Source organism: Mesorhizobium tianshanense (genome assembly GCF_007830515.1).
Lineage (GTDB): Bacteria > Pseudomonadota > Alphaproteobacteria > Rhizobiales > Rhizobiaceae > Mesorhizobium > Mesorhizobium tianshanense.
Genome location: NZ_VLKT01000041.1, coordinates 1 through 55,251, shown reverse-complemented (window position 1 = coordinate 55,251; position 55,251 = coordinate 1). Strand labels below are relative to the sequence as shown.

The following is a 55,251-nucleotide window of genomic DNA, read 5'->3' as shown; positions in this document are numbered from 1 at the left end:
TCGCAAAGACCAAACAGATCGCATCATGAGCGTCGATGGGCCGCGTGTCGGACAAGCGGTCCGCGACTTCGGCGACAAATTCGTCCCGATCCGAGTCGCCTGGCTGCTTTGCCGGCTGGAATTGATCGTAGTAGGCGCCCCGCACCAGAAGCGGCAATTCGGCACCGAGATGCATGGCAAGTCCCAGAGGCAGCCGATCACGCAGCATCTGCAGCACGACCGAGAGCACCTTCCAGGAGAGCTGCCGATCAGGGCCGAGCTCATCCATCAGCTCATCGAGCCAGGTATGGGTTGTCTGAAGCGTCTTGTCGAAGACATCGAGGCCTGCCGCGTTCGTCGCTCTCCGCTCCGGTTCAGGTTTTCCGGAAACGGACGACACGCACATGGTTTCCGCTCGCGGTTTCAAATTCCGCGATTATCGCCTCGCAATCGTCATTGGCCCTGCATTGGCAAAGCGGCTGCTGTTTCACGTCATCCAAGGCCGAGGTCACCATTAACGCACGCGTTGTCCCGCTGCAGCCCGCCGCTTGCCAAAGTGACGGGCCTTTCAGCGGCAACGGTCACTGAATGATTTTGACGATCTTGCGCGTGCCTGGATCAACGACAACGGTCCGGTTGTCGACCACCACGTAGCGGTATTCGGTGTCTGGGACTTCATGAAGCTCGACCGTGTCGGGCAGCGTTGAGCCGATATTGAGCTCCACCCCGGGGATCTTCACCGATGCGAGCGGCTGCTTTTCCACATATTCCCTGATGACGGTCTCCTGTTCAGGCGCGATGATCACGTCCTGAGCGGCAGCGGCGCCGACACCTGCCAGCAGCATAAATCCGGCGGCTGCAGTTGAAAAATGCATTCTCATGATTGCCTCCTTTCACGATAGATTCACCTCTTACGCTACGCTGCCTCACGCCATGCGCAGCGGGGTCGCATATTCGGTAAACGCCATCGGCTGTGGCTTGTTCCAAGCGAAAACTGCTCACGTGCCGGTTCGTTCATTGGGCTGGAACAAAGTTTTCGATCGAAACCACGAGCCGGCCGCGGGTCACGGCCAACCCATGCGCCACACGGGGCGCCACACGGTCATTCCATGGGACGGGAAGGCAGCATGTCTGCCTCGAAGGTGTCGGGCAGGCACGGCGCGGGGTCGCAAATCTTGCGTGTCGATGCGGTCGTGACGACATCAAGTTCCGACACCAGGACCATGTTTGCGTGCCGCCGTGGCCATAGCGGTTCGCCGAACAGAAGGAAGATACCGCCAACCGTCAGTGCCAGCAGCAGGAGCGCCGCAAGATTGGCGAACATCTCTCCATACCGCATGAAAACCTCCCCCCGGCAACGCCTTACGCGCGAAAGAGATAGGCGACCCATGGCCGCCGATGAAGCGACTGAAACTCGAATGGCCAACGCGGTCCCGGTCTCTTGGTTCCCCAGGGCCTGTTGGCTTCGGCTAGTGGAACAGGAACGCCCTGTTGCGAGTTCATATTCATCGCCGGGCGCATGGACGTGCCCTTGTAAATGGCGTGTGTGTGCAAACAGGGAGAACCACCATGAGCCTCGGCACCATTCTCATCATCATTCTGATCATAGCGTTGCTTGGCGGGTTTAGCGGCCTGGGTGGCGGGCCGTTCTATGGCACCGGCTACTATGGCGGCGGCGGCCTAGGTCTTGTGTTGCTCATCGTCATTGTCCTGGTCCTTCTCGGGCGCATCTAGCGCCGCCCGCACAGTTGCCGCTCCGTTACCGCGTCGAGCAATATCGCGGCATCGGCGGGGCAGAAGGCGGCGCACGCAATGAGCCGACGGGAACCGAAATCGCTCAGACGCATTCTATGTCCGCACAATTCCACCAGAATGGCGCAGGCAATACGTGGACTTCGTTCAACAAGCCGATATAGGCCTCGGAGATCCGGGTGTTCCCTCGGCCGATCTGCTGCAGTCGCTGCCTGTTGCCATCTACACCGTCGACAAGCAGGGCCGCATCACCTACTTCAACGAAGCCGCGGCTGAGATGTGGGGCCGTCGTCCCGTCATCGGCCAGGATCAGTGGTGCGGCTCGTGGAAGCTTCGCCAGCTCGACGGCCGGCCAATGGCGCATGGCGAATGCCCGATGGCCGTGGCGCTGCGCGAAGGACGTGATGTCTCGTGGGACCAGGCTATCGCGGAGCGGCCGGATGGCGAACTCGTTCCGTTCAGGGCTCACCCACGCCTGCTCCGCGACGGTGCGGGCAATGTTATCGGCGCCATCAACACACTGCTCGACCTGCGCACGCAGACGCTGGGCGACGAAGCCCGCATGCGTCTTGCCGCCATTGTCGAGTCGTCGATGGACGCCATCGTCTCGAAGGACATGAACGGCATCATCACCAGTTGGAACGATGCGGCAGAACGCTTGTTCGGCTACACGCCCGCCGAGGCGATCGGCCGCCCGGTGACGATCCTCATTCCGCCCGACCGTCTGGACGAGGAAGCCTCGATCATCAGTCGCATCCGCATAGGCGAACGCGTCCCCTCCTATGAGACGATGCGCCTGCGCAAGGACGGCACCCTCGTTCCGGTTTCGCTCACCATCTCCCCGATCCGCGACGCCATCGGGCGGGCCGTCGGCGCCTCCAAGATCGCGCGCGACATCAGTTCCCACAAGGAGAGCGAACGGCGCATTCGGCTACTCATGCGCGAGGTCAACCATCGCGTGAAGAACCAATATTCGGTGATCATTTCGATGATCCGCGAGACCAGCAAGCTGACGAGCACGCCCGAGGCATTCCTCGACCAGGTTCGGGAGCGCATCACGGCGCTTTCGGAATCCCATGATCTCCTGGTCAATGCCGACTGGCGCGGCGCGACGGTCGGCGATCTGGCCCAGGCACAGCTCAAGGCGTTCGCGGCACAACCCCTCGTGTCGATGGCCGGGCCGATGGTGCTGCTGCAGCCAAACGCCGTGCAATATCTCGGCATCGCGTTCCACGAGCTCGCCACCAATTCGGCAAAGTATGGAGCGCTGTGCTGCGGTGGCGGACGCGTCGAAATCGATTGGGACGTGGTTCCTGCCGGTGACGGCGCTGATATCTTTCGACTGGTCTGGCGTGAGTTGGGGGGGCCGATCCTGGACGCTGTCAGGAGGCGCGGATTCGGATCCGTCGTCCTCGAGAGAGTGGCGCCGCAGGCACTCAGCGGCAGCGGGCGGCTGGAGTTCCACGAGCAAGGCGTCACCTGGACGCTCGAGGCGCCGCTGTACTTCGTCCAGGCATCAATGACGGATATCGCGGTCGACTGAAGGAATTTCGTCGCAGCAGTGAAGCTGAGCCCTTTCCCGAGCGAGGCTGCCGCTGGGCCAGATCTACTGCGTTTGGCCCAGTTGGTGAAGAAAGGGCGAAACGGCTCTTTCCTCCAGAACATCGAGATTGCCGCCCCCAGGCAGAGCATAGCAATTGCCTGAGAGCCGAGCGATGTTGCCTGATTCAAAAATGATGAGGCTGTCGAATTCCATGGGCGCCCCGCAGAACTGGGCTGCATGCAGCACAAGGCACTCGATGTCTTCAAGCGCGACGTTGTCCGCGAGGTTTCGCAGCCGAACGGCCTCCGCCACCGCAGTGACATTGATTATGCCCTGGGAGCGGGCGGCGGCCCGAACCTGCAGGTCAACGTCGTGACATAAAGGAGCCGAATAACCGTGTCTCATGGAAAACCTCTCATATGCAGGAGCGGTTTGTCCCTCATAACCAGCATGCGCCAAATCGGCCCGAATGGCAAGCGGAATCTGAAAAATTATTGTATAAAATCAAAAAGTTAGCATATGCCGTAGACTGCACAGTCGACGCCTTGCGATAATTGTGAGTGTTCCACGTCGACGGCGTATGAACCGCCCTTGACGTCCGGTGAGCGTTTTCCTAATTCTAACTAGAATTAGCAAAATACTAACTTTGAGCGGCTGGAGGCAGATATGGCCGAACTGGAAAGACCCGAACGTCTGCAGATCATGCTGACTGCTGAGGAATTGGCTGCATTGGAAAACTGGCGCTTCGAAAAGCGCATGCCAAGCCGATCGGCGGCCGTGAGAGAGTTGCTGCGACGCGGCCTCGATGCGGATGGATTTTTGACGGCAGCACAAGGCGCCAAGTCACAGGAGTTTGGAATTCTGCCCACTTCAGAGATGGTCAATGGAAGCGACTAAAGCGTGTCGCGTCTGAAGGGATTGATGCGACGCGGCGTCAAGTTCTTGTTTTATGCATGTCGTCCAAAACCGCTGCGCACTCTGGGCGACATGCACTACACTAAGTCTCGCCAGATGTGGGAGTTTTAAGCAGCCTGGAAAAGTCGGGCGATCAACAAACCATCAAAAGCCGGCAATTCACTTCGGCTCAGGTCGGCAGTTTGCCGGGCAAGCGGACCTGTCTCAAGTCCAGGACGACAGGATGGTCTCCATTTCGACTGTTTCGACCTGCTGGGCGAACCGTTGATGGTAGACCGTCAGGAGCGCGTCATGCGTCGTGTCCGAGGAACTGCACAGCGCGTCGGTGACCAGAACGACGCGATAGCCGAGATCGATAGCCCCCAAAACGGTGGCCAACACGCAGACATCGGTTTCCCCACCGGTAACAACCAGCGTGTCGACGTGGTGCTTGGACAGGAATGCCTGGAGCCTGCCCTCCAGCCACGGTGAATAGATGTGTTTGTCGATGACGGCTGCCGGCGGACAATGTCGTGCCAGGGAGGGCAAGAGGTCAACCATTTCGGGGTCGAGATTTTCCATCGTCATCGACGCCCAGCGCTCGTAGTATCGCTTCCACGCACCAACCCCTTGCCCAGGTTCTCGTGCGGGCAGGAACCGGGTAAAGACGGTTTGCCGGGCCCGCCTTTCGACAAGGCTTTCGATCAGAGGCAGGACGCGCTCAATCCACGGCGTCGCCCAAGGCGATGGCGATGCGAACAAGCGTTGCATATCGACGCACAGGTGCACGCATGTGTCGCCCAAGGGCCCATACGCCAGTCCCGGCGTCGACATCAGGATATCGACAATTGCGGGGTCATTTCATCGCCCACGCGGAATTGGCGCCATAGAATAAAGGAGGGTCCCTTGTGCATGAATTCAACCTGCTCGAACGCCCTGCCCCAACAAACGCGAAGCGCCATATCTCGTTCCCCCAGTTGGCTGGAACTCATGATAGTCATCGCGCGTTGCCGACAGCCAACTGGCCGCAACTCACCATTGCTCCTTCTCGAGCGCGTCGCCGGGCTGAAGGAATGGCGCCGTCGTGTAAACTTTTTCGCCGGACATGCGTTGTTCATTCTCCAGGCCAAGGAGACAACTATGCAGGTGACCATCAGCGGCTACTGAGGGGGAAATCCTGCGCCATAGCCCGCAACGCTTGTCACCTTTGCGAAACGGCATATTTGGTCGTGTGACCTCTCGCATGGGACGGTATGGCCGCGACGCCAGATAGGACATGGTCGACAGATGTATTTTATTGCCTTGGCGACGGACTATGACGGCACGCTGGCGCAAGATGGGATCGTAGCTGAAAAGACGCTTGCAGCCCTCGAACGGCTGAAGAAAACCGGCCGCAAGCTCATCCTCGTCACCGGGCGAGAACTGCCCGACCTCAAGCGCGCTTTTCCCGAGCTAGGCGTGTTCGACAAGGTCGTCGCCGAAAACGGGGCATTGATCTACACGCCTGCCAGCGAGGAAGAACGTGCGATTTCATCGGCACCGGCAGCCAAGTTCGTCGCCAAGCTGAAGAAACACGGCGTCAAGCCGCTTTCCGTTGGACGATCGATCGTGGCGACCTGGGAACCACACGAGACAACAGTTCTAGAGGTCATCAAGAAATTGGGGCTGGAACTGGAAATCATCTTCAACAAGGGCGCGGTGATGGTCCTGCCGAGCGGTATCAACAAGGCAACCGGGCTGGCTGCTGCACTTGAGGATCTGCGGCTGTCGCCACACAATGTGGTCGGCGTTGGCGATGCCGAAAACGATCATGCCTTCCTGCAGGCCTGCGGCTACAGCGTCGCCGTCGACAACGCCCTTGCGGCGGTCAAAAATACCGCAGACCTTGTAACGCGCGGCGCGCGTGGAAAAGGCGTCGAGCAATTGATCGAAAAACTGGTAAAGCACGACAGGAAACTTGTGCGAAAACGCCGTGACGGCATCCTTCTCGGCTCGGTCAGCGGCGACGAAGTCTACCTGGCGCCGACCGACACGGTTCTGATCGCCGGGAGCTCCGGCATCGGCAAATCCACCTTGGCCACCGCGTTGACGGAACGCTTCGTCGAGGCCGGATTTCAGTTCTGCATTTTCGACCCCGAAGGCGACTATGATGGCCTCGAAGGTGCGGTCCGGATAGGTGATGGCTCGAGCCCGCCGACAAAGGCACAAGTGCTCGACCTGATCGGCAAGCCGGACACGAACGTGGTCGTGAATGGGCTGGCGTTGCAGGTCAATGAGCGACCAGACTTCTTTGCTGACCTGCTCCCCGGCCTTGGCAATCTCCGCTTCCATACAGCGAGGCCACATTGGCTGGTCATCGACGAGGCACATCATCTTCTGCCCAAGAGGCGCGACGACACGCGCGCCGTCCTGTCGTTGGAATTGCCGGGCACTGTCCTGATCACCGTTCATCCGGAAGCGATCTCGACCGATGCCTTACGTCTGGTCACTGCCGTCATTGCGCTCGGTCCCAAGGCCAAGAATGTCATCAAGGCCTTTTGTCGTGAGACGGACACCAAGCCGCCAAAGGATGTTCCGTCGCCCAAAGGAGAGCGCGTGTTGTTTTGGCGGCCGCAAGCTCGCAAGAAAATTGCCATGGTCAAAGCAATTGAGCCGCGCCAGTCACTCAAGCGTCACAGCCGCAAATATGCAGAAGGTCATCTCGACGAGGCCGGCAGTTTCTATTTCAGGGGCCCCGACAAGGCGATGAACCTCCGGGCCCACAACCTGATGATTTTCGCCCAGATCGCTGAAGGCATCGACGACAGGACCTGGGAGCATCACCTGCGCGCCGGCGACTATTCCGAATGGTTTCGCCATCAGATCAGGGACAAGGTGCTGGCGCGCGAAACCGCCGCGGCGGAAAAGGACGAAATGCTCTCGGCGCGGGAAAGCCGCAAGCACGTTCTGGATGCAGTACGCCGCCGGTATACGGCTCCCGCGACGGCCCCGCAGGAGTAACGCAAAGATAGACCTGGGTGTGTGGAGTGAAATCATGAAATCGCAGATCGTCGCCGAGAGCGCCGGACAAAGGACGTTCGTGGTGGTGCTTGATCCAGGCGAGGAAGCGTTCGCGGCGCTTACGTCTTTCGCGGTCGACCAAGACATTGGCAGCGCCTCGCTGACCGCGCTCGGCGCCTTCGAAACGGCGACTGTCGGCTGGTTCGACTTTGGTGAAAAGATCTTTCGCAAAATCCCGGTCCTGGAACAGTGCGAGGTGCTCAGCGCGATCGGCGATGTTGCGATGGGAGACGACGGCAAGCCCAGCCTTCACCTCCATGCGGTGCTCGGATTGAGCGACGGTAGCACGAAGGGCGGACATCTGCTGGAAGGCGTTGTTCGGCCGACACTCGAAGTCATATTAGTGGAAGCGCCAGGCCACCTGCGGCGCAGGAAACATCCCGAACTCGGCATCGCCTTGATCGATCTTGGCGCCTGAAGCCGAATGCGGATCAGGCGCGGTTTGCTGAATTGCGATCCGGGTCCCGATTATGCTTTTTGTTGACTTGTTTGACTTGCCCCGGAGCCTTGGGTGCGGGCTCCCAGCCGAACACGCTGCGACCACCAAGCAGATGCGATTGATCGAACTCTCCAGCGACGATTTCCTTCAAACTGGGGCCTGTTACATAGCGTTCGACCTGCCGTGACTGGTCGTCCAGCCGCTTCAAGGCACCGATTTGTTCATCGTGGCCGAGCCTGGCCTTTTGGACGGCCGACTTCAGTACACCGATCGTCTCGTCATAGACCTTGAGCGGCACGGGGAATGGATGCCTGTCCTTGCCGCCATGCGCCAGCGAGAAGCGGCCGGGATCGGAAAAACGGCATGGCGCGCCGTGCAGCACCTCGGCAACCAGCGCCAATGCCCGCACCGTGCGCGCGCCAACGCCGGGCACGAGAAGAAGCTCGGAGAAATCGGCGGGGCCGCGCTCTGCGGCCGCCGCCATGTTCCCGTGAAGACGGCGCATGACGACATCGCTTTCGCGAACGTCATGGTGCGCCGGCATGACCAAATGCGGCAGCATCGGCTGCTGGTCGAGCGCCTGCTCTGAAGCCTCGGCCGTGCCGCGTTCCAGCGCGGCGAATTCCCTCAGAATGCGATCCGGCCCAAGCTGCTGCAGGAGTTCAAGTTGCCCCTTGCGCGACGCGTCGGCGCGGCGGTCGGTCAGGTTGACGATCTCGCCCTGGTTGGCGCCCTCGATGGCGGCATGCGGCTGGTCGACGAAGCTCTTCAGGCCTTCGGACAGCCAATGGTAGCGGCGCGCCACTTTGCTGTCGCCGTTCATGCCCTGCTGCACCACGACCCAGTCGCCGTCGTCGGTCACGATGAAGCCATGCAGATAGAGATCGAAGCCGTCCTGAACGGCGGCGCTATCAACCTTGGCGACGAGCCGGCTGGCCGTTGCCAGGCTGGTTCCGTCGAAGCCGACACGCTCGCCGATGACGGCAAGCTCGTGCGGGGTCTTTCTTGAATGCGCGCCGCGGCCGCCGCATACGTGAATACCGAGTTCGCCGGAGAGCGGAGCCAACCCGCGTTTCAAGGCGCCGATGACGCTGGTCGTGATGCCGGATGAATGCCAGTCCATTCCCATGACCGCGCCAAGCGACTGGAACCAGAAGGGATGCGCCAGCCGGCGCAGCAGCTCTTCGCGACCGTAATGGTGAATGATCGCCTCGCACATGACCGCGCCAAGGCGCGTCATGCGGTCGCCGAGCCATTTCGGCACCCGTCCGCCATGAAGTGGAAGATCAGCACTTCCCGATCGCTGCGCCAAAGTCTCGCTGCCCTGTTTCCGATGCATGCCTTGCGTTCGACAGATAGGTATCGAATGCGGCGTCAAGAAGCGATGATACCCGTTTCGAGTTGCGCCCATTTCAACACGAGCAGAATGATCAGCGTCAGCGCTGTCCCGGCCGCGCCCAGGGCATATTGGCCACCGCCGAACGCCAATCCGATCATCGTCATCATCCACAAGGTCGCTGCCGTGGTAACGCCGCTGACAAGACTGCCCCGGCGAAGCATGGCGCCACCGCCGATGAAGCCGACGCCTGTCAACACGCCCAGGGGAAAGCGCAAAACGTCCATACGGGCAAAGGAATCCGGATCAGTGCCGACAAACTCCAGCAGAATAGTGGCCTTCGTCATCGCATCGCGGCGGCCAGCCCGACCAGGATTGTCGTCCTGAGGCCTGCCGCGTGTCCGCGCCTCCCGGTCGAGGCCGATCAATGAACCGGCGAGCACGGTCAGAAGCAGGCGTGCCGCAATGTCCTGCCAAACCGGGATGAGAGACACCAGCAAACCCTGACCGCTGGCGTTTGGATTACGAGCTGATTGATCGCAACTCAATTCAGCCAGGGCCATCCGGGTTCCATCGGCGGCGGGTTGCCGGTTACCGATCGGCTGGATTTCCGACCGCCGGATCGCGGCGTCTTGAGTATTTTTCGACACGCGGTAGATCGTCGTGAAATTCCACCCACGGCAGCTTCATGTCCCAATAGGCATGAGCCTGCGGCGCAAAGCGTTCGGGGTGGTCGAAGAAACCGATCGTCACATAGAGTTCTTCGCGAAGCCCCTGGTCGAGATAGGCTATGGATGTCCCGCAATCGGCGCAGAAGGTGCGGAGCACGCCTGGGGTCCTTGAGAACGTTTTCGGCGTGCCGGTCAGCAATCTGAATTGGGCCGGTCGATAGCCGACCCAGACGGTCAGCGGGCTCCCTATGGCCTTGCGGCAATCGTCATCGTGATCGGAGCAAATCCAGAACGGGTCACCATGCATCTCAGCCCTTATGCAACCGCAAAAGCAGGAGCCGGTCTCGATCCTGGTCATCGGGCCACCAGTTTTGATGACCGCAAGGTCCGCAGGGTGATCGAATAGCGATGCGCAGCAACCGGGGGGATGCTGTGCTCCCATTCGTTGCGCGCCGGGCCTGTCATCAGGTAAGCCGACCTTGGCTCGATGACGATGGTCTGGCGATCCCACCTCGTGCCGTTCTTCCGGCGGAGCCGAAAGCTGCATGGCGCAAGAAGAGAGACGCCGGCCACGGCATCGAAATGCGGCTTGTCGCGATGCCAGCCGATACCCGCGCCGGGTCGGTACTCGTTGATCAAAACCTGCACGAAAGCGTCGACGGGCAATTGCGCAAATGCCGCCACCTTCTGCCTGAGCGGCATCAGAAAAGCAGGGATCGCCAGCGCCTCGACGACTTTGCGTTGGTCGAAATCATAGCGCAGGCCAAAACCAGCGACGCGCCGGTTTGCCAGGTGGCCATGGAAGTCGAAGGGCTGGAAGGGTAGACTTTCGAGCTGCCGCACCAATTCAGCCTCTTCCTGCGCCGTAATCAGCTCCGGCCGGTAGCGAAATCCTTCCGGCAGATCGTCAAGCACGCGAAAGTCGGGCGCACGAAACAGGTCGCCTTGGCCGGCAAATTCCGGCTGCCTGGTTTTGATCGATGGCATCAACCCTAATTGGTGAAGGTGGCCGGCGGCGGCAAGGCCTTGGAGGCGCGAAGCCGGCCGGATCAGCACTTCCATTTCCCGCACGAGACGGAACCGAGTGTTGGGAAATGCCGTCAACCGCCATCCAAAGCATGAATTACGGTCAAGCGACCAGAACCCTCTCCGTGTGGTTCGTCCCAAGCGGACATCGCTATGATTACGACGCCGTGCCGCCGCAGACCTAGGCTGCATTCGGCAAAGCCTCGTCAAGAGGCCGGTTCTCCAATGCGTTCATTCGAAATCGGTACAGCTACCATCAGCTGAGAGCCGGCGCCCCTGTCCAATCGAATCCGGGAGACTCGGGCCGGCCGGCCGATCCTTCATTGCGCCGGCGTCGTACCGGGCTGATCGCCGCCCGTGGTCGTCTTGGGCTGAGGATCCTTGTCGACCGCGGGATCTTGCTCGACGGTGTTGGTGTTGCTCTGTGTCGGTTCAGTGCTGTGAGGACCGTTCAGCGTGGCAGTCACCGCAACGTCCGGCGGGCGCCAGTCCTGCCGACAGGGCTACGGACCAGTCGCCATAAGTCCAATCCAAGAAGCTTCAGGCAAGAAACGGCACCAAGGTCCTTCGTGAAGAATACATCCAAGTCTCGACGGCCCCTGAAGGATTTCTAAAGACCTTGCTGCAACGATTGCCGCCGGGAGGCTCAGACATGCCACCTTCAAAATCTATGGCTGAAACGCCGGCCGCGACATTTCCGGCAGAAGATCTTGATGCTCTGCGGCGTGTGCTCGACGCTGTGCCACATCCGATATTCATCAAGGACGACCAGCACCGTTTTGTCGTGCTGAATCAAAGCATGTGCAAGCTCATGGGGCATCGACACGAGCACCTGGTCGGCAAGACCGATCACGACTTCCTGCCAAAGGAGATTGCAGACGTCTTTCGGCGGATCGACCGGCTGGTGCTGGAGACAGACGACATCAACGAAAACGAGGAGTTCATCCCCGGCAATCACGGAGAGATTCGCACCATCCTGACCCGAAAGAAACGGGCCTGCCTTGCCAACGGCACCCGCCTCGTCATCGGTTCTTTGTCCGACATCACCGAACTGAAACAGCGTGAGGCCTCGTCGCGACTTCTATTCGACAGCAATCCTATCCCGATGTGGGTGTACGAGAGGGGCAGCTTGCGGTTTCTGGCTGTCAACGATGCTGCGGTCGAGAGTTACGGCTACACTCGAGAGCAGTTCCTGGCGATGACATTGCTCGACATCAGGCCGGCTGAGGACGCCGACGCAGTCCGCAAGATGGCGGGAACGAAAAGGGACAGTTATGACACTGGCCAGACATGGCGTCACCTGAAGGTGGACGGAAGCCTTGTCGACGTCATCGTCTACTCTCAGAGGTTCCAGTACGAAGGCCGCGCGGCGGCAATGGTGGCGGTCGTCGATGTGACTGAACGTAAGCGGGCAAATGACGAACTGCGCCGCACCCGCGAATTTCTCGACACGATCATTGAAAACGTCCCCGCCATGCTTTTCGTCAAGGAAGCTCGAAATCACAGCTACATCCTGATGAACCGCGCGGGCGAGGAATTGCTCGGCATTCCCCGCGAGGAACTGATCGGCAAGACGGATTACGACCTCTTTCCAAGGGATGAGGCGGATTCGTTCTTCATTCGCGACCAGCAAGTGTTGCGCGCCGATCGTCTGCAGATCGCGGAGGAGGAGACTGTCCGCACGCGCGCCAATGGAATGCGCGACCTCATGATGAAGAGACTGGCAGTCGATAGCGACGACGGAAAAAACAAATACCTGCTCGGCGTTGCCGAAGACATAACCGAGCGCAAGCGCGCCGCGGCGCGCATTGCCCATCTGGCAAACCACGACGCGCTTACCGATCTTCCAAACCGTCCCGCCTTTGCGGAGCGTTTGAATTTCACCATCGAGCGGGCGTCATCGAACAGCGAGCGCTTCGCGGTGCTGTGTCTCGACCTGGACGGGTTCAAGGATATCAACGACGTGTTTGGTCACTCGGCCGGGGACGAACTTCTGCGCAAAATGTCGAACCGTCTTGCCGCGGCGGCGAACGGCGCATTCCTGGCCCGCATTGGCGGCGACGAATTCACCCTCATTGTCACCGACGACCCGCAGCCCGCGACCGCGGTGGCGCTTGCCGATCGTCTCCTGGAAACGGTGGCGGAAGATTTCGACATCGAGGGTCATAATCTGCGCGTCGGCCTGAGCATCGGGATTGCTTTCTTCCCAAACGACGGCACGACCGCGGCCACGCTCCTCAGCAATGCGGACGCCGCGCTTTATCGTGCAAAGGCTGCGGGTCGCGGCGTGTTTCGCGTATTCGAAGCCGATATGGACAGGCGGTTGCGTGAACGACGCGTCCTTCAGCAGGATCTCCGGTCGGCGATGCTTCGCAAGGAGCTGATGTTGTACTATCAGCCACAGGCCCTGGTCTCCGGCGAGATCATCGGCTTTGAGGCCTTGGCTCGCTGGCGACATGCAGTGCATGGCATGGTTTCACCATCCAAGTTCATCCCGCTGGCTGAAGAAAGCGGATTGATCATTCCGATCGGCGAATGGATTCTGCGTGAGGCCTGTCGGGAAGCTGCATCCTGGGCGAATCCCATCCAGATCGCGGTCAATCTTTCGCCGGTCCAGTTCCGTCACGGCAATCTTCCGGCTTTGGTGCACACAATCCTGCTCGAGACCGGCCTTAATCCTGGCCGGCTGGAGCTCGAAATTACCGAGGGCGTGCTGTTTGACGACTTTTCACGCGCGAGTTCGATCCTCAGGCGGCTGAAAACGCTTGGCGTGAAAATAGCCATGGACGATTTTGGCACCGGTTACTCGTCCCTTTCCTACCTGCAATCCTTCCCGTTCGATAAGATCAAGATCGATCAATCCTTCGTCGCCAAGCTCAAGAACACACCTCAATCCGGCGCCATCATCCGCGCCATCGTCGGATTGGGACGCGGGCTCTCCATGAATATCGTCGCGGAAGGCGTGGAAACATCGGCGCAACTTGATTTCCTGCGTGCAGAAGATTGCAATGCGGTGCAGGGCTATCTGGTCGGCCGGCCTTACCCCATCGAGCGATATGCCAGCAAGATCGGCCGGCATGAGAGTGCAGCCTCGACCCGGCGACCTGCGTTGCGCGCTACCCGTTAGAAAATCACGGGTTGTGTGCGTCAAACTCTGCAAAAAGGGGCGGCCATGGTGGTGGTCATGCGGCTTGGCGCAGAGCGAGCTTCTTGTGCGGGCGCTTAGTCTTACTGCGTCATAGCGAGCCGCACTTCAATTGAATGAGCTCAATTGACGTTTAAGGACAAAGAAGCGTCAAAGGAACTAATCCTGGCGCCGCCACGTTGCATTTCCAGTGCAACGCTTGTGACCGTGAGGATGTTGTCTTTTGGCGCCGAGAGCAAATTGGAAGGGCTTCCTGAAGATTGGCGAGCTTGGCTGTCCGGTGGCGCTCTATACCGCAGCTTCGACCTCCGAGCGGATCGCCTTCCACACGATAAACCGCGCCACGGGACATAGGGTGCATCGCGCATTCGTCGACAGCGATACCGGCAAACCCGTCGAGAAGGACGATCAGGTCAAAGGCTATGAGATCAGCTCGGGTGACTACGTCATGCTAGAACCCGACGAGGTCGCAGACGCTGTCCCCGAGAGCGACAAGACGCTGTCGGTCTCGGCCTTCATCGGCTGTTCGGAGGTCGACGACGTGTATTTCGACAAGCCGTATTACCTCGCCCCGCCGGACAAACATGCGCAAGAAGCGTTTGGGCTGATCCGCGAAGGCATGCGCAGGAAGAAAGTCGCCGCGATCGCCCAGGCCGTCCTGTTCCGGCGTGTCCGCACCCTGCTCATTCGGGCTTATGACGAAGGGCTGGTCGCGACGACGCTGAACTTCGACTACGAAGTGCGCTCGGCGGACGAGGCCTTCGACGACGTCCCGGACCTGAAGATCAAGGGCGAGATGCTCGAACTGGCCGAACACATCATCAACACCAAGAAAGGCAAGTTCGATCCAACCAAATTCGACGACCGCTATGAGACGGCGCTTGCCGAGCTTGTAAAGGCAAAGCTCGAAGGCAGGAAGATCGCAATTCCGAAGCAGCCCAAGCGGGAGAAGGTCGTCGATCTTATGGAAGCGCTGCGCCAAAGTGCCGGCGTTGGCGGCAAGCCGCCTTCGACAAGAAAGCCCCCGGTAAAGTCAAAGCCGGCGCGCCGCGCAAAGGCGAAGGAGACTGGGGCGCGCCGGAAGGCCGGCTGACAGATGGCGATTGAGACCTACCGCAAGAAACGCAACTATCTATTTGTTTTAACCGCATTTCTGCGACGCCGAGTTTCCGCCTGACCGCCATCTTTCTAGGCGATCTGCTCGAACGTGCATTGTTCCGGGGCCTTGTCCGGCCGCCAGCGCAGGAACTTGGTGCCATGCCGGAAACGATCGCCGGTGACATGATCGAACCGCACTTCGACCACCAATTCGGGCCGAACCGGCTCCCATTCGCCACTGCGCTCGGTGCTCCAGCGGCTGGCCCACCCGGTGCTTTTCCGGTGAAGCCCGGCGGTTTGCGCATCGCTTCGAGTTTGCGGGTAAGCTCGCCCCTGTCATCCTTGGCGATGGTCGAGGTGAAGCCGACGTGATCGAGCTTGCCGGCATCGTTATAGAGGCCCAGCAACAGTGAGCCGACCTGCCGGCTGTTGCTGAGATAGCGAAAGCCGCCCGACCACGCAATCGGCCGACCGCAACCGCTTCACCTTCACCATTGCGCGCACGCCCGGCTGGTATGGATCGTCCAGCCGCTTGGCGACGACGCCGTCCGTCGCCCCATGTCCAGCGTCGCCTAGCCAGGAGCGGGCTTCCTTCACGTCGCGCGTACAGTGCGAGAGCATGATGTTCCTGCGGTTTGCCGAAGCGACGAACGTCTCGAGGGCCGCTCGCCGTTCTTTCAGTGTCCGGGCCAACAGGACGGTTCCGTGCTGGTCGCAGAGCATGTCGAAGAGGACGATGTGCGCCGGGGTTTCCGCAGACAGCTTGCCGATCCTGCTCTCGGCGGGATGAAGCCGCATCTGGAGGGCGTCGAATGACAGCTTGCCATCGAGCGAGACGACGATTTCGCCGTCGACGATAAAGCAGGGCGATGGCAGTTCCTTCAATGTCGCGACGAGTTCGGGAAAATACCGTCCGAGCGGCTTGCCCGATTTTGCGCGCAGCTCCACCGCGTCGTCCTGCCGAACGCCAGGCAGCGAAAGCCGTCCCATTTGCGCTCATATTGCCACTCGTCGCCTTCGGGAATCGCGTCGGCCGCCCTGGCTTCCATCGGCGGCGTATCGAGCGGCAGGAGGAAGCCTTCGCGAAGCAGCGCCATGTTGTCGAAAGCAGGATCGCAGGGAATGACTTTCATTGCGTTGCCTTTGTCCCCGACCCGGCCGCTTCCAGGCGCCTATTTTTTCGCTTTCCAGCCTCCGAGTTGATGCTCTTGCGCAGCGCCTCCATGATATTGATGACGTTGCTGGGCGGCTGCTCGGCCTTGGCCCTCGCCCTGGCTGGACGCTTCCTGCCCTTCTTTTTCAAGGCAATGATCTCCAGCAGCCGTGCCTGGACGGGATCTCCGGTCATGCCTGGATCCCATTGCCTGGTTCGCTCATCGATCAAGGTCGAGACCATATTCATCATTTTCGGGTCGGGTTTGGTATCGTCGATCTTGCCGAAATAGTCCTCGGGATCGCGAATCTCGTCGCCATAGCGCAGTGTCCACAGCACGATGCCCTTGCCCCGCGGCTCGAGCATGACGGCGCGCTCGCGGCGGTACATGACCAGTCGCGATATTCCGACTGTCCCTGTCTTCTGCATGGCGTCGCGAATAACCGAGAATGCCTCCTCCCCGACCGGATCGTCCGGGGTGAGATAGTGGGGCTTGTCGTACCAGATCCAGCCGATGCTGTCGGCATCGACGAACATGTCGATGTCGATGGTACGCGTGCTCTCCAGCGCGACCGCGTCGAGCTCATCATCCTCGAGGAGGACGTATTCGTCCTCGCCGCGCTGATATCCCTTCACCTCGTCATGTTCAGCAACGGGCTTGCCGCTGACGGCATCGACATATTGGCTGACGACGCGATGCCCGCTCTTGCGATTGAGCGTATGGAAGCGAACCTTTTCGCTCTCGGTGCTAGCGGGCGTCATTGCGACCGGACAGGTCACGAGCGAGAGCTTCAAATAGCCTTTCCAGAAAGGACGCGGCGCCATCAAGGATCCCCGGGAAGGTGCAAAACAGTCGAACGCGCAGGGGTGATCGATTGTTCCAGCAGCGTTTCGTCGCGCGCCCAACGCTCGCCGGCAAGATCGCTCGCCTTCCACAGTCAGGAGGACCCGACTGTCGGCTGATGCCGTGGAACCGATGAGCGCAAGCGCAATTCGGAACAGACAGAAGGCAGCAAGAACCATTTCAATGTCGGATTTCAGCATAGGAAAAACCGCCGAGAGGCAGAACCGGCCAATCGCCCCATTCCGCTAAATATCGACGGATGACGAAACAATTGCCTTCGATCGCCGTTTCGCAAACTCATCCCTGGGAAGGCGAAGGCGATGATCCTTGACGTGCCGAGATTCAGAGGTCGAACGGATGCGGGGCGCCAGCTTGCCGCCGCATAGGCCGGGTTCGCAGGCTCCGGTCCACCGGTGCTGGCGCTGCCGCGTGGCGGGGTACCGGTTGGCTTCGAGGTGGCGAACGCGCTCCGTGCCCGGCTCGACGTGCTGCTTGTGCGCAAGATCGGCGCGCCGGGCCATTCCGAATATGGCCGCACAACGCGGCGGCGAGACAACCCGGACCGATCCGGCGCAACAGCATATTCCTCGCCTCGAGGAGTTGGAGCGCGAGGAATTGGAAAGAAGGGAACGCGACCGCGACGACCGGGACCGTTAGAGGATCATGTTTAATCGACAGGATTACGTTTACCAGAGCAGCGACCCGAAGGGTGACGAGGGGTTTGGCAAGTTATTTGCTATCGTCATCTGTTTCGTTTTCTTCCTGGGTGCACTGCAGGTTGCTTATGAAACGGTGTCTGGCTGGTACCAAAACTCCATGCATTGGAGCAGCGAAATGCTGGCTTTTTTGGCCGGCTTATGGCCGTTCTGATAGTCCCGGGCCTTTGGGCACTCGAGTCTTATGCAAGGATAAGAAAATGGCAGACGAACCGAACCGGAATCCGACTGCTGACGAAATGGCCGGTATGTAGTGGTGGAATTCGCTTACCGAGGCTGAGCGCGCGGACTGGCTGGCCCGGGCAGATTCGGCAGTGCCCGCCGAGGCTTGGGCAGCATATAAACGTCAAGGGCGGCTCGATCTATAACCTGCTGTAGGGATCCACTAATATAGACCAAGGAAAAATCCGAGCGAGGCTGCTGACGTTCGCCGTACGCAGCGCATAAAGTGACACCATTGTGCCCGATCAACCAGGTTCGACGAGCGTCGCGACAGGCCAGCCTCACATTAGCAATTTCTCAATTGTAAGGCCTTCGGGGATGCGGCCCGCTAAGAATTCGCTATACTTCGATAGCGTCCGGTCGCGACCCTGCAGCGCTATGTCGTGTCGGATTACTTGAGCCGGCGCGCGGGATTTTGTCGTAGCATTGTGATGAACAGTTCCGATCCCCTGTCCGCGGGAATCACTATCTACGGCGCCACCGGCTACACAGGCCGTCTGATCGCGCGGCACGCTGTGACGCTGGGACTTCAACCTACGCTGGCTGGCCGGAATGAAGAGCGGGTTGCGACGCTGGCCAGCGAGTTGAACTGTCCTTCGCTAACGTTCCCCGTCGCCTCGGCCAGCCAATTGACCGATTGCCTGCGCGGCTTCTCAACGGTGCTGAACTGTGCCGGCCCGTTCTCGCAGACCGCCGGACCCATGATGGAAGCGTGTATTGCTGCCGGGGCCGATTATCTGGACATCACCGGCGAGATCGACGTCATCGACGCGCTGCGTCATTGAGTGACCGGGCGAAGCAAGCTGGCGTGGCATTGATTCCGGCCGTGGGATTCGATGTCGTTCCCAGCGATTGTCTGGCCGCCATGCTCGCCCAGCGCTTGCCCGCCGCGCAGCGACTCGAATTGGCATTCATCGCCTTGGGCGGCATGAGCCCGGGCACTACCAAAACGATGATTGAGGCACTCCCATCAGGTGGCCGCGCCCGGATCAACGGCGTAATTCGCCGAGTTCCCACCGCCTGGAAGACAATGGAGGTGCCGTTTCGCCACGGCAAGCTAATGGCCATGTCGATTCCGTGGGGCGACGTCGCCAGCGCCTATTACTCGACCGGAATTCCCAACATCGAGGTCTATACCTCGGCGCCGCCCACGCAAATCGCTCGCATGCGTCGAATCCGCTTCGCCCTACCCTTGCTCGGTAGTTGGCCGTTGAAAACCCTGGCCATGGAGTGGGTCGACCGCAACGTGAAGGGACCCTCGGACGAAGTCCGCACCACAGCGCGCTCGTCTTTGTGGGGACGTGTCACGAACGCATCGGGCAAGTCCGTTTCGGCGACCCTTGAAACGCTCAGCGGGTATCATCTCACTACGCTGACGGCCGTCGCGGCATTGCAACTCTCAATTGCCCGCCAGGTGCCATGCGGCTTTGCGACCGCTAGCCAAGCGTTTGGCCGCGAGTTTATCCTCAACTTCCCTGACACCGACATCGAGTGGGCCGCCTGAGCAGCGACGGAAAGGCGCGCTACCTCCCGAACCCTCCCTGAGAAGGCACACCCGCTCCGGCAGCGTCGCTTCGGCCAGAGCGATTTCTGAATTTCGACGCGACTTCGCAAGTGAGGGCGGGCCAAGGTGCCCTATCGGCTGAAAATTTAGGGAAAATCGGCGGCGGGTTTTCTCGCGCTGGCCTAGGGCCTGTTGAGATTCATCGAGAGTTTATGACGGCTGCGGCGAGATTGCGTTGAAGCTGATGTCGGTTTTGTCGGCGCGTATAGCGATGCGCTTGAACTCCTTGAGCTTGCAGAAGAAGTTCACGATCAGATGACGCCATTTGTAGATCTCGGCGTCGAGTGGCAGAGGCTTGGTCCGGCGCGGATGCTGCGAGATGACGATCTTGGCGCCGCGCTCGTTGAGATCGGCGATGATGGCGTAGCTGTCGAAGGCCCTGTCGGCGATGAGGGCATCTCAGCAGAGGCCATCTATCAGCGGTGGCACGCCGACGGTGTCGAAGCGATGACCGGGCAGGAGAACGAAACGGACCAGATTGCCGAGCGCGTCGGTGAGCGCGAGGATCGTGGTGGTCATGCCGCCCTTGGAGCGGCCGATGGCCTGGCTCTGAGTCCCCCTTTTTGCGCCCTGGCCGTGGCGATGGACCTTGACGATGGTGGCGTCGACCATGGCGTATTCCATGTCGGGCGCGTCCGAGCAGGCAATGAAAACATCGGCTTTGACCCTGTCGCTGTATCGCTTGAAGACGGTGTTCCAGTTGCCGAAGAAGGCGGGCAGGTTCCGCCACGGGCTGCCTGTGCGCACCACCCATAGGACCGCTTCGAAAAGATGGTCGGCGAGGAAGACCCCTTGCCCTTGCCCTTGCCCTTGCCCTTGCCCTTGACCATCCCCGCCGTGTCGCTCGGGAAGCCGCCCCGACAGGTTCGCGGCTCGCCCTGAAACAAATGAAATAATCGGCTCCCCAGGACGACATTCGCCCGAAGCACGGGCGGACAATTCTCCGCACCATCGTCACCAGGACGACGGAGCCGGACGAGCCCGAATTGCCGTGGAATTGCGGCACCCTCGCACCGTCGGCCGGCAGTCAAAAGGAGATATGTCATGTCTAGAGAATTTAGCCTCACCGTGTCACGCAGCAGACGGTTCGCGCTCGCTTCGCTAGCCGCCGTCTGCCTCGCGGGCCTCACGATCCCCGCCGATGCCCGCGCGCCCAACGGCGCGACGCCGGGAAAGAGCTGCAAGGCCAGTTACATCGCTTCGCACACCCAGAAGGCGACCAAGATCGACAGGGCCAAGCAGAAGGCACGCGGCAACTGGGAATTCCAGGCCTGGAGGAATTTCGGCGGCAAATACAACGATTGGAGAAAGGCGCAATACGCCCAGTACGGCTGCTCGAAGAAGGGAAAATACCACTATTGCGTCGCCGAAGCCTATGCCTGCTCCCAGGTCGAGGAAGTCGGGGGCTAATTGCGGATGCGGTCGTTGAAATAGCGGCGCTTGGCAAAGGCGGCTTTGAACGCGGCAAAAAGTCTCCGGCGGCACGTCCTCAACTCGTATTGTTTGCCGCTGGCGACGAACCACACCGAAAAGATGCCGGCGCTCCGGAACGTATTCTGTTTTGCGTATCGAGGTAGACGGCGTTGCGAAACCTCTTTACGAATTCCCTCCTAATCGGGCTGAGGCAACGTCGCGTTGGGACATTCAGCTTATCCTTGTAGACCAGTCATCTATCTGCCGTTCTGCCTCTTCTTTGGCGATCCCATATCGCTCCTGAATGCGTCCTACGAGTTGATCTCGATTGCCCTCGATGCGATCGAGGTCATCGTCGGTGAGGTCACCCCATTGCTCCTTGGCCTTGCCTTTGAACTGCGTCCATTTTCCCTTGATTTGATCCCAATTCATGGCTTCCTCCTTTGTTAGTGCTTTGCCGGGCACTTCCCGAAGCGCATTCTTCCACCTTCCCGCCTCGAAGGACCCGATCTTGTACAGACACCGAGTGCGATATCAGTTCTCGGAATGAAGATTAGCGACCGCTGAAGGTTCCATTGCCGGCACAAAAAAAACGGCCGCGACTAAACTGCGTCCTTCACTGGAGCCATGGTCGACCGGATATTCCCCGATCGGCGCCTAGAGGAGGTGTTCGAAGCGTTCGGCAAACAAGCGCGCGGCAAGACTTGCCCGGCGATCGACGGCATCCTCGAGGAAGGCTCCGAAATCCTTGAGGAATATCAGGGCGCTCCGGCGCTTGATGCCGGACTGGTAGCGGCGGCGCAAGCCGTCGAGCACTACGAGATCGCCCGGTATGGCACTCTGATCGCCTGGGCGGAACAGATGGGAAAGAGCGACGTTGTCGCCCTTCTCAACGCGACGCTCAAGGAGGAGCTCGCTACGGACGAAGCGCTGTCCGGGCCTCGGCGAGGGCGGCGTCAATCAACGTGCCCTTCAAGAAGCCGCGTAGTCCTTTTATTGCCGATCCACGGAGCCGGGGATATGATAGCTCGGGTTCCGCTATCTCCGCCACAGCCCTTTGAGTGATCTTGCGTACAAACTTGCGCACGGTTGATTTGGCTTGGTTTCCTGCCACTATCGGCAGGTCCACGCGACATGGACGCAACATGGGGGAGCATCAACGGTGGCAGGCCGGCACAACGTTTTGCGTCTATAATCGATTACAGCGGAAAATCAGCGCCAGGAGCTGGAGGTCTGAGTGGGAATTGAACCCACTACGTCGGTTTTGCAGACCGATGCGTCACCGTCCCGCCCTCAGACCTTGGGGCCTCTATGCCCAATCCATCAGCGCTTAGTCAACCTGTCGATTCCCGGACGGCCAGCCGTAGGGGAATGGCGTTCCGCTAGAAATTTCTCGTGCAGTTCGGTCGCGATTGCCATCCACTGAGGGAGGCACTGGAAATCTGAAGGCCGACGATTTTTTGAGTATCCGGCGGCAGAGTGGATGTGATGCGCTCTCCGTTACTGCCCATGCTGAAAACGTCAAACGCGACCTTGCGAGGGCGAAGCTTTTGACGTCCATTGCGCGGAGGGGGGAATCACTCATGCGCAAACCGTTTTTACTTGCTGTCGTCATACTTGCAGGCTGTCAGACCGGGCCAACGCCTATCGTTTTCAAGCCAGGCGTCGACTTGCGCTCCACAGTTGCGGCGGTCGACCAGTGCAAAATCGCCTCTTTCAGGGATATTCCGCAATCGATCGCAACTGATTACCACCCTGGTTACAGCAACCCCGGCACGGTCCAGTGCAACACGTACGGGACCGTGGTCTCCTGCAACACGATAGGGGCGGTTAATATTCCGGGATCAACGACAACCTACGACGTCAACCAGGGGCTGAGAGACCGTTACATAGTCCGGTGTCTTGAAGCGAAAGGCTTCGGGGTGAAGTTTGACGGCCGTGCTTGCGCCACTCAGTCGGAGGTAAATCAGGCGATGAAGGACAGAGCCAATGGCCAGTTTCCCAAGTGCGCCGTCAGGGCGCCGTCATAGCTGCTGGGCCCTCCGCGATCACGGAATTGCCCGAATTGCCATACGCGGTACTATCCAGCGGCAGCGGATCCCCAATCCGTTAGGCCGGCGCCTTATCAAGCCCCCCGCCCAACTAGTGCCGGCCGCCCCCCGACAAACCTGGGAAGGTGTTCGGGGTGAACTTCGCAGGTGGAGGCCGGCGCTCCCTCCGGCAGACCATGGGGAACCTGGCCGGCCCGAGCACGTTGTGGCCGGTCACCCTGGGCTGCTCATGCAATATCTTTTCCAAGAATTCGGCCATCCGACATACGTCCCGTTTCCAGTTATTGCGGCGAGGCTTCTACTGGCGACGATCTTCGGTGCTGCGATCGGTTTCGAACGCGAGTGGCGAAATCGGCCCGCCGGGCTTCGCACCCATATCCTGGTCTGCGTGGCAGCGGCTACTTTCGGTATTCTGACGATTGAAATCGTTCACGCGCCGATGTTTCTGCAGGAATCCGTGAAGGTCGATCCGATTCGTGTTGTCGAAGCGGTTACCGCTGGTGTCGCGTTCCTTGCTGCCGGATCGATTTTGTTTTCGAGAGGAGAGATCCACGGGCTGACGACCGGTGCAGGCATGTGGCTGTCTGGCGCAATTGGCGTGGCGTGCGGGCTAGGTCTGTGGCAGGTGGCGGTGCTCGGCACGCTTTTGGTGCTTGTCGTGGCAGGCCTTCTTTATAGTTTTGCCGCCAAGTCCGGGATTGGCGAGAACGCCGGACAAGGAAAGCCCACGTCGGAAGAAGATGTGTCCAAGCGGCGCAAAGGCTGAGAACAACGCCCCGCGTGCAAGGGCTGAACTGATTTGACGCGGCACCAGGCAACCCGAGCAGCACTGCGCTATCCCCGAGACATCGGCGCCGCGTGCAGCTCCTCAAAGTCCGCCGGTCGGCCGTTCAATACATTGAGCGCCCGCCCATGGTAAGGCCCGCGCCCCATACCGAGCGCGGGCTTCACCGGCATCTGCAGTGGACAGAGGGGGGCACATACAGCCCACTGCCTGTATCAAACTGTTAGGAAGGGCTAATGTTCCGCTTGACGACAGCCAAAGCCACACCAGAATCATGGGATGGCGCGGGATATCCTGATCGGCGATGAAATCACGCTGACGGCAACAATTCTGAAGATACTCCCGGACGGCCTCGCGAGCGTTAGCATCCCGACCTACAACTTTCCCTACTCCATCGACGCGCCAAAGAAGGCAAAGCCCGGCATCAAGGTTGAGCTAATTGGCTACGCCACGCGCGTCGATGATGAAGACGGCAAGGTGACCGTGAAGATTGGCGACCTGGTCACGGTCGACCAGGACTCTATCACGAATTGGAAGCGCGAACGGACAGTGCTTAGGGATCGCGCAGACTAAAAACGATACTGCTCGCATTCGCGGACCACAGAGCGCGCTACCCACACCCGTTTAGCCATGGAGTCGCCTCCAGGCTCATCCGATTTGACGGCCATGGTTAAGGAACATGACAATTTTACTAAATTAGTAAACACGCATGGAGCGCCTATAACTGCCCAGCCGGCGACCGCAACCCCAAACCGACAGCCGGTCGGGCCCGGCGGCCTCTCGTGATCCTTGAGCGCCCGTCGGGCCGCTGCCGGCGTCGAGCCTTCGGTGGGCAGTGTCGGCGATAGCTACGACAATGCTCTCGCCGAAACGATCAACGGCCTCTACAAGGCCGAGGTGATCCATCGACGCGGACCATGGCGCTCGTTCGAGGCCGTCGAGTTCGCGACGTTGGAGTGGGTGGACTGGTTCAACAATCGCCGGCTGCTGGAGCCCATCGGCAACATCCCGCTGGCCGAAGCCGAGGAACGCTACTATGCCATGCTGGAAGAACCAGCCATGGCCGCGTGACTCAAACGAAACGGCCTCCGGAAAACCCGGCGCGGTTCAGGTTGAGCGCCGGCTGGCGGCCTTGTGGCGACCGACGTTGTTGGCTACAGCCGGCTCGTGGAGGCCAATGAGGAAAGCACGCTGGTCGCGCTTCGCCACGAGTTCTTCGATCCAACCGTAGTCAAGCATGGCGGGCGAATGTTCAAGGTGATGGGCGACGGTTTCCTGGTCGAGTTCGGCAGCGTTATCAACGCGGCGCGTTGCGCGGTTGAAATCCAGCGCGGCATGGTCGAGCGCAATATGGGGTTCCTGAGGATCGGCACATCAAGTTCCGCATCGGGATCAATCTTGGCGACATCATCGTCACTGTTGATTCGAATCCGCTCGACGCTTTCGAGGGCGATTAAGGATCATGTGCCCCCCAAAGACCTTCTCGCGCATAGGTAGCACCGCGAGACCTTTCAGGGGAAGCCGGGTTTCGTCCTCACACTTGTTCGGGCTGGATGACGGCGAGATCACGAGGGTCGGCGGCGCGCCGGGTTTGGTCAGGGATGCTGCAACGGGCAATCTCGAGGTGGCGCCGGGTACGGCGCTTGACTGGGTCAGGGGCGAGGAGTTGGCCTTCGGCGGAGACCTGTCGGTGTTCTATCAACAGCCCGCACCGCAGTCGACGCCGGTTGCAACCCTCATCGAGACGCTAACGCGCATGGAGGAAAGCTACAAGGAGCTTGCCGTGCGTGTGGCCGTGCAGGCCGGCCCGTTGTCGCAGTACTTTATCGACCTGCATTACGATGCCGCTGCCGACAGCTCTGTTGCCGTTGACCCCGACCGCCAGTTGGGCGGTGTATTCGAGTTTCTCCTATTGGCTCACTCACGTGGATAGCGTGAAGCACCGCGCCGTCCAACGTACGCAGCGCCCGTTGGCGCGGCTGTCGATGTTCCGTAACGCTCAGGCGTCCTCCGCCAGTCAGGCGTCCTGCCCTGGCGTGCGCAGGATATCGGCGCCTGGCTGCTCGTCGAACAGAACCGCGCAGCCGCGCTGCAGCGCCACCGGCGACAGGGCGTTGGCCACGATTTCGTCCGGCGAGATGAAGTCCCCGGTCAGCACCCGCAATTCTTCCACGGCTTTGGCCATCGACACCAATCGCCCTGCGGCGCGGCCGGTCGTGCAGTCGTTGATGACGGTAACGAGATCGATCATTTCGAACTGGCCCATCACAGGCCTCCGCAAACAGCGTCCCTTCCCGCTATGAACGTCGCGGCTATCGACAATGTTCCCCGGCCTGGCGAATTCCGTTTCGGCGGACAAATGGTCGCTGATGCGGTAGACTTGCGGACCTGTCGTCCACCGTCTATCTGGCTTCACAAGTTACTGGACGTTCAGCGGGATCATCATGCCAACTGATGAGTGCGCGTGCGTACCCACGTCTGCTCCTCCAGGATGAGATCCGAATACCCGTTGGTGACGCGCGGCGTTTGGATTGAAGCCGGGTGCAATATTGAGCATCGCAAAAACCTGCAGCCAGGAACCGGATGGCCATTCTGAAGGGACGCTTTATAACAGATTGATGGGATTGTGATGACCAAGGGGAGACGATGCGCTACATACGTCCGCATTCACTAGAAGAGGCCGCTGGCCTGTTGGCCGGCTCGACCGGTACGGCCGCCATTCTCGCCGGAGGCAGCGACCTCTTGGTGAGGATGAAAGGCGGATTTATCGAACCCGACCTGATCGTCGACATCAAGGCGATCGACGGGCTGGGCGAGATCAGGGAAACAGCCGAGGGCTTCAGCATCGGTGCTGCGGTCCCTTGCGCCCTGATGGGAGAGAGCGCGGCCTTGAAGAGGGAATGGCCGGGCGTCGTCGAAGCGGCCAGGCTGATTGGCTCGAAGCAGGTTCAGGGACGCTGCACAATCGTCGGCAATCTTTGCAACGCCTCGCCGGCGGCCGACAGTGTGCCGGCGCTGGTGGCCGCCGGCGCCAGGGCATTGATTATCGGGCCAGGAGGCAGGCGCACGATTCCCGTGGAGGCCGTGCCGACCGCGCCGGGCAAGACGTCGCTCGCCAAGGGTGAGATCATCGAGGCGATCCTGCTCGACAGGCGCGCGCCGCGCTCGGGCGATGCCTATCTGCGTTTCATTCCACGCACGGAGATGGACATCGCCGTGGTCAGCGCCGGGGTGAACCTGACGCTTGATGAGCAAGGTGCCGTCGAATCGGCCCGCGTTGCTGTGGGCGCCGCAGCGCCGACCGTGCTTCTGGTCGAGGAGGCCGCCGAGGTTCTCATCGGCTCCAAGCTGGACGATGCGACGTTGGAGCGGCTCGCCAAGGTCTGCTCGGGCGCCTGCCGCCCCATCGACGACAAGCGGGGCACCGTCGAATTCAGAAGGAAAGTTGCGGGCGTGCTGGCCAGGCGGGCCGCCACGACCGCCTATGCGCGTGCAGGAGGCAAATGATGGCTGGTGTAGCAGTCTCAACGACAATCAACGGCGACAATGTCGAGTACCTTTGCCAACCGGACGAGACGCTGCTCGATGTGCTGCGCGACCGCCTCGGGCTGACGGGCGCCAAGGAAGGCTGCGGGACCGGCGACTGCGGTGCCTGCAGCATCATCCTCGACGACCGGCTGGTGTGCTCGTGCCTGGTGCTTGGCGCGGAGGCCGAGGGCCGGCGTGTCGAGACCGTCGAGGGCATGGCGCATGGCGACAGGCTGCATCCGCTGCAGCAGAAGTTCCTCGAGCACGCGGCCCTGCAATGCGGCGTCTGCACGCCAGGCTTCCTGATCGCGGCGAAGGACCTCTTGGCCAAGAATCCCGATCCGACCGAGGAGGAAATCCGCTTCGGCCTCGCCGGAAACCTCTGCCGCTGCACCGGCTATGACAAGATCGTGCGAGCGGTTCAGGACGCCGCAAGCGTGATGAAGGGAGCCTGACGATGAATTTCGATCCGCGTTACTCCACTCGCAATTTCACATCCGTCGGCACGCGTCCCATCCGTCCCGACGGCGTCGACAAGGTGACGGGCCGTGCCCGCTACGGCGCCGACTTCAACATGGCCGGCCAACTGGTCGGGCGTGTTCTGAGAAGCCCGCACGCGCACGCGGTGATCAGGAAGATCGACACCTCGAAGGCGGAGAAGCTCACCGGCGTGAAGGCGGTGATCACCGCCGCCGACCTGCCCGACCTCACCGACGGCGATGCCGCCATGTACGACATCCTTGACAACTGCATGGCGCGCAAGACGGCCTTCTATGACGGCCATGCGGTGGCCGCGGTGGCCGCGGTCGACGCCCGCACGGCCAGGCAGGCACTGAAGCTGATCGAGGTCGACTACGAGGTGCTGCCGCATGTGACCGATGTCGACGAGGCGATGAAGCACTCAGCGCCCGTGCTCAACGACACCATCTTCACCGAAGGCCTTGAGGAGAAGCCCGCCAAGCCGTCCAACGTCACCAAGCGCAGCCAGTACGGCCATGGCGATGTCCATGAGGGTTTTGCGCAGGCCGATTACATCGTCGAACGCTCCTACAGGACCGAGCAGACGCACCAGGGCTATATCGAGCCGCATGCCTGCGTGGCGAGCGTCAGCTCCGACGGCACCGCCGACCTTTGGGTCTGCACGCAGGGCCATTTCGTCTACCGCCAGCACTGCGCCCAACTTCTCGGAATGGATGTCTCCAAGCTGCGCGTCACCTCCTCGGAGATCGGCGGCGGTTTCGGCGGCAAAACCCATGTCTGGGCCGAGCCGGTGGCGCTGGCGCTGTCGCGCAAGGCCGGCCGGCCGGTCAAGCTGGTCATGACGCGCGAGGAGGTGTTCCGCGCCTCGGGGCCAACAAGCGCCACCTCGATCGACGTCAGGATCGGCGCCCGCAAGGACGGCACGATCGCCGCAGCCGAGGCGACGCTGCGCTATTCCTGCGGCCCCTATGCCGGCATGTGGGCCGAGCTCGGCGCCATGACCGCGTTCGCCTGCTACAAGCTGGAGAACGTCAAGACGGTCGGCTACGAGGTGCTGGTCAATCGGCCGAAGACGGCGGCCTATCGCGCGCCATCGGCGCCGATGGCGGCCTTTGCGGTCGAAAGTGCCGTCGACGAGCTGGCCAAGGAGGTCGGCATGGACCCGGTCGAGTTCCGGATCAGGAACGCCGCCCAGGAAGGCACCAGATCATCCTACGGCCCGGTATACGGCCCGATCGGCATCGGCCCGACGCTGGAAGCGGCGAAGAACCATCCGCATATGAAGGCACCGCTGGGCAAGAATCAGGGCCGTGGCATGGCTTGCGGCTTCTGGTTCAACTTCGGCGGCCAGACCTGTACCGACCTCAACATCGGCATGGACGGCTCGGTCTCGCTTGCCGTCGGAACCGTGGATGTCGGCGGCTCGCGCGCCTCGCTGTCGCTGGTGGCGGCCGAGGAACTCGGCATCGCCTATGAACAGGTCAAGGCCGTGGTCGCCGACACCTCCAGCCTCGGCTACAACGACATGACGGACGGCAGCCGCGGCACCTTTTCCTCCTCCATGGCGACGATCTCGGCTGCCCGCAACGCCATCAAGATCCTGCGCGAACGCGCCGCGCAGACGTGGGACATCCCGGTCGACGACGTGGTCTGGGAAAAGGGCCATGCGATTGCCAAAGGCGACAAGTACGGCAACCTTGCGGCGCTGTCGCTGAAGGAGATCGCGGCCGCGTCAGGAAAAACGGGAGGGCCGATCGCCGGCCACAGCGAGCTCGTCGCCGACGGCGCCGGCGTCTCCTTCGCCACCCATATCTGCGATATCGAGGTCGATCCGGAGACCGGCGCCACGAGGGTCGTGCGCTACACGGTCGTGCAAGATGCGGGCAAGGCGGTGCACCCGACCTATGTCGAGGGGCAGTACCAGGGGGGCGCTGCGCAAGGCATCGGCTGGGCGCTCAACGAGGAATACATCTACGGCAAAGACGGGCGGCTGCAGAACCCGGGCTTCCTCGACTACCGCATCCCGGTCTGCTCGGACCTGCCGATGATCGACACGCAGATCCTCGAGATCCCCAATCCCAACCATCCTTACGGGGTGCGTGGCGTCGGCGAGACATCGATCGTGCCGCCGCTGGCGGCGATCGCCAATGCGGTGTCGAACGCCGCGGGCGTGCGGATGACGCATATCCCTATGTCACCGCCACGGATTCTGGCGGCGATCGAGGCGGAACAGGCAGGCTGATGGTCGAAGTCACGCTCTGGGGATCGCTCGGCGCGGCCGCCGGAGGCAAGAGCAAGATCGAGATCGAGGCCAAGGATATTCGGGAGCTGTTCAGGAAGCTGGCTGAGCAGTATCCCGGCCTCGAGCCCTATATCAACCGCGGCATCGCAGTCGCCATCGACGGGACGATCTATCGTGACACCTGGTCGAAGGAATTGCCACAAGGCGCGGAAATCTTCCTACTGCCGCGTCTTGTTGGGGGATAACTGGACAACGGGCTCACACCTGAAGACAAGTGTCGCTTTTACTTCTCGATTTTCAAATGCTCGGAACGTCATGTGCTCGTTAGGATTGGGCGTTAAGATGGGCATGATTTCCCGCTAACGATTTCACCCGAAAACCTGCGCCCGCTCCGGGAGGAACGGAGGAGCGCGGCCGGTGTGAGCCCTCCTACCTGACCGTCGCATCCCGATACTGTTCTCGCCGAAGGAGATCGCCAGGAAGCGGTCAGCAAACCAAGGCATCTACAGCGGCTCAAACCTCGACCGGGCTACATCCACGCCGTGCGCCCGCTCGATATCTGCCAGATCGATCATACGCCCACCGACATCAATTTCGTGGCGGTGATCGAGGGCGGAGGGACATTCGTCGGCCGAGCGTACCTGAGGATCGTCACCGATGTGGCGTCGCGCTGCATCCTTGGCGTCTGCCTTACCCTCGAGAGGCCATCGGCTCTGTCCATTGCGTTTTGCCTCGCGCAGGCATTGTGCCCGAAGGGGCCTGGCTCGCCGCGCGCAAAATCGATCATGGCTGGCCGATGTTCGGGTCGAATCCTTCGCGCTCGACGAAGTCGATGATGGCAGGCACCGCATGGCCCGCAACGACATGCGTCTCGAGCTTCACATGGGCGCTCCTGGCCTGGAACTGCGCCTGCGCGATGACCGGCTCCAACCGATGGTTCTCATCGAGCTTGTCCTCCCACCACCTCGTCTATCGTGGTGGGGAGGCGTGGCAGCTCCCCTCGACACAGACCATGTGCAGGTTGGCCTCAGGCGATGCGCCAAAGCGAGATGCCCGCGATCTGTGCCTGCGGAATCAACGTGCGGCTGGGCATCGAATTATTCGAGGGGCGGGGAGACGGATTTGCCGTAGCTGTCGAGCACTGCGGCCACGTCTCCAAGCATGCTGGACAACGCGTGAGTTCCTTTAGCTTTAGGACGGACGTCGGCCTTTTCAAAGATGGCGAGACAGATCTCGCTTGAGTCATGGCGCGACTGGTAGGCTAATCCATCCGGACGGTCTGGGTGATCCCATAGGGCGTCCGACCAGAGGCCGCAAGGCTCATAGGGTCCGGTCGAAATCGAGTTATCCGTCCCGACCGTCTGCAGTCCCGCTCCATACAGGCGTACAATGCGCAAGGAACGGTCAGAGACAAGCCCGGATACGGAGCGCCCAACGATATCGGTCATGGCCACCATGAGACGTTGCGGATTGCGCACGAGGGTTTCGGCCAGGGCGCCGCGAAGGGTGAGACCGGCATAAAGGACTCCGAACCGTCCGCTGGCACTGTCAAAGCGGTTCGTCGGCGGCACGTTGGGCCCCGGGCCGAAGAAGATCGGGTCGAGCGACGAACGGTGGACACGGTGCAACACCTGTATCTCGTCGATCGGCAGCGATATGTCAGCGAGCCATTCGGGAGGAGGTGGCGCAAGCCCGGATGGACCGCGGGGCGCGGCCCGTTTCCTCAACCTCATGCAAACCCGTCCTGCGCCTCACTGCGAAGGAGGCGCAGGACCGAGTCTCGATCGCCGGACTTCAGCGCTTCAAGGGCCGATCGCCCTCCAAGCGCCGAGTCGGGCGCGAGCAGGAAATCGAGCGCCACCCACGGCCCGGCCGAAGCGTAGGCTCGAATGACATCCGCGATACCGGCGACGACGTCCGTCTCACCGAATTGACAGGCGGGATAGCGCCAGTCGCTTCCCTCGCGAACAGCAAGCAACGCTCCGGCCCGCCGGCGCTTGTCGACAGCTTGACGCGAGATGCCGAGAAGTCGACCTGTATCCTCGGCCGACAAAGTGCCGCCAGCGCGCTCAATCAGCCGCTTGCGGTGTTCGAGGTTCCTTGCCAAGGCGGGAACGAGTGGGTCGAGCTCGATGACGGCCGGACCGACAACCTCGGACCGACTGAGGAGCCATGCGAGAGAACCCGCGTCGGTTGGGGCAGCCAAGGCGTCGGATAGGGTCTTCGGCGAAGCAGTGGCTGCCATGCGCTCGAGCGCCGACGTTGCGCGACGAAGAAAGGCTGCCTGCAGGGAATCAGAACGTGTGCTGCTCGGGTTTGGCGCGGTGCGGACCATAAAAACCTCGTTGGTTGTCTTGGGGAGTATATGGATGCTCTATTGCCAACGTCAACCTATCACTATGCAGGGGCCATCGAGCGCACGTTCAGATTCTGGAGCGCGGCGACGGCCGTGTAGCCAAGCCCGAGCCCGCCGACAACGACCGCCCGTCAGAAGCGCCGCGTGACACCGGCCGTCAAGCGCTAGATGCGGCGGCGATCGGCCGTCGAGACGGCGATCGGCCACATCAAGAACGAACACAGAATGGGCCGCAATTACCTCGCTCACACCCAAGGCGATGCGATCAACGCCATCCTGGCCGCAGCCGGCTACAACTTCTCCCTCTTGCTCAAGGCTGAAGGCGTTTTTGTGGCTCTTGATCGCCGCGTTCCTGAACCGGCCGAAGCAGCTTGCCGCTTAGCGGTCAAGATTGTTCACGGTCGACCTAGTCATTTTAACATAGCTCTGAGGAAGCTTGCCTAACCAATTGATACTGAACTGTTTTAATATCCCGGGTGAGGATAGCTCAAGCAGCGCCCGCCCACTGCGGTGTCTAGGCCGCAGCGCCGCGCGGCCGCGCCAGATCGTTCGTCCCCTCTGGATCCGGCGCCTGGCCATAACTCATCTTCTGCATCCGCTCGATCACCCGCGCCATCTCCTCGTCGGAAAGGACCGGCGGCTCGCCAAGGGTAAGCGCCTGGACGTACATGCGAGACAGGGTTTCGACCTCGATCGCCAGCCATAACGCTGCTTCCGGCGTCTTGCCGAGCGAAATCTGGCCGTGCTGGCCGAGCAGGCAGGCGAAGCGGTCCTTGAGCGCAACCAAGGCATTGTCGGACAGGGCCTGCGTGCCAAAGGTCGCGTAGCGCGCGCAGCGGATGGTCGTACCGCCCGCCACTCCTGTCATATAGTGGAAGCTCGGGATCGTCTTATGGTGGCAGGCCAGCGTCGTGGCGTAGAGCGAGTGGCAATGCAGTACGACGTTGATCTCCTGCCGCTCCCTCAAAATGTCACGGTGGAAGCGCCACTCCGAGGAGGGTCTTCGGCCGACATAGGTGCCATCAAAGCTCATCTCGACGATGTCCTCGGGCGTCATCGTTTCGTAGGGCAGCGATGAGGGCGTGATCAGGAAACCGTCGCTGGAGCGCACCGACAGGTTTCCGGCATTGCCCTGGTTGATGCCGCTGGAGTTCATCCGCCGGCAAATATCCACCATCTCGCGGCGCAGAGCATTGTCATCGGTCATCGGTCGGTCCTTTTGCTGGTCTTGTCTTCGCAAGAACGTGTCTGTTTGCCAGTTCGCGCCACCGCCGTGCATAGGCCCTCAGCGCCTCACGATCGCCAGCGAAGGGGGCCGGCAGGCTGAGCGCGATCGGAGCCGGGGTGTGACGAGTTTCATGTTCGCCAAGTAACGCCGCACCCGAAGCGGTACCATAGGAGTCGAGGTTGTAGACCGTTTCGGCGGTTGGCCGCAGCGCGGCAACCAGCGTGGCGTAGAGCGGGTCCCGCAGGAAGGTGCCATCCAATGCAACCAGCCCGTTTTCGTTCAGCGCATCGATACATTCCCACGTCAGCAGCGCAGCATAGAGCACCGCGAGCGCCTTGCGCTGCGCAGGGGTTTCTGCAGGCGGCCCTTCAAACCGGCCGAGCCCGGCGCTGCCGGGAAAGAGGCCGTCATCGTCGCCGAACGACGGCAGTGCGAAAGTGCCCCGCTCAATCAACAAGCTGACCAGCGCGCCGTCGGCCGCATTGCCTTCCTGCCCCTGCCCCGCCACATGGCTGAACTCTCGTCCGCCCATCGTCAGGACGCCGCCGACAGGGCGTCCTGCCACGTCGCTGTTCAACACCATTGCGCGATTTTCATCGAGTTGGTGGAGCGGTGTCGCCGCGCACATTCCAACGATCCAGGTTCCGGTAGAGATCACACAGGCATCGGGCATGCCTGCCGCCTGGTAGCGGTAGAGGTTGAGGCTGCTGTCGTGGCCGCCGGTCAGAACGGACAGTCTTTCCGGTATGCCGTGCCGGCGCGCCAGATCCTTGCGGATTGGCCCCAGCGTCTCCCAGGCTGAACGGACCGGTGGCATGAGGCGCTTCCATCCCTGCCCCGCCACAATGGGCGCCCACTTCTTGCGCACGTTGTTCCACAGATGTGACTGCGCCGACAGGACCGTCGTTTCGGCCGATGGCACGCCCGACAGCCGCCAGGCCCAATATTGGGGCAAGCCCAGATACCAACGGGCCTGAGCGACGCGTTCGGGATCAACCTGCTGCATCCAGTACAGCTGGCGCGCCTGGTGGGCGGCCTTCAGCATGATGGTGCTGCCACGATCGAAGAAATCGCCCGAAAGCGGCACGTAGCCATCGCGAATTGCAGGCGGCAGATCCTGTTCATAATCAATCATCGGCAAAGCGGAAGTATCGTCGGGATCCGCGTTGACCAGAACGCCCGCAGAGCCATGTCCGGTGCCAACCACTTTTTCCAGCGGATGGTGTCGGCACAACGTGGCGAGCGAACCGAACAGCCAGTCGCCAATGCCATCGAGATCGTGATGCTGCCAAGGTGGGCCGGAGCGCACTTCGTTGCGGACCGAGAGGCTTTCCACGAAAATGCCGTCGCACGTCATCGCGGAAAGCTTTATGTTGGTCTTGCCGACATCGAGGACGGCGATCCTCGCGCCGTTGACCTTCTGCCCGTCATCCATTGTGTCAGATCAGACCGTATTGGCGAGCCTTGTTGCGCAGGAACGGCAAGCCATTGCCCATCACTTCGGCCTCGTCCTTTGCGACTGGCCGCCAGACTGAGAGGCCGTAGGAGACTTCCGGCGGCATGTTGATGAAGCTTTCCATGGCAAGTCCGCCGGTGAAGCCGATCGCCGCCAGCGTCGCGTAGATCTCGTCCCAGGGGCAGTTGCCGGTGCCAGGTGTGCCGCGATCGCTCTCAGACAAGTGAATATACTTCAGATGGTCGCGGGCGGCCAGAATGCCATTGGCCGCCCCCTTCTCCTCGATGTTCATGTGATAGGTGTCGAGATGAACAAAGATGTTGTCGGCCCCGACCTTTTCGACCATCCACACGGCCTGCGCGCCGGTGTTGATCAAATGATTCTCGTAGCGGTTCACGGCCTCTATTCCAAGTTCTATGCCGCGCTTCTTGGCGTGCTTGGCGGCGACCGTCAGCACATGCGCGATGTTGTCGTATTCCTTCTCGGTCGGTGGCACGCCGGTGCGTTCGCCGATACCACCGAAAATCACGCCGGAAAGCGCCAGCGCGCCCATTTCCGCCGTCTTGTCGATGGCCACTTCGAGATGTTCGATGGCGGCATCCGGCCGCACCGAGGCCCAGGCGCGCTCCGGCAGGCCAAGCGAGCAAACGGCAGGAAGATTGTGCTTTTCGAGCAAGGCGCGGGTATGCGCGGCATCGACCGCCGGCGCATTCAGAAGCGCGATCTCGATAAAGTCCATCCCGTATTTGACGGAAGCCGCAATCGCCTTCTCGGCACCGGCCCGGTCCCAGTTCATCGTCCACATCGAGGTGTGGACTCCAAAACCATGCATCTAACTCACCTTCTGTTTGTGTTTAGGAATTTGAGGCGCCCGGCAAGCCAGCGCAGGATCATCACCGTGATCATCAGGATGCCCCAGACCGCCGTCGCAAGATGCTGGTTGGCTCCCATCAGATTGAGCCCCGAGGACAGAAGCTGGAGCACGACCAGCGCAACGAAGACGGGGATCACCCGACCGAAGCCGCCGAACGGATTGACCCCGCCGAGGAAGCAGGCAAGCACGGTGATCAGCAGGTAAGATTCGCCGTGGCCGACACGCACCGAATTGAAGCGCGCCAGCATGATGATGCCGGCGACTGCGCACATCGCGCCGGACAATGTGTAGACCAGAACCTGCACCTTGCGCGTATTGATACCGGAATAGCGCGTGGCCTCGATGTTGGAGCCGATCATATAGGTGTTGAAGCCTAGCTTCATGCGCGTCAGCAGGATGTGCCAGATCAGCACGCACGCGACAAAAATGAGCAACGGCACCGGGATGCCAAGAATCGAACCGTAACCGATCCGGGCGAGGAAGCCGGGAATGCCGGACACGTCGCCGCCGCGCGTCAGGAATTCACCGAGACCGCGCAGGAAGATCATCATCGACAGCGAGACCAGGATCGGGTGAGCCTTGGTGTAGGCGATAACGAGCCCCATGATCAGTCCACTCAGTGCTCCGACCGCGATGGCAAGGATCGAGCCAAGGACAAAGGCGCCGATGCCCGCGTCGACGCCTCCCTGACTTTGCAGTACCCAGGCCAGCGTCAGGCCGGCCATGTTGGCGGTGAAGGTGATGGCCAGGTTCAAGCCGCCAGTCAGGATCGGCAGCAGCATGGCGAGTGTGAGCAGACCGAGCTCCGGCAGCTGGAAGGCGACGGATCCAAAGGTAGCGCGGGAAAGAAAGTTTGGCGCGGCAATGCCGAACACGATCATGACCATCACGAACGCGGCAAGCGGACCTGCCAGCTCGGGGCCGAGCGCGTTGCGGGCGCGTTCAATCCAAACCGTCATGACGGCGCCCGCCGGCTTTTCAGGAACGGCAGCAGACGTTCGATGCTGGTGTTCGATAGGGTGATGGCGGCAAGAATGATGGCGCCGACGATCATCTTGAACGCGAAAGGCGACACACCCATCAAATTGAGTCCGTTCTGGGTGATCGAGACCAACAGAACGCCCAGAATGCAGCCGAATACGCTGCCTTTGCCGCCGCCAAGCCGCGCACCGCCAAGGACCACGGCTGCCAGGACGTCGAGTTCGCGCCCATAAAGGGCGTTCGGCACCACTTCCTGCGCGTAATGCGCTTGGACGAGACCGGCGATGCCCGCCATCAGGCCAAGCCAGCCGAAGGCGATAAATTGCATGGCGCCGATGTTGATGCCGAAGCGGCGCGCGCCCTCCGGATTGTCGCCAAATGCGTAGAGTTGGCGACCAGTGGTGGTGCGCGTGATCAACGCCCAGGTCGCGAACACGCATATGGCCATAATGAGCACAGGCAGGGTGATCTCCGCCCAGGTGCCGTCAGCCATCTCTCGCTCGAACAGCACGACGCGGGTCGTGAGCCAGTCCGGCAGATTGTAGATCGACACGCCGCCTGTGAAGAACATCAGCAAGCCGAAGAAAATGTTGAAGGTCGAAATCGTGGCGACGATCGAGATGATCCTGAACCTGTGGATCAGCAAGGCGTTGATGCAGCCCAACGCGACGCCCAATGCGCCAGCGATGATGAGGCCGACAGTCCAATTCCCGCCACCGATCCAGCCGAGAACGGTTGCCGTCAGATATTGCACAACGGAGGCGGCAACCGCGAAGGAGATGTCAATGCCGCCGGCAATCAGCACGACGAGCAGGCCGACGGCGAAGATGATGTTGACCGAGCTGGTGTTGAGAAGGTCGAACGCGTTGCCGAGGGTGAAGAACCGCTGTGACGCAAACGAGAGGAAGACGCAGATGACTGCGATAACGGCGAGCAAGGCCAGTTCCGTTGCGTGGGAGCGGACAAACCTACGCATAGACCGCCTCCTCGATCGCCTGGAGGGTCGCAGCGCCCGGCGCATATTGGCCGACAATGCGCCCCTGAGCCATGTGCAGCACACGGTCCGCGTTATAATAGACTTCAGGCACCTCGTCCGAGATCAGGATAATCGCCAGGCCGCTGTCGGCCAGCTTGGAAACAATATCGAAAATGCCGGCGCGTGCGCCGACGTCGACGCCGACCGTCGGTGCGTCGAGGATAAGCAGCCTCGGATCGGTCGCCAGCCATTTTGCAATGGCGACACGTTGCTGATTCCCCCCCGACAGGGTCGAGATCGCGTCGTCCTGCCTTCCAATCCTGATGCCGAGATCCCTTATCCAGCCATTGACCAGAGATCGCTTGCGATCGCTCGAAATGAAGCCGCCCGCAAGAATCTTGTCCAGCGAGGCGATGACCATGTTGTCGGCGATTGCCTGGGGCTGAATGAGACCGAGCGACAGCCGGTCTTCCGAAAGATAGGCGACGCCGGCGGCGACCGCGTCACGGTTGGAACCGAAGCGAACGAGATTGCCATTGAGGACGATAGAGCCCGATTTCGGCTTGCGCATGCCAAACAATGTCAGCGCCAACTCGGTGCGCCCTGCCCCGAGCAGTCCGGTGATGCCGAGCGTCTCACCGCGCCTGACCGTCAATGACACATCTTCGAATTCGCCGGGCCGCGACAGCCCCTCAACCTCAAGCACGACCGGGCTCTTGGCCAAGTCGCGGCGCAGGACGGAATGGTCGAAGGTCTTGCCGGTCATCAGCTCGGTGATGCGCGATTGGGTCAGGCCTTTGGTTGGATAGACGCCAACCAGGCCACCGTCGCGCAGCACGGTCACGCGGCTGGAGATTTCGAGCACCTCCGCCAGGCGATGACTGACGAACACAACGGCGACGCCCGACGCCGACAGATTGCGCACAATGTCGAGCAGATAGTCGGTTTCGGATTGGGTGAGCGACGCGGTCGGCTCGTCCATGAAGACGAGCTTCGCCTCGCCGACGAGGGCGCGCGCGATTGCTACGATCTGCCGCTGCGCGATGGGAAAATGGTGGAGTGCAAGATCGACATCGAGGGTAACACCAAGGCGTTGCAAGGCGCTGGTCGCGACACGGCGCATTTCGGCATAGTTCACCAGCCGCGGCCAGCGGCCGATGACAGTCTGGAATGCGATGTTCTCGGCAACGGTCATCTCGGGAAACAGGGCGAGGTCCTGCCAGATGACCTGAATCCCGCCGGCCTGCGCCGTTACCGGCGACATTTGGGAATAGCTTTGGCCATCATAGTCGATCATTGCGCCCGCCTCGGGCTTATATACGCCCGTAATGACCTTGATCAGCGTGCTCTTGCCAGAGCCGTTCTCGCCGGCGAGACAATGCACCTCGCCCGGCAGCACCTCAAAACTCACATTCTTCAGCGCCTTCACGCCGCCAAACGTCATGTTGATGTTGCGGAGCGACAGCAGCGGCCGTGACGCGGCGCCATCGAGTGCCTGATCAGCCATCGAGTTGAACCCTGGACCCAATCGCGTTTGCAGTGCTGCAGCCGGGCCGGCTCGAGGCCGGCCCGGCTGCCATGGCCTTGGGAGGTTTTACAGTCCCATCGCCGCGAGATCGTCGACAGTATCCTTGTTGATCGGGACCAGCTGATCAACGATGATGTTACGGTTTTCGAAGTCGGGCTTAACTGTTCCTAGCCCTTCGATCGTATCGCCATCCTTGATCTCGTTGCCCTTCATGAGATGGTCGGCCATCGTGACGAAAACCTCGCCCGCTTGCTTCGGATTCCACATGAAGCCGCCGGAGATCGCATCGCTCTTGATGAGCTTCTGGCCCTGGCCTGGCGAAAATGGACCGAGCACGAATATTTCGCCCACCTTGCGGCGCTCTTCGATTGCGCGGCCAGCGCCGATCGGTCCTTGGCTGCCGAAGGCGAGAAAGCCCTTCAAGCCGGGATTGGCGGAGATCAAGTCCAGCGCAGTGCTGCGGCTCTTGTCCGCATCCTCGGCGACGCCATACCGTTCACCGACAAGCTTCATGTCCGGATTATTCTTCTTCAGATACTCGATTGCCGCATCGGCCCAGGCATTGTGCAGCGGCACCGTCAGCGAGCCGACGAACACTGCATACTCACCCTTGCCGCCCATCTTCTCCGCAAGGAGCTTGGCGTGAGCCTCGCCGAAGCCGGTCGCGGATGCGAGTTCGAAGTCCCAGTCTGCGCCCTTCTGGCCGGGCGATTCATGCGTGATGACGATGATGCCGGCGTCCTTGGCCTTCTGCAGCACTGGTTCAAGCACTTTGGCGTCGTTCGGCACCACGCCGATGACCTTGACCCCCTGTGCGATCAGATCCTCGATGGCGCGAACTTGCAGTGCCGGATCGGCGCTGGTCGGGCCAACCATGAATGCGTCGACGCCGAGCTTCTGGCCGCGCTCCTTGATACCCGCCTCCATTGCGTTGAACCACGGAATGCCGCCGATCTTTACGACGACGCCGACCTTGCCGGCCTGCTGTGCCATCGCAGCGAATGATCCGCCAAGCATAAGGGTCGCAGCAAGCGCCGCGATCATGAGCTTTTTCATCTGTACTCCTCCCATAACGTTCCTAGTGGGAACACACTCGAGCCGTCGAACGACGGCGGCCGTTAGAAAACCTCCCCGACAAAGACGGGCACTTCCCCATCGATCGTCCACCGACGATTTGCGCTTGCACAATCGATGGTGCAGAAACTATTGTGCATCAAGAAGCTTTCGTCAAGCGGGATATTGCTCTAAATGGACGCGCCGGAGAGCCAGATGGATCAGCAGGTCAAGAAGAAGGCGACGATCTATGACCTGTCCGTGCTGTCGGGCAGTTCGCCGTCGACCGTAAGCGCCGTGCTGAACGGGACTTGGCGCAAGCGCCGCATCAAGGAAAGTACGGCGCAAACGATTATCGGCCTCGCCGAACTACACCAGTACACGACCAATCTGCAGGCGCGGGGCTTGCGACGCTCGCGATCAGGCCTGGTCGGCCTGATGCTGCCCGTCCACGACAATCGCTACTTCTCCTCCATGGCGCAGACGTTTGAGGGGCATGTGCGCAGCCGCGGTCAATGCCCGGTCGTGGTTAGTGCAAGCCGCGACCCGGAAGAGGAACGGCGGACCGCGGAGACGCTGATCTCCTATTCAATCGACCAGCTCTTCATCGTCGGCGCCACAGATCCGGACGGCGTGCACGAGGTTTGCGAGGCGGCGGGGCTGAGACATATCAACATCGACCTGCCGGGAGCGAAGGCGCATTCGGTGATCAGTGACAATTATGCGGGCGCGCGGATGCTGACGGAGGCAATCATCCGACAGTTCGGCAATGACGATCCTCTGCGGCCGGACGAACTGTTTCTGTTTGGCGGCCGCAACGACCACGCTAGCCGCGAGCGCATCTCCGCTTTCCATGCCACCAAGAAGGCACTGCTGGGCGCCGACCCTGACGATGGTGTGCAGTCCTCCGGGTATTCGCCTGATATTACTTTGCGTGCTTTCGAGGCGTTTTACCAACGCGAGGGCAAGCTGCCGCGCGCTCTGTTCATCAATTCGTCGATCAATATGGAAGGCCTGCTGCGTTTCATGGCGGGCCGGCCGGCGGAGATGTTTAGCGAACTTGTCGTCGGTTGCTACGACTATGATCCATTCGGCTCGTTCCTGCCCTTCCCGGTAATCATGGTGCGGCAGAATGTTGAGGCGATGATCACGAAGGCGTTCGAGCTGATCGATGAACCGCCGAGGGCACCGCAGATCTTCCTGATTGCGCCAGAGTTGATCCAGCCCAGGTCTGCTTTGAAAGGGCCGCTCGACACTTTGAAGGATGTAGCCTGAGTGTGAAACGGGGCTACAGGGTCGCCCCGCCAGCCCGGAAATTTCAATAGTGTATCGTGTCGATGGGCATTGAGACACTGATTGCCTTGGATCCGTTTGGCAGTGGCGAAGGGAGATCAGCGCCGTATTGTTTTGTTGGCGACCGTCCCAGCAGCAGCGAGATGTATAGACAACCGGCCACAACTGGTGTTCGTTTCCAAGCCGACCGCATGCAACTTTTGGGAATGCAGGAACCGTAACGGCATGGACGCCACTGGCTTGTTCGACCTGACGGGAAAGAAGGCGCTGGTGACGGGCGCCAGCCGCGGCATCGGCCAGGCTATGGCAGAGGCGCTCTCCGCCGCTGGTGCCGACGTCGCGGTGACCGCCCGCGACGAGACGTCGCTTCGTGAGACGGCGGACCGAATTGGCGCTGTCGGGCGAAGGTCGCTTTGCCGGTCTCTCGACGTGCTCGACACCGGTCGCATCCGCGTGGTGGTCGACGAGGTCGCGGAAGCCTTTGGCGGGCTCGACATTCTGGTCAACAACGCCGGCTACGAGGAAGTCCGGCCCGCGCTCGACGTGGACGAAGCGGTGTGGGACCGCATCATATCGACCAATCTGAAGGGCGCTTTCTTCTGCGCGCAGGCTGCGGCGCGACGGATGGCCGCCGGCAAGAGCGGCGGCGCGATCATCAATCTTTGCTCGCTGACCTCCTATGTCGGCATTCCGGCCGCGGTACCCTACGGCTCGTCCAAATCCGGGCTTCTGGGCATGACGCGCGCGCTCGCCGCGGAATGGGCATCGCTCGGCATCCGCGTCAACGCCATCGCTCCGGGGTATTTCCATACGGCAATGACGGATGTCTTCTATGAGGATCCCGACTGGCAGGCGGCGATGCTGGCCAAGATCCCGCAGCGGCGCTTCGGCACGATGCAGGATCTGGCTGGAGCCGTCGTGTTCCTGGCGAGCGGGGCATCCGCCTATGTCACCGGGCACTGCCTGCCTGTCGACGGCGGCTACCTCGCATCCATCTGAGCGATCTAGGTACGGTGCAACAAGAACCATGTAGACCCGACTTGTATATGGTTGTATATACCACCTCACACGCTGGGCGTTCTTGCATGCGACCGGCGACGAAAGGGGAACCACAATGCAGGAGCCTTTCCGGACCGTGGCTTCGCACGAAGCGGAAGGCGGCAGGGAAATCGCGGTCGCGGTACGCAACGTCGGGATGGATTTCGACGGGATTCATGCCGTCAAGAATGCGTCCTTCGATCTGCCGAAGGGCCGGTTCCTCACCATTCTGGGGCCTTCGGGGTCCGGCAAGACGACCCTCCTGCGAATGATCGCCGGGTTCCAGACGCCGAGCAGCGGCGAGATCTTCATCAATGGCGAAGCGGTGAGCGCGGTGCCGCCGCACAAGCGCTCGATCGGCATGGTCTTTCAGAGGCTTGCATTGTTTCCGCACATGACGGCGGCCGAGAATGTCGCCTTCCCGCTGAAGATGCGTCGGCGCGACGCGCGCACCATTCCCGACCGCGTCGAGCGCTATCTCGCGCTGGTCAGGCTCGGGGGCTATGGCGGCAGGCGCATTCACGAGCTTTCCGGCGGCCAGCAGCAGCGCGTCGCGATCGCGCGCGCATTGGTGTTCGAGCCCGACCTGCTGCTTCTCGACGAGCCGCTGGCTGCGCTCGACCGAAAGCTGCGCGAAGAAATGCAGCTCGAATTCCGCCGCATCCAGCGCGAGCTCGGCGTCACCACGATCAACGTCACTCACGACCAGCGCGAGGCGCTGGTGGTTTCCGACGACATCGTCGTCATGGATCAGGGCGAGATCCAGCAGAAGGCGCGGCCGATCCACGCCTACCGCCAGCCCCGCAACGCCTTCGTCGCCAACTTCATCGGCGTCACCAACTTCATTGCCGGCACGGTACGGTCCATCTCGGAAGAGGGCGACGTGTCCATCCTTCGGGGTGATCTGGTGCTTGCCGGAAAGATCGGCGATCCGGTCAATCCACCCGCTGAAGGCGGCAAGGCGTCGGGAGCGATCCGCGCCGAGCAGATTCGTCTCGCCGGCGATGCTGCTCAGCTGTCGAAGCTCGATTGCGTGCTGGCCGGGACTGTCACCGACACGATCTTCGAAGGCGAGCGCATGGTCTACGAGGTGGCCTGCGCCGCGATTGGCGACGAGGTCATTCGCGTTTTCGACCATGATCCCGCCACGCACACGCAGTTCGAGATAGGCGAAAGCGTGTTCCTGGGGTGGAATGCCAGGGATATGCTTGTTTTTCGATAGAACCGGAAACCGGTCAAACCCAGAGGAGAATGCAGATGAAGCGCTTCAGACCGACATTATCCCAGCTTTCCCGCAGAACCTTCCTTCAGGCCACCGCCGCGCTCGGCGGCGCCTCGGCGCTCGGCCTGCGCGGCGCCCATGCGCAGGAACCGGAAAAGCCGGCGGAGATCATCGTGCGCGCCTGGGGCGGCAGCTGGGTGGATAGTCTCAAGGCCGGCGTGTCCGACGGCTTCACCAAAATGACGGGGATTGCTGTCCGTCACGACCTGACCGAAGACAACGAGATCCAGCCCAAGGTCTGGGCTGCCGTGGCGCAGAACCGGGTCCCGCCGATCCACATCAACTGGGACACCACCACCAATGCGACGAAGTCGGCATTGCGCGGCGTGACGGAAGACCTATCCGACCTGCCGAACCTCGCCCATGTGACGGACCTTGCCAAGCCGGCCGGCCTGGAAGGCTTCCCGATCGTCAATACGTACGGCTATGTCTATGTGCTTGCCTATCGGCCCGCGGCGTTCCCGGACGGACCGCCGAAGTCCTGGAAGGATCTGCTCGACCCGAAGTTCAAGGGCCGGCTTGCCTTTTACAATGACGGCATCGGCTTCCATTTCCCCGCCCAGGTCGCCGGTGGCGGCAAGCTGGAAGACATACCCTCCAACATGCAGCCGGCCTGGGATTTCATCACCAAGATGAAGGCGCAGCAGCCGCTGCTCGGCGAGGATCCGGACTTCACCACGTGGTTCCAGAACGGCGAGATCGACGCCGCCTGCACCATTTCGACCAACGCGCGCGAGGCTCGCAAGAACGGTGTGGAAATCGAATGGGTCGTGCCGGAAGAGGGTGCGAAGTTCGATACGGACGGTCTGTGGATTCCCAAGGGCCTGCCGGAAAACGAACTCTACTGGGCCAAGCAGTACATCAACCATGCACTGACCAAGGAAGCCCAGCAGGTCTGGCTGGACGGCCTCGGTCTGCCAGGCGTGGTGCCGGGCCTCACACCGCCCAAGGATCTGGTGGACGATCCGTCCTATCCGACCACCGAAGAGGATTTCCAGCACCTCATCCGCATCTCGTCGAAGGTCCAGGTCGAGAATGAGAGCGAATGGTTTTCCAAGTTCAAGGCGATCATGCAGGGCTGACGCCGGTCGGCCGGTGCCGCGCTAGCGCAGCACCGGCTCCTTCACGACGTCGGATACGGATTTTTTCATGCAGGCAGCCAGGACAGCCTATCCCCTGAAATGGCGCATCATGGATGCCCTAGAAGGCGTTGCCGCCGCCATCTGGCCGGCGCGGTTCAGGCGCGCCACGCCCTATCTGATGCTGCTTCCGGCGGTGCTGCTTGTCGGACTGCTCGTGCTTGGTCTCATCCAGATCGCGGATGCGAGCCTGCGCACGCTCGACACCACCACCTTCCAGTTCTCCGACGACTATTCCATCGCCAATTTCCGGCGGGCGCTGACCGAGCCGCTGTTCCTCGTCGTCGCGCGGCGCAGCCTCATCGCCGCCCTGATCGTCACGGCGGTGACGCTCATCTTCGCCTTTCCCTACGCCTATCTGATGGTGCGCACGGCTTCGCCAGGACTGCGCAAGTTCCTGCTGATTGCGCTGTTCCTGCCCTTCTTCATCGGCCAGGTGGTGCGTGCCTATGGCTGGCTGATCATCCTCGGCAACCAGGGCATGGTCAACGAGGCGCTCGGCCTTGTCGGGGTCGCTCCGATGCGGCTTATCTACAACTATCCCGCCGTGCTGTTCGGCCTCGTCCAGTACATGCTGCCCTTCGCCGTGCTGATGCTTGCGCCGGCGCTCACCGCCATTCCCGAGGAGCTGGAGGCGGCCGCCGGATCGCTCGGCGCGAACTGGGTCCGCACGTTCATCCATGTCGTGTTGCCGCTCGCTCGTCCGGGCTTCATCGGCGCCGGCGTCGTGGTGCTGACGCTTTCGCTCACCGATTTCGCGGTCCCCGCGATTCTTGGCGGCGGCTCGCAGGACTTCGTCGCCATCGCCATCTACGACCAGTTCTTCCGAACGTCCGACCAGGGCCTCGGCGCGACGCTGGCGCTTATGCTGGTCGCGCTCGGGTCAATTCTTGTCGGCATCGTGTTTGCGCTGTTCGGAGCCGGAACGCTCGCCATGGGGAGGTCGCGGGCGTGAGCCATTCGCGCAGCAAATCCGTCGTCCTGTGGACGCTGGTGACGATCGCCCTGGTGACGCTGTCGGCGCCGACGATCGTGGTGCTCGGCGCATCGTTTACCGGCGGCAACATCATCACCTTTCCGCCGGACGGGCTGTCGCTGCGGTGGTACGCGCGCATCTCGCAGGCCTCCGACCTGCGCAACGCTTTCCTGCGCACGCTGCAGGTGGCGACGGTCTGTACGATCGTTGCCATTCCCGTGGGCACGCTGGCCGGCATCGCGCTGGCGAAATATGCGGTGCGTTTCGAGAAGGCGATCCAGATCTATCTGCTCTTGCCCTTCACCATCCCGCTGATCGGATCGGGCATCGGCCTCATGCTGGTCTTCGGCAAGGCCGGCTTTCTCGGCCAGCTCTGGCCGGTCGGCATCGCCTGCTGCGTCATCAACCTGCCCTTCATGATCTGGGCGGTCACGGCGAGTGCCACCGGGCTCGACCCGGACCTGGAACTGGCCGCCGCCAACTGCGGCGCGCCGCCGCTCCAGGTGTTCTTCTCCGTCACCTTGCCGGCGGTGATGCCGGGGGTGATCACCGGCTCGCTGCTGATGTTCATCCTTGCGCTCAACGAGTTCCTGGTCAGCCTGCTGCTTGTCGATGCGCGCATCGTGACGCTGCCGGTGCTGATCTACAATTCCATCCGCTCGATCATCACGCCGGACCTTGCCGCGATCTCGGTGGTCTTCATCGCCTGTTCGGCTGTCGCCATCTATCTGCTCGACAGGCTGGTCGGGCTCGACATCTTCCTGAAATCAAAATGAGGAATGCCGGCCTGCCGGGCCGGAAGGGGAAATCCTATGCCAAACGTATCGTTCCATGACTTGAGCCAGCTCGATGCTGCCGGTCGCGCGGCATTGATGCGGCGCTCCGAGACGGATCTCTCCGGCTTTATGGAGAAGGCCGCACCGATCATCGAGGCGGTCCGAACGGAAGGCGACGCCGCGCTCGTCCGCTTCGCCCGTGATCTGGACAAGGCAGATCTCGATGCCTCGCGGCTCAAAGTCAGCCCCCCCGAGTTCGACGCCGCCTTCGGCATGGTGGACGAGGACGTGGTCGCGGCCATTCGCTTCGGCATCGATAACATCCGGCACTTCCACGAAGAGCAGAAACCGGAAGCCATGTGGCTCAAGGAAATGCGGCCCGGCGCCTATGCCGGGGACCGCTTCACGCCGATCCGCTCGGTGGCGCTCTATGTCCCGCGCGGCAAGGGGGCGTTCCCTTCGGTCACGATGATGACCGCGGTGCCCGCCGTGGTGGCGGGCGTGCCGGAGCTCGCCATCATCACGCCGCCGGCGCCCGACGGTTCGGTGGACGCAGCGACACTGGTCGCGGCGCGCCTCGCCGGCGTCGAAACGGTCTACAAATGCGGCGGCGCGCAGGCGGTCGCCGCGGTCGCCTACGGCACGGAGACGGTCAAGCCCGCGCTCAAGATCGTCGGTCCAGGCAGCCCCTGGGTCGTTGCGGCCAAGCGGCTGCTTGCCGGAGTGATCGATCCAGGCCTCCCCGCCGGCCCGTCCGAAGCGATCATCCTCGCCGACGACAGCGTGCATGGCGGGCTGGCCGCGCTCGACCTCCTCATCGAGGCGGAGCACGGGCCGGACTCATCGGCCTATCTGGTGACCCACAGCCGCCGCGTGGCTGAGGAGGCGCTGGCGGCATTGCCCGAGCACTGGGCGCGTATGAGCGAGCAGCGGGTAGCGTTCTCTACCGCGGTGCTGACCGGCGCCTGTGGCGGCATCGTGCTGACGGGCTCGATCGAGGAGAGCTACCGCTTCATCAACGACTACGCACCGGAGCATCTGGAGATCCTCTCCACCGATCCCTTCGCGCACCTTGGCCAGATCACCGAAGCCGCCGAGATCCTGATGGGGCCGCACACGCCGGTCTCGATCGGCAATTTCGGGCTGGGTCCTAACGCCGTCCTGCCGACCAGCCGCTGGGCGCGTACCTGCGGGCCGCTCTCGGTCACGGATTTCGTCAAGCGCTCTTCCATCGGCTACGTGACGGCCGCGGCCTATCCGGAATTCGCGCGCCATGCGCGTACGCTTGCCCGTTACGAAGGCTTCTCCTCGCACGAACACGCTGTGTCCGACGTGCGCGACCAATATCTGGTGCGGTAGCCGACGATGAAGGCGGCCAGACTCCATGCGGCGGGCGATCTGCGGGTTGAGGATGTGCCATCTCCTGGCGAACCGGCGCCTGACTGGGTGCGGCTCAGGGTGACGGCGGCCGGCATCTGCGGCTCCGACCTCCACAACTTCCGCACCGGTCAGTGGATCAGCCGCGCGCCGAGTGTCGCCGGGCACGAGTTCGCCGGCGAAGTGACCGCCGTGGGGGGCGGGGTGTCCCAGTTGGCCATCGGAGACCGGGTCGTCGCCGATTCGCGTTTCTGGTGCAGCGAATGTCCTGCCTGCCGGGCCGGCCTGCACAATGTCTGTGCCAGGCTGGGCTTTGTGGGCGAGGTCTGCGACGGCGGCTTCGCGGAAGAGACGGAGCTGCCGGCGCGGCTGCTCCTGCGCCACGACCCAGCGCTCGATCCCGCAATCGCCGCCATGGCGGAGCCGCTGGCGGTCGCCCTGCACGCAGTGCGGCGACTTTCGGCGCCGGCCGGGGCGCCGGTGCTTGTCGCCGGCTGCGGCCCGATCGGCGGGCTGGCTGCGCTCATCCTGTCGCGGTCCGGCGAGAGACCGGTCCTCGTCGCCGACCGCAATGCGGCGCGTGCGGGTCTTGTGGCCGAGGTTACAGGCGCGACCATTGTCGACCTGGGCGCCCTGCCCGGCGATCCCATCCTGCGCCATGCCATCGACGCGACGGGAAACGTGGCGGTGATGGCGCGGCTGCTCGATCTTCTGGCCGGCGGCGGCACGCTGGCGCTGGTCGGCATTTCGCATGGCCGCCTCGACCTCGACCCCAACCTGCTGGTCGAGCGCGAGATCGCGCTGGTCGGCTGCCACGCCTTTGCCGACGAGCTTGCGCCGGCCGTCGCGATGCTTGGTGATCTCGCGCCCGCGCTGTCGCGCTTCGTGGCCGAAGAGATCGCGATCGACGAGATTCCCGCCGCCTACCAGCGCCTGATCGTGGGCGCGGGCAGCGGCCTGAAGACCATCGTTCGAATGGAGACAGGACGATGATCAAGCTTCCCGAAACCGCCGGGCCGCTCTACGAAAAGGTCAAGGACTACGTGCTCGGCAACATCGGCAGCGGCAAATGGCCGAAGGACCGGAGGCTGCCTTCCGAAAACGAGCTGGTCGCCTCGCTCGGCGTCTCGCGGATGACCGTGCACCGGGCGCTGAGGGAGCTGACTTCGGAAGGCCACCTCCTGCGCATCCAGGGCGTAGGCACCTTCGTGGCGCCGCCGAAACCGCAATCCGCCCTCATCGAAATCAGGAACATTGCCGGCGAGATCGCCGCGCGCGGCGGACGCCACCGGGCCGAGGTCGTCGTCGTCGAGAAGATCCGCAACCCGGCGCTGGAGCTCGTCGTCGCCTTCGAGTTCATGCGCCGCAGACCGGTCGCCCATTCGATCATCGTGCATTTCGAGGACGAGGTGCCCGTGCAGCTCGAGGAGCGCTTCGTCAATCCGGCTCTCGCACCGGACTATCACCGGCAGGATTTCGTTGCGACCACCACCTACGACTATCTGCAGCGGGCGACACCGCTGACGGAAGTGGAGCACGTGATTTCGGCCGTCGCCGCCGACGAGGTGGCCGCCCGCCGGTTGATGATCCGGCCGGGTGACCCCTGCCTGCTCCTGCATCGGCGGACCTGGTCGGGCGCGGTGGTCGCCACCGTCAACAAGCTCACCTATGTCGGCAGCCGCTATTCGCTGGGCAGCCGCTACGCGCCCTCGCCCGCCGCATGAGCAAGGACACGCAGCGGAGCCGGGCGGGTGGAGCCGGCAGCCGTGCGGTGCCGCCAACTGGTCAAGCGCTGACTGGCCCGTCGCAACGAGATGGCATCCTCGGGCCCCAGATTATGATATTTGTCGCATATTCCGAAGTATGCTATTTACATCATAAATCAGATTATGCTATATACATCATGAATGCTTATCCGCCGGAATCTGAAAATGCGTGTTTTCAACCTTACCGAGCTAGGCGCTGCAATACGAAGCGCGAGAGGCACGAAAGGCCTTAGCCAGTCAGATCTCGCACAAGCCATTGGCGCGACGCAAGAGTGGATCTCCCGCCTGGAGAACGGCCGCCTGCCAAATCCAGGGTTCGCCAACGTCATGCAAGCCTGCTCTGTCGTCGGTCTCGGAATCTCAGTGGGAGCCGATGATTTTCAGCCCGAAATTGATGTGGCTGACGAGCAGCCCAGCGACCTTGCACTCAGCACTCCATCCTTTTTGAAACGGCCGTAAAAGGCTCCAATGAAATCTCTTCACGTCCTCATGGGCGGCATCCCGATGGGGCGGATGACCCGAACCCGAACTGGAAGGCTGACGCTCGAATATCTCGGGAGTTGGACACACTCGCCACAGGCTGTTGCTCTTTCGTTTTCCCTTCCCCTCACAGCGCGGGAGCATGCTGGCAAGACGTTCGAGAACTTTCTTTGGAACCTGTTGCCGGACAATACAGAAACTCTGAAGGCCTGGGGGCACGAATACGGGGTCTCCCACCGCGATGCTTTTGCGCTCCTGGAGAAGGTCGGAGAAGACTGCGCAGGCGCAGTTCAGTTCGTTACTGACGAATGGCTATCAAACAACGTTAGCGGTGGTGAGATCACCTGGATCGACGAGCAAGAAGTTGAAGCGCGCCTCAAGCGCCTCAACGAGGATCGCACTTGGACTGGGCGTCGTCCGAGCGATCGTGGGCATTTCAGCTTGCCTGGCGCTCAGCCAAAAATGGCACTGCTTCTCGAAGGGAGCCGCTGGGGCGTACCGAGCGGGAGGGTCGCCACCACCCACATCTTGAAACCGCCGCTCGCCCATCTCAACGGCTCCACGGAAAATGAACATGCCTGTCTGCAACTTGCCTCACGACTTGGTCTGACGGCTGCGGAATCGGCCGTCGGCCACTTTGGGGACCAAGTGGCCATAGTACTGGCGCGCTATGACCGCGAGCGGGACGAGGTCGGTACCGTCAGGCGCTACCATCAAGAAGACCTTTGCCAAGCGCTCGGCATCCATCCGGAAAGGAAATACCAGAAGGATGGCGGCCCGTCGCCAGAGGCGATCGCCAGGGTCTTGGCGCAAACAACTGATCCTGCCGATGCCTTGGACAGGTTCCTTCGGGCGTTGGTTTTCAATTTCCTGATCGGCGGTACCGATGCCCACGCGAAGAACTTTTCCTTGATCCATCTACCAGGCAGGAGATCTTTCATGGCACCGCTCTATGACCTCATCAGCTATGATCCATATGTGGGCGACGAGGCCGAGTTCAGGTCACTCAAAATGGCGATGAAGATCAAGCATTACGAATTTGAGAACCTGATGCCGCGCCACTGGGAAGCTCTATCTGGCTTGCTTCGCAAGAATCCTGATCAAATCATCGCCGTCCTCAAAGAGTTCGCACGCGCTATCCCCGATGAAATGGCCTCTGTACGTGATCGATGCCTTGTCGAGGGCCTAGATCATCCGATTTTGAACGAGATGGTGGATCGACTCGCCCAACGCTGCGAGCGAATTATCCGGGTCTACGAGCTCGGGACTCGCCTGACACCGCGCTAGATGTTGATCCCAGAATCTGCAGCCGCACCAAGGGGATAACACAGCCAACCTACAGTACAGGCGGAAACAAACAGGGAGCAATCAATCAGAACCCTGGCCGTTGAAATGAGCGCCTGTTCCCCGGGAAAGTGGCTGCCACATCTAGTGATCCCTGACCAGCGTCATGAAAGCCTCAATCGGACGCAGCGTTTGGCGAACCTTCAGGCACGCCGCGAAGAATTGCGTGAACGGCTTGCGATCCGAGATCGAAAGCGCCGTCAAAAGGTCACCGGAAGAAGTGCGTTTCCTCGTGCTGTTGGCGAGCATTATTGTAGCAGCCACCTGCTACCAACGGCACGAACTTTGGCGCTATCCAATATGAATGGCGGATTTGACTGAGGCGGTGTAGGCTTCGTCTAACAAGAAGAAGAATGAGCCATATCAACGGCAACGCTGAGCGAATCTGGGAGGATTCATGGTTGAGATCATCTCCAAGCGGGATGGCCCGCGGCGCGAGGACCTACAAGTCAAAAGACTGATCGAGCAGAACCGCTCGACCATCGTTCGCCTTGCCGACCAGATCAGTGGCGGCGGCTATTCGGCTTCCAGGAAGCCACGCCAGCAACCGAAGGCGGAAGGCCTGATCATCCATGTTGGCGGCAGCACGGCACCTGCGGCCGACGCCAAGCCATCCATCCAAGTCACCATGAACGGCCGGGTGATCTCAAAGGACCAGAACACAGGCCGCCAGCTTCACCATATCGGCGACATCCGCAATCGAGGCGAGGACCAGATCTTCGTCCTGGCGACGAAGCAGAACGGCTTCTTCTCGCCGGTCGACGAAAGCATAGCCGAGGCGCTCGCCGATCTGGACGGGTCCCGCCTCGCCGCCGCCTATACCGAAGAACAGCTTGCCTCCGACATCGGCGCGAAACTCGGCATCAACTGACGAGCAGACGCTCGCACGTGTGCACGTCCAAATCCGCGATAGCATTCGAATATAACCGCATACAGCAGTGGCATACCTCAAAGGTTCTGTGATGACTGGATGAAACGCGAGATAGGCCTCAATCAGATGAAGATCGATGCTCTTCCGGTGCGTGCGTCGCCAGCTACTGGGCAAATGGTTCTGGGCAACATCGACTATGATGAGCGCGCCACCATGCGCGCTTGGGAGAACTTTCTGGCCGACGAGCGCAAATGTGCCCGCGATCCGATCCAGCCAAGCCCCGTCCGCTCTCTCATTCACGATTCCTGGTATCGCAGCGTCACGGGCGGCATCAACGCTGAAGGTATTGAAGCGCCGCTAAGCAATGATCGCGATGAGATCGAATATCTGACGCGGGCCAATGCCGAATTGCTCTCGGCGGCGCAGCGATCGTTCGCCTCGCTTGGCCAGTTACTGGACGGGACAGGCGCGATGCTGGTTCTGGCCGACAGCGACGGCGTACTGATCGACGCCATCGGCGACAAGAAGACGTTGCATGACGGCATGGATATCCACCTGGCCATCGGCGGCAAATGGAACGAGGATGCCGTCGGAACCAACGGCATCGGTACGGCGCTGTGGACCGGCCAGCCGACTTTTGTCCATGCGGCCGAGCATTTCTGCGCCGGCATCAAATCCTGGACTTGCGCCGGCGCGCCGATCCGCGATCCTCTGGACGGCAGGATCATCGGTGTCGTCGACCTGTCTGGCTATTCGCCGATCTTCCGGCCGCACAATACCGCGCTCGTCGCCGCCACAGCCCGGCAGATCGAAAAGGCATTGGCCGAACAGCAGCAGGAACAGCGCACGCGCCTGCTCGAGGCCTTCATTTCGTCTGCCCCCAGCTACCGTCGAAAGGACGGGCTGGTGATCGTCGACCATCGCGGCCGCGCCATCTTCTGCAACAATGTCCCCGATGGCGAAACGACTGAGATGATGGACGGGCCGATGGAGCCAGGCCGTGGCCGCTGGCTGATGAATCTTCCTTCGTCGGGGGACGAAGGAGATCTCGCCAAGGCGCTACCGGCCCATCTGCGATCCTGCCAGATCACACCGCTCAAGCTTGACGGCGACCTCCGCGGCGCAGCGCTGGTGTTCCCGTCGGCGCCAGCAGTCTCCAGCATGACGGTAGTCCATGGGGAAGTAGACAAGCATCTTCGGGATGCTGTCGCCATGATTGTTGGCGAAAGCGAAGCGCTGCTGGCCGCCATCGACGTCGCCTGCCGTGTCGCCCGGTCGAACAGCGTCGCATCGCTATTGGTCGAAGGCGAGACGGGTGTCGGGAAAGAGCTGTTTGCGCGGCTTGTTCATGCCGGCAGCCGACGCACGGCGAATGATCCGTTCATAGCGATGAATTGCGGAGCGATCACCAGGGACCTGTTTGGCAGCGAATTGTTCGGCCATGTCGCCGGCGCATTTACGGGCGCCTCGCGTGAAGGCAAGCCGGGTGTTTTCGAGCTCGCCAGCGGCGGCGTGCTCAGTCTCGACGAGATCGGCGAATTGCCGCTCGAGATCCAGCCGTTTCTGCTGCGTGTCCTGGAAGAGCGCGTGGTCCACCGGATCGGCGACAGCCGCGGCCGACCTGTGGACGTGCGACTGGTCGCCTCGACCAATCGCGATCTCAAGCAGGAGGTTGCTGCCGGTCGCTTCCGCCGCGATCTCTACTATCGAATTGGCGCAGTCTCGATTACGGTCCCACCGCTGCGCGAGCGCGGCGAGGACGTGCTTTTGCTGACCGAACATTTCAACCGGCAGATCGCGGCTGCGGCTGACGGGGAGCCACTGGAATTCTCGCACGAAGCGCTGGATGCCCTGCGTGTTTATCGGTGGCCGGGTAATGTGCGCGAACTGAAGAATCTCATCGGCCGGCTGTATGTTCTGGCGCGCGGCCGCGATATCGGACTTCACGACCTGCCCGAAGAGATCACGGCGCCCAGCACTGAATCGAGCGCCACGCCCGACAACGATACAACTCTCGCATCAGAGGCGCCTGAAGGCACACTTGCCGAAGCGGAACGCCAGGCGATGAAAAACGCATTGGCAGCCGAAGGCGGCAATCTTAGCCGGGTCGCACGGCGGCTCGGTATCTCCCGGCCGACGCTCTATCGCAAACTCGACCAGTACGGCATCCGCCGTCGTTTTTCCTGACAATCGGGATAGGGGGGAACCTTGCGGTTCCTCCCCTCCCACACCACCCTGCGTACGGGCCCGTACAAGGCGGTTCGGTTGGTTATGCGGCATTGGCAGGGGCGAGGAAAGCGAGGCCGATGCTTGCGAGGAAAGCGTTCGGCAGGGCAATGGCGAGCGCTGGGCTGTTGCTGATGCGCCAGGGACCATGCGCGCTGCCGGCGGTTTGTGCCGCCAGCTCGTGCCCGACGCCCCGGCGACGCAGCTCCGCAAAGCGGGTGCGCCCGCGCTTCCATTGCTTCCATGCAATGGATCGAAGCCTTCGCCTGATCCACTGGTCGAGGCTGCGCA

At 61.5% G+C, this 55,251-nt stretch carries 57 protein-coding genes, 1 tRNA gene and 6 pseudogenes (1 of these 64 only partly in view); 38 read left to right on the top strand and 26 right to left on the bottom strand.

What is annotated here, in order from left to right; all coding sequences use genetic code 11:
• The 3 genes from IQ26_RS27460 to IQ26_RS27450 form a co-directional block, all read right to left on the bottom strand.
• Positions 1-379 carry the 5' portion of a DUF2267 domain-containing protein gene (locus IQ26_RS27460; RefSeq protein ID WP_240547257.1) on the bottom strand. Its footprint begins 158 nt before the window's first position, so the window shows 379 of its 537 coding nt (coding positions 1-379); it begins with the start codon at positions 377-379; its stop codon lies off the left edge, out of view.
• A gap of 181 nt (positions 380-560) precedes the next feature.
• Complete coding sequence (locus IQ26_RS27455; RefSeq protein ID WP_145721502.1) at positions 561-860, bottom strand: DUF1236 domain-containing protein; 300 nt, start codon at positions 858-860, stop codon at positions 561-563.
• Positions 861-1,081: 221 nt separating this feature from the next.
• Positions 1,082-1,318, bottom strand: a complete 237-nt coding sequence (locus IQ26_RS27450) for a polymerase (protein WP_145721501.1) — start codon at positions 1,316-1,318, stop codon at positions 1,082-1,084.
• Positions 1,319-1,548: 230 nt separating this feature from the next.
• Here IQ26_RS27450 and IQ26_RS27445 point away from each other — a divergent pair, with 230 nt between their 5' ends.
• Both IQ26_RS27445 and IQ26_RS27440 read left to right on the top strand, forming a co-directional pair.
• A complete protein-coding gene (locus IQ26_RS27445) occupies positions 1,549-1,713 on the top strand; it encodes a DUF3309 family protein (RefSeq protein ID WP_145721500.1) in 165 nt (54 codons plus the stop codon).
• A gap of 154 nt (positions 1,714-1,867) precedes the next feature.
• Positions 1,868-3,274, top strand: coding sequence for a PAS domain S-box protein (locus IQ26_RS27440; RefSeq protein ID WP_240547256.1), 1,407 nt, complete (start codon positions 1,868-1,870; stop codon positions 3,272-3,274).
• Between the two features lie 63 nt (positions 3,275-3,337).
• On the opposite strand, the gene IQ26_RS27435 is transcribed toward IQ26_RS27440, so the two are convergent.
• Positions 3,338-3,679, bottom strand: a complete 342-nt coding sequence (locus IQ26_RS27435; protein ID WP_145721499.1) for a hypothetical protein — start codon at positions 3,677-3,679, stop codon at positions 3,338-3,340.
• Positions 3,680-3,940: 261 nt separating this feature from the next.
• On the opposite strand from IQ26_RS27435, the gene IQ26_RS27430 reads away from it, so the two are divergent.
• Positions 3,941-4,171 (top strand): hypothetical protein, encoded by a 231-nt coding sequence (locus IQ26_RS27430; RefSeq protein ID WP_145721498.1) that lies wholly within the window; start codon positions 3,941-3,943, stop codon positions 4,169-4,171.
• Positions 4,172-4,393: 222 nt separating this feature from the next.
• Here IQ26_RS27430 and IQ26_RS27425 read toward each other — a convergent pair whose 3' ends face one another.
• A complete protein-coding gene (locus IQ26_RS27425; protein WP_145721497.1) occupies positions 4,394-5,002 on the bottom strand; it encodes a cysteine hydrolase family protein in 609 nt (202 codons plus the stop codon).
• A 78-nt stretch (positions 5,003-5,080) separates the two neighbouring features.
• Here IQ26_RS27425 and IQ26_RS27420 point away from each other — a divergent pair, with 78 nt between their 5' ends.
• The 3 genes from IQ26_RS27420 (at position 5,081) to IQ26_RS27410 (ending at position 7,646) form a co-directional block, all read left to right on the top strand.
• Positions 5,081-5,335, top strand: coding sequence for a hypothetical protein (locus tag IQ26_RS27420; RefSeq protein ID WP_145721496.1), 255 nt, complete (start codon positions 5,081-5,083; stop codon positions 5,333-5,335).
• A gap of 120 nt (positions 5,336-5,455) precedes the next feature.
• On the top strand, positions 5,456-7,168 hold the full coding sequence (locus tag IQ26_RS27415) for an HAD family hydrolase (protein WP_145721495.1): 1,713 nt from the start codon (positions 5,456-5,458) through the stop codon (positions 7,166-7,168).
• A 34-nt stretch (positions 7,169-7,202) separates the two neighbouring features.
• Positions 7,203-7,646 (top strand): PPC domain-containing DNA-binding protein, encoded by a 444-nt coding sequence (locus IQ26_RS27410; protein WP_145721494.1) that lies wholly within the window; start codon positions 7,203-7,205, stop codon positions 7,644-7,646.
• Positions 7,647-7,659: 13 nt separating this feature from the next.
• On the opposite strand, the gene IQ26_RS27405 is transcribed toward IQ26_RS27410, so the two are convergent.
• The 4 genes from IQ26_RS27405 to IQ26_RS27390 form a co-directional block, all read right to left on the bottom strand.
• Positions 7,660-8,979 carry a DUF763 domain-containing protein gene (locus IQ26_RS27405; protein WP_145721514.1) on the bottom strand — a complete coding sequence of 440 codons (1,320 nt, stop codon included), beginning with the start codon at positions 8,977-8,979 and terminating at the stop codon, positions 7,660-7,662.
• 62 nt (positions 8,980-9,041) lie between these two features.
• The gene (locus IQ26_RS27400; protein WP_145721493.1) at positions 9,042-9,653 is read right to left on the bottom strand and encodes an MgtC/SapB family protein; all 612 of its coding nucleotides are present in this window, start codon (positions 9,651-9,653) and stop codon (positions 9,042-9,044) included.
• Positions 9,595-10,032 carry a GFA family protein gene (locus tag IQ26_RS27395; RefSeq protein ID WP_145721492.1) on the bottom strand — a complete coding sequence of 146 codons (438 nt, stop codon included), beginning with the start codon at positions 10,030-10,032 and terminating at the stop codon, positions 9,595-9,597. Before IQ26_RS27395 ends, IQ26_RS27400 begins: the two co-directional genes overlap by 59 nt.
• A complete protein-coding gene (locus tag IQ26_RS27390; RefSeq protein WP_145721513.1) occupies positions 10,029-10,661 on the bottom strand; it encodes an alpha-ketoglutarate-dependent dioxygenase AlkB in 633 nt (210 codons plus the stop codon). Before IQ26_RS27390 ends, IQ26_RS27395 begins: the two co-directional genes overlap by 4 nt.
• Between IQ26_RS27390 and IQ26_RS41300 the strand changes: the two genes are divergently transcribed.
• The 3 genes from IQ26_RS41300 to ku (IQ26_RS27375) all read left to right on the top strand — a co-directional run bounded on the left by IQ26_RS41300 (position 10,655) and on the right by ku (IQ26_RS27375) (position 14,938).
• Entirely contained in the window at positions 10,655-10,885 is a 231-nt protein-coding gene (locus tag IQ26_RS41300; protein WP_338101643.1) for a KTSC domain-containing protein, read from the top strand. The two genes, IQ26_RS27390 and IQ26_RS41300, sit on opposite strands and share 7 nt — an antisense overlap.
• 467 nt (positions 10,886-11,352) lie before the next feature.
• Entirely contained in the window at positions 11,353-13,827 is a 2,475-nt protein-coding gene (locus IQ26_RS27380; protein ID WP_145721491.1) for a sensor domain-containing protein, read from the top strand.
• A 241-nt stretch (positions 13,828-14,068) separates the two neighbouring features.
• Positions 14,069-14,938: a non-homologous end joining protein Ku gene (gene ku / locus IQ26_RS27375; RefSeq protein WP_145721490.1), complete on the top strand. Its 870-nt coding sequence runs from the start codon at positions 14,069-14,071 to the stop codon at positions 14,936-14,938.
• A gap of 95 nt (positions 14,939-15,033) precedes the next feature.
• Here ku (IQ26_RS27375) and IQ26_RS27370 read toward each other — a convergent pair.
• A pseudogene (locus tag IQ26_RS27370) lies at positions 15,034-16,040 on the bottom strand (ATP-dependent DNA ligase).
• Positions 16,041-16,072: 32 nt separating this feature from the next.
• The gene (gene ku, locus IQ26_RS27365; RefSeq protein WP_145721489.1) at positions 16,073-16,921 is read right to left on the bottom strand and encodes a non-homologous end joining protein Ku; all 849 of its coding nucleotides are present in this window, start codon (positions 16,919-16,921) and stop codon (positions 16,073-16,075) included.
• A gap of 339 nt (positions 16,922-17,260) precedes the next feature.
• Here ku (IQ26_RS27365) and IQ26_RS41615 point away from each other — a divergent pair.
• From IQ26_RS41615 to IQ26_RS27345, 4 genes and pseudogenes are all read left to right on the top strand, one after another.
• Positions 17,261-17,473: pseudogene (locus IQ26_RS41615) on the top strand (phosphoribosyltransferase); the annotation flags it as partial.
• Positions 17,474-17,603: 130 nt separating this feature from the next.
• The gene (locus tag IQ26_RS27355) at positions 17,604-17,810 is read left to right on the top strand and encodes a hypothetical protein (RefSeq protein WP_145721488.1); all 207 of its coding nucleotides are present in this window, start codon (positions 17,604-17,606) and stop codon (positions 17,808-17,810) included.
• 499 nt (positions 17,811-18,309) lie between these two features.
• Positions 18,310-18,663 (top strand): saccharopine dehydrogenase NADP-binding domain-containing protein, encoded by a 354-nt coding sequence (locus tag IQ26_RS27350; protein ID WP_145721487.1) that lies wholly within the window; start codon positions 18,310-18,312, stop codon positions 18,661-18,663.
• 23 nt (positions 18,664-18,686) lie between these two features.
• Positions 18,687-19,382, top strand: a complete 696-nt coding sequence (locus IQ26_RS27345) for a saccharopine dehydrogenase family protein (RefSeq protein ID WP_145721486.1) — start codon at positions 18,687-18,689, stop codon at positions 19,380-19,382.
• 210 nt (positions 19,383-19,592) lie between these two features.
• On the opposite strand, the pseudogene IQ26_RS40580 reads toward IQ26_RS27345, so the two are convergent.
• A pseudogene (locus IQ26_RS40580) lies at positions 19,593-20,339 on the bottom strand (IS5 family transposase).
• Positions 20,340-20,486: 147 nt separating this feature from the next.
• Between IQ26_RS40580 and IQ26_RS27330 the strand changes: the two are divergent.
• Positions 20,487-20,852 carry a hypothetical protein gene (locus tag IQ26_RS27330; RefSeq protein WP_145721484.1) on the top strand — a complete coding sequence of 122 codons (366 nt, stop codon included), beginning with the start codon at positions 20,487-20,489 and terminating at the stop codon, positions 20,850-20,852.
• Positions 20,853-21,086: 234 nt separating this feature from the next.
• Here IQ26_RS27330 and IQ26_RS27320 read toward each other — a convergent pair whose 3' ends face one another.
• Entirely contained in the window at positions 21,087-21,287 is a 201-nt protein-coding gene (locus IQ26_RS27320; protein WP_145721483.1) for a CsbD family protein, read from the bottom strand.
• A gap of 222 nt (positions 21,288-21,509) precedes the next feature.
• On the opposite strand from IQ26_RS27320, the pseudogene IQ26_RS27315 reads away from it, so the two are divergent.
• Positions 21,510-21,843: pseudogene (locus IQ26_RS27315) on the top strand (YciE/YciF ferroxidase family protein); the annotation flags it as partial.
• Positions 21,844-22,081: 238 nt separating this feature from the next.
• Here IQ26_RS27315 and IQ26_RS27310 read toward each other — a convergent pair.
• A tRNA-Cys gene (locus IQ26_RS27310) sits at positions 22,082-22,155 on the bottom strand.
• A gap of 980 nt (positions 22,156-23,135) precedes the next feature.
• Here IQ26_RS27310 and IQ26_RS27305 point away from each other — a divergent pair.
• The 5 genes and pseudogenes from IQ26_RS27305 to IQ26_RS27285 all read left to right on the top strand — a co-directional run bounded on the left by IQ26_RS27305 (position 23,136) and on the right by IQ26_RS27285 (position 25,623).
• Positions 23,136-23,672, top strand: coding sequence for an MgtC/SapB family protein (locus tag IQ26_RS27305; RefSeq protein ID WP_145721482.1), 537 nt, complete (start codon positions 23,136-23,138; stop codon positions 23,670-23,672).
• 297 nt (positions 23,673-23,969) lie between these two features.
• Positions 23,970-24,263: a hypothetical protein gene (locus IQ26_RS27300; RefSeq protein WP_145721481.1), complete on the top strand. Its 294-nt coding sequence runs from the start codon at positions 23,970-23,972 to the stop codon at positions 24,261-24,263.
• Positions 24,264-24,488: 225 nt separating this feature from the next.
• Positions 24,489-24,761 (top strand): annotated as a pseudogene (locus tag IQ26_RS27295) (integrase core domain-containing protein); the annotation flags it as partial.
• A gap of 63 nt (positions 24,762-24,824) precedes the next feature.
• A complete protein-coding gene (locus IQ26_RS27290) occupies positions 24,825-25,187 on the top strand; it encodes a nucleotidyl cyclase domain-containing protein (protein ID WP_240547254.1) in 363 nt (120 codons plus the stop codon).
• A gap of 43 nt (positions 25,188-25,230) precedes the next feature.
• Entirely contained in the window at positions 25,231-25,623 is a 393-nt protein-coding gene (locus IQ26_RS27285; RefSeq protein WP_145721480.1) for a hypothetical protein, read from the top strand.
• 84 nt (positions 25,624-25,707) lie between these two features.
• Here the strand turns inward: IQ26_RS27285 and IQ26_RS27280 are convergent, their stop codons facing one another.
• Positions 25,708-25,956: a hypothetical protein gene (locus IQ26_RS27280; protein WP_145721479.1), complete on the bottom strand. Its 249-nt coding sequence runs from the start codon at positions 25,954-25,956 to the stop codon at positions 25,708-25,710.
• Positions 25,957-26,336: 380 nt separating this feature from the next.
• On the opposite strand from IQ26_RS27280, the gene IQ26_RS27270 reads away from it, so the two are divergent.
• From IQ26_RS27270 to IQ26_RS27255, 4 genes are read left to right on the top strand one after another with little or no spacing between them, the layout of a single operon-like run.
• Entirely contained in the window at positions 26,337-27,197 is an 861-nt protein-coding gene (locus tag IQ26_RS27270) for an FAD binding domain-containing protein (protein ID WP_145721478.1), read from the top strand.
• Complete coding sequence (locus IQ26_RS27265) at positions 27,197-27,673, top strand: (2Fe-2S)-binding protein (protein ID WP_145721477.1); 477 nt, start codon at positions 27,197-27,199, stop codon at positions 27,671-27,673. The genes IQ26_RS27270 and IQ26_RS27265 overlap by 1 nt, the downstream gene beginning before the upstream one ends.
• A 2-nt stretch (positions 27,674-27,675) precedes the next feature.
• Complete coding sequence (locus tag IQ26_RS27260) at positions 27,676-29,940, top strand: xanthine dehydrogenase family protein molybdopterin-binding subunit (protein WP_145721476.1); 2,265 nt, start codon at positions 27,676-27,678, stop codon at positions 29,938-29,940.
• Entirely contained in the window at positions 29,940-30,185 is a 246-nt protein-coding gene (locus IQ26_RS27255) for a MoaD/ThiS family protein (protein ID WP_145721475.1), read from the top strand. The genes IQ26_RS27260 and IQ26_RS27255 overlap by 1 nt, the downstream gene beginning before the upstream one ends.
• A 538-nt stretch (positions 30,186-30,723) precedes the next feature.
• On the opposite strand, the gene IQ26_RS39245 is transcribed toward IQ26_RS27255, so the two are convergent.
• The 3 genes from IQ26_RS39245 to IQ26_RS27240 form a co-directional block, all read right to left on the bottom strand.
• Entirely contained in the window at positions 30,724-30,870 is a 147-nt protein-coding gene (locus tag IQ26_RS39245) for an adenine nucleotide alpha hydrolase family protein (protein WP_156090957.1), read from the bottom strand.
• 167 nt (positions 30,871-31,037) lie between these two features.
• Positions 31,038-31,673 carry an RES family NAD+ phosphorylase gene (locus IQ26_RS27245; RefSeq protein ID WP_145721474.1) on the bottom strand — a complete coding sequence of 212 codons (636 nt, stop codon included), beginning with the start codon at positions 31,671-31,673 and terminating at the stop codon, positions 31,038-31,040.
• Positions 31,670-32,275: a MerR family transcriptional regulator gene (locus tag IQ26_RS27240; RefSeq protein WP_145721473.1), complete on the bottom strand. Its 606-nt coding sequence runs from the start codon at positions 32,273-32,275 to the stop codon at positions 31,670-31,672. The genes IQ26_RS27245 and IQ26_RS27240 overlap by 4 nt, the downstream gene beginning before the upstream one ends.
• Before the next feature lie 144 nt (positions 32,276-32,419).
• Here IQ26_RS27240 and IQ26_RS27235 point away from each other — a divergent pair.
• Positions 32,420-32,678: pseudogene (locus IQ26_RS27235) on the top strand (IS5/IS1182 family transposase); the annotation flags it as partial.
• Positions 32,679-32,810: 132 nt separating this feature from the next.
• Here IQ26_RS27235 and IQ26_RS27230 read toward each other — a convergent pair.
• The 7 genes from IQ26_RS27230 to IQ26_RS27200 form a co-directional block, all read right to left on the bottom strand.
• On the bottom strand, positions 32,811-33,503 hold the full coding sequence (locus IQ26_RS27230; RefSeq protein ID WP_145721472.1) for a class II aldolase/adducin family protein: 693 nt from the start codon (positions 33,501-33,503) through the stop codon (positions 32,811-32,813).
• Complete coding sequence (locus IQ26_RS27225; protein WP_145721471.1) at positions 33,493-34,959, bottom strand: FGGY family carbohydrate kinase; 1,467 nt, start codon at positions 34,957-34,959, stop codon at positions 33,493-33,495. Before IQ26_RS27225 ends, IQ26_RS27230 begins: the two co-directional genes overlap by 11 nt.
• Before the next feature lie 4 nt (positions 34,960-34,963).
• Positions 34,964-35,812, bottom strand: a complete 849-nt coding sequence (locus IQ26_RS27220; RefSeq protein WP_145721470.1) for a sugar phosphate isomerase/epimerase family protein — start codon at positions 35,810-35,812, stop codon at positions 34,964-34,966.
• Between the two features lie 5 nt (positions 35,813-35,817).
• Complete coding sequence (locus IQ26_RS27215; protein ID WP_145721469.1) at positions 35,818-36,813, bottom strand: ABC transporter permease; 996 nt, start codon at positions 36,811-36,813, stop codon at positions 35,818-35,820.
• Complete coding sequence (locus IQ26_RS27210) at positions 36,810-37,811, bottom strand: ABC transporter permease (RefSeq protein WP_145721468.1); 1,002 nt, start codon at positions 37,809-37,811, stop codon at positions 36,810-36,812. Before IQ26_RS27210 ends, IQ26_RS27215 begins: the two co-directional genes overlap by 4 nt.
• Entirely contained in the window at positions 37,804-39,318 is a 1,515-nt protein-coding gene (locus IQ26_RS27205; RefSeq protein WP_145721467.1) for a sugar ABC transporter ATP-binding protein, read from the bottom strand. The genes IQ26_RS27210 and IQ26_RS27205 overlap by 8 nt, the downstream gene beginning before the upstream one ends.
• Positions 39,319-39,405: 87 nt before the next feature.
• A complete protein-coding gene (locus IQ26_RS27200) occupies positions 39,406-40,395 on the bottom strand; it encodes an autoinducer 2 ABC transporter substrate-binding protein (RefSeq protein WP_145721466.1) in 990 nt (329 codons plus the stop codon).
• 213 nt (positions 40,396-40,608) lie between these two features.
• Here IQ26_RS27200 and IQ26_RS27195 point away from each other — a divergent pair, with 213 nt between their 5' ends.
• From IQ26_RS27195 to IQ26_RS27135, 13 genes are all read left to right on the top strand, one after another.
• On the top strand, positions 40,609-41,667 hold the full coding sequence (locus IQ26_RS27195) for a LacI family DNA-binding transcriptional regulator (RefSeq protein ID WP_145721465.1): 1,059 nt from the start codon (positions 40,609-40,611) through the stop codon (positions 41,665-41,667).
• Between the two features lie 243 nt (positions 41,668-41,910).
• The gene (locus tag IQ26_RS27190; protein ID WP_145721464.1) at positions 41,911-42,684 is read left to right on the top strand and encodes an SDR family NAD(P)-dependent oxidoreductase; all 774 of its coding nucleotides are present in this window, start codon (positions 41,911-41,913) and stop codon (positions 42,682-42,684) included.
• Between the two features lie 115 nt (positions 42,685-42,799).
• A complete protein-coding gene (locus IQ26_RS27185) occupies positions 42,800-43,945 on the top strand; it encodes an ABC transporter ATP-binding protein (protein WP_240547253.1) in 1,146 nt (381 codons plus the stop codon).
• 35 nt (positions 43,946-43,980) lie between these two features.
• Positions 43,981-45,087 carry an ABC transporter substrate-binding protein gene (locus IQ26_RS27180; protein WP_145721463.1) on the top strand — a complete coding sequence of 369 codons (1,107 nt, stop codon included), beginning with the start codon at positions 43,981-43,983 and terminating at the stop codon, positions 45,085-45,087.
• A gap of 67 nt (positions 45,088-45,154) precedes the next feature.
• Positions 45,155-46,099: an ABC transporter permease gene (locus tag IQ26_RS27175; RefSeq protein WP_145721462.1), complete on the top strand. Its 945-nt coding sequence runs from the start codon at positions 45,155-45,157 to the stop codon at positions 46,097-46,099.
• Positions 46,096-46,896 carry an ABC transporter permease gene (locus tag IQ26_RS27170; RefSeq protein WP_145721461.1) on the top strand — a complete coding sequence of 267 codons (801 nt, stop codon included), beginning with the start codon at positions 46,096-46,098 and terminating at the stop codon, positions 46,894-46,896. The genes IQ26_RS27175 and IQ26_RS27170 overlap by 4 nt, the downstream gene beginning before the upstream one ends.
• Before the next feature lie 36 nt (positions 46,897-46,932).
• On the top strand, positions 46,933-48,255 hold the full coding sequence (hisD, locus tag IQ26_RS27165; protein ID WP_145721460.1) for a histidinol dehydrogenase: 1,323 nt from the start codon (positions 46,933-46,935) through the stop codon (positions 48,253-48,255).
• Positions 48,256-48,261: 6 nt separating this feature from the next.
• Positions 48,262-49,266 (top strand): zinc-dependent alcohol dehydrogenase, encoded by a 1,005-nt coding sequence (locus IQ26_RS27160; RefSeq protein WP_145721459.1) that lies wholly within the window; start codon positions 48,262-48,264, stop codon positions 49,264-49,266.
• Positions 49,263-49,997, top strand: coding sequence for a histidine utilization repressor (gene hutC, locus IQ26_RS27155; RefSeq protein WP_145721458.1), 735 nt, complete (start codon positions 49,263-49,265; stop codon positions 49,995-49,997). The genes IQ26_RS27160 and hutC overlap by 4 nt, the downstream gene beginning before the upstream one ends.
• Before the next feature lie 207 nt (positions 49,998-50,204).
• Positions 50,205-50,498 (top strand): helix-turn-helix domain-containing protein, encoded by a 294-nt coding sequence (locus tag IQ26_RS27150; protein ID WP_162458084.1) that lies wholly within the window; start codon positions 50,205-50,207, stop codon positions 50,496-50,498.
• Between the two features lie 9 nt (positions 50,499-50,507).
• Positions 50,508-51,806 carry a type II toxin-antitoxin system HipA family toxin gene (locus tag IQ26_RS27145; protein WP_145721456.1) on the top strand — a complete coding sequence of 433 codons (1,299 nt, stop codon included), beginning with the start codon at positions 50,508-50,510 and terminating at the stop codon, positions 51,804-51,806.
• A 454-nt stretch (positions 51,807-52,260) separates the two neighbouring features.
• Positions 52,261-52,734, top strand: a complete 474-nt coding sequence (locus IQ26_RS27140; protein WP_145721455.1) for a hypothetical protein — start codon at positions 52,261-52,263, stop codon at positions 52,732-52,734.
• A gap of 99 nt (positions 52,735-52,833) precedes the next feature.
• Positions 52,834-54,921 carry a sigma-54-dependent Fis family transcriptional regulator gene (locus IQ26_RS27135; RefSeq protein ID WP_145721454.1) on the top strand — a complete coding sequence of 696 codons (2,088 nt, stop codon included), beginning with the start codon at positions 52,834-52,836 and terminating at the stop codon, positions 54,919-54,921.
• An 82-nt stretch (positions 54,922-55,003) separates the two neighbouring features.
• On the opposite strand, the gene IQ26_RS39995 is transcribed toward IQ26_RS27135, so the two are convergent.
• Positions 55,004-55,251 (bottom strand): group II intron maturase-specific domain-containing protein (locus IQ26_RS39995; RefSeq protein ID WP_276316444.1); only part of this gene is annotated, 248 nt, incomplete at its 5' end.

Excerpts from the sequence above, each read along its gene's own strand:
- IQ26_RS27265 (WP_145721477.1), top strand. The coding sequence starts at position 27,197 with ATGGCTGGTGTAGCAGTCTCAACGACAATCAACGGCGACAATGTCGAG.
- IQ26_RS27280 (WP_145721479.1), bottom strand. The coding sequence starts at position 25,956 with ATGGGCCAGTTCGAAATGATCGATCTCGTTACCGTCATCAACGACTGC.
- hisD (WP_145721460.1), top strand. The coding sequence starts at position 46,933 with ATGCCAAACGTATCGTTCCATGACTTGAGCCAGCTCGATGCTGCCGGT.
- IQ26_RS27410 (WP_145721494.1), top strand. The coding sequence starts at position 7,203 with ATGAAATCGCAGATCGTCGCCGAGAGCGCCGGACAAAGGACGTTCGTG.
- IQ26_RS27200 (WP_145721466.1), bottom strand. The coding sequence starts at position 40,395 with ATGAAAAAGCTCATGATCGCGGCGCTTGCTGCGACCCTTATGCTTGGC.
- IQ26_RS27255 (WP_145721475.1), top strand. The coding sequence starts at position 29,940 with ATGGTCGAAGTCACGCTCTGGGGATCGCTCGGCGCGGCCGCCGGAGGC.
- IQ26_RS27420 (WP_145721496.1), top strand. The coding sequence starts at position 5,081 with ATGAATTCAACCTGCTCGAACGCCCTGCCCCAACAAACGCGAAGCGCC.
- IQ26_RS27225 (WP_145721471.1), bottom strand. The coding sequence starts at position 34,959 with ATGGATGACGGGCAGAAGGTCAACGGCGCGAGGATCGCCGTCCTCGAT.
- IQ26_RS27140 (WP_145721455.1), top strand. The coding sequence starts at position 52,261 with ATGGTTGAGATCATCTCCAAGCGGGATGGCCCGCGGCGCGAGGACCTA.
- IQ26_RS27195 (WP_145721465.1), top strand. The coding sequence starts at position 40,609 with ATGGATCAGCAGGTCAAGAAGAAGGCGACGATCTATGACCTGTCCGTG.
- IQ26_RS27445 (WP_145721500.1), top strand. The coding sequence starts at position 1,549 with ATGAGCCTCGGCACCATTCTCATCATCATTCTGATCATAGCGTTGCTT.
- IQ26_RS27190 (WP_145721464.1), top strand. The coding sequence starts at position 41,911 with ATGGACGCCACTGGCTTGTTCGACCTGACGGGAAAGAAGGCGCTGGTG.
- IQ26_RS27260 (WP_145721476.1), top strand. The coding sequence starts at position 27,676 with ATGAATTTCGATCCGCGTTACTCCACTCGCAATTTCACATCCGTCGGC.
- IQ26_RS27395 (WP_145721492.1), bottom strand. The coding sequence starts at position 10,032 with ATGACCAGGATCGAGACCGGCTCCTGCTTTTGCGGTTGCATAAGGGCT.
- IQ26_RS27350 (WP_145721487.1), top strand. The coding sequence starts at position 18,310 with ATGAACAGTTCCGATCCCCTGTCCGCGGGAATCACTATCTACGGCGCC.
- IQ26_RS27175 (WP_145721462.1), top strand. The coding sequence starts at position 45,155 with ATGCAGGCAGCCAGGACAGCCTATCCCCTGAAATGGCGCATCATGGAT.
- ku (WP_145721489.1), bottom strand. The coding sequence starts at position 16,921 with ATGGCGCCGCGTCCTTTCTGGAAAGGCTATTTGAAGCTCTCGCTCGTG.
- IQ26_RS27150 (WP_162458084.1), top strand. The coding sequence starts at position 50,205 with ATGCGTGTTTTCAACCTTACCGAGCTAGGCGCTGCAATACGAAGCGCG.
- IQ26_RS27355 (WP_145721488.1), top strand. The coding sequence starts at position 17,604 with ATGTTTAATCGACAGGATTACGTTTACCAGAGCAGCGACCCGAAGGGT.
- IQ26_RS27435 (WP_145721499.1), bottom strand. The coding sequence starts at position 3,679 with ATGAGACACGGTTATTCGGCTCCTTTATGTCACGACGTTGACCTGCAG.
- IQ26_RS27205 (WP_145721467.1), bottom strand. The coding sequence starts at position 39,318 with ATGGCTGATCAGGCACTCGATGGCGCCGCGTCACGGCCGCTGCTGTCG.
- IQ26_RS27180 (WP_145721463.1), top strand. The coding sequence starts at position 43,981 with ATGAAGCGCTTCAGACCGACATTATCCCAGCTTTCCCGCAGAACCTTC.
- IQ26_RS27215 (WP_145721469.1), bottom strand. The coding sequence starts at position 36,813 with ATGACGGTTTGGATTGAACGCGCCCGCAACGCGCTCGGCCCCGAGCTG.
- IQ26_RS27305 (WP_145721482.1), top strand. The coding sequence starts at position 23,136 with ATGCAATATCTTTTCCAAGAATTCGGCCATCCGACATACGTCCCGTTT.
- IQ26_RS27380 (WP_145721491.1), top strand. The coding sequence starts at position 11,353 with ATGCCACCTTCAAAATCTATGGCTGAAACGCCGGCCGCGACATTTCCG.
- IQ26_RS27240 (WP_145721473.1), bottom strand. The coding sequence starts at position 32,275 with ATGGTCCGCACCGCGCCAAACCCGAGCAGCACACGTTCTGATTCCCTG.
- IQ26_RS27145 (WP_145721456.1), top strand. The coding sequence starts at position 50,508 with ATGAAATCTCTTCACGTCCTCATGGGCGGCATCCCGATGGGGCGGATG.
- IQ26_RS27160 (WP_145721459.1), top strand. The coding sequence starts at position 48,262 with ATGAAGGCGGCCAGACTCCATGCGGCGGGCGATCTGCGGGTTGAGGAT.
- IQ26_RS27320 (WP_145721483.1), bottom strand. The coding sequence starts at position 21,287 with ATGAATTGGGATCAAATCAAGGGAAAATGGACGCAGTTCAAAGGCAAG.
- IQ26_RS27245 (WP_145721474.1), bottom strand. The coding sequence starts at position 31,673 with ATGAGGTTGAGGAAACGGGCCGCGCCCCGCGGTCCATCCGGGCTTGCG.
- IQ26_RS27455 (WP_145721502.1), bottom strand. The coding sequence starts at position 860 with ATGAGAATGCATTTTTCAACTGCAGCCGCCGGATTTATGCTGCTGGCA.
- IQ26_RS27390 (WP_145721513.1), bottom strand. The coding sequence starts at position 10,661 with ATGCCATCGATCAAAACCAGGCAGCCGGAATTTGCCGGCCAAGGCGAC.
- IQ26_RS27330 (WP_145721484.1), top strand. The coding sequence starts at position 20,487 with ATGTCTAGAGAATTTAGCCTCACCGTGTCACGCAGCAGACGGTTCGCG.
- IQ26_RS27230 (WP_145721472.1), bottom strand. The coding sequence starts at position 33,503 with ATGACCGATGACAATGCTCTGCGCCGCGAGATGGTGGATATTTGCCGG.
- IQ26_RS27450 (WP_145721501.1), bottom strand. The coding sequence starts at position 1,318 with ATGCGGTATGGAGAGATGTTCGCCAATCTTGCGGCGCTCCTGCTGCTG.
- IQ26_RS41300 (WP_338101643.1), top strand. The coding sequence starts at position 10,655 with ATGGCATCAACCCTAATTGGTGAAGGTGGCCGGCGGCGGCAAGGCCTT.
- IQ26_RS27430 (WP_145721498.1), top strand. The coding sequence starts at position 3,941 with ATGGCCGAACTGGAAAGACCCGAACGTCTGCAGATCATGCTGACTGCT.
- IQ26_RS27425 (WP_145721497.1), bottom strand. The coding sequence starts at position 5,002 with ATGTCGACGCCGGGACTGGCGTATGGGCCCTTGGGCGACACATGCGTG.
- hutC (WP_145721458.1), top strand. The coding sequence starts at position 49,263 with ATGATCAAGCTTCCCGAAACCGCCGGGCCGCTCTACGAAAAGGTCAAG.
- IQ26_RS27210 (WP_145721468.1), bottom strand. The coding sequence starts at position 37,811 with ATGCGTAGGTTTGTCCGCTCCCACGCAACGGAACTGGCCTTGCTCGCC.
- IQ26_RS27415 (WP_145721495.1), top strand. The coding sequence starts at position 5,456 with ATGTATTTTATTGCCTTGGCGACGGACTATGACGGCACGCTGGCGCAA.
- IQ26_RS27270 (WP_145721478.1), top strand. The coding sequence starts at position 26,337 with ATGCGCTACATACGTCCGCATTCACTAGAAGAGGCCGCTGGCCTGTTG.
- IQ26_RS27300 (WP_145721481.1), top strand. The coding sequence starts at position 23,970 with ATGGCGCGGGATATCCTGATCGGCGATGAAATCACGCTGACGGCAACA.
- IQ26_RS27135 (WP_145721454.1), top strand. The coding sequence starts at position 52,834 with ATGAAACGCGAGATAGGCCTCAATCAGATGAAGATCGATGCTCTTCCG.
- IQ26_RS27185 (WP_240547253.1), top strand. The coding sequence starts at position 42,800 with ATGCAGGAGCCTTTCCGGACCGTGGCTTCGCACGAAGCGGAAGGCGGC.
- IQ26_RS27220 (WP_145721470.1), bottom strand. The coding sequence starts at position 35,812 with ATGCATGGTTTTGGAGTCCACACCTCGATGTGGACGATGAACTGGGAC.